The 57,671-nt window shown below is 44.8% G+C and carries 57 protein-coding genes, 6 tRNA genes and 1 pseudogene (1 of these 64 running past the window's edge); 38 read left to right on the plus strand and 26 right to left on the minus strand.

The annotated features are described in order from the left end of the window. Positions 1 to 127 precede the first annotated feature (127 nt). The 7 genes and pseudogenes from K6Y31_RS01675 to rnm all read right to left on the minus strand — a co-directional run. Positions 128 to 338 (minus strand): annotated as a pseudogene (locus K6Y31_RS01675) (transposase); the annotation flags it as partial. 93 nt (positions 339 to 431) lie between these two features. Beyond that, positions 432 to 797, minus strand: coding sequence for a hypothetical protein (locus K6Y31_RS01680; RefSeq protein WP_233051135.1), 366 nt, complete (start codon positions 795 to 797; stop codon positions 432 to 434). A 101-nt stretch (positions 798 to 898) separates the two neighbouring features. Then, positions 899 to 1,348, minus strand: a complete 450-nt coding sequence (locus K6Y31_RS01685; RefSeq protein ID WP_233051136.1) for a hypothetical protein — start codon at positions 1,346 to 1,348, stop codon at positions 899 to 901. A 368-nt stretch (positions 1,349 to 1,716) separates the two neighbouring features. Beyond that, positions 1,717 to 2,442 carry a YebC/PmpR family DNA-binding transcriptional regulator gene (locus K6Y31_RS01690; RefSeq protein WP_232800235.1) on the minus strand — a complete coding sequence of 242 codons (726 nt, stop codon included), beginning with the start codon at positions 2,440 to 2,442 and terminating at the stop codon, positions 1,717 to 1,719. 221 nt (positions 2,443 to 2,663) lie between these two features. Beyond that, a complete protein-coding gene (rluB, locus tag K6Y31_RS01695; RefSeq protein ID WP_233051137.1) occupies positions 2,664 to 3,527 on the minus strand; it encodes a 23S rRNA pseudouridine(2605) synthase RluB in 864 nt (287 codons plus the stop codon). Between the two features lie 289 nt (positions 3,528 to 3,816). After that, a complete protein-coding gene (locus K6Y31_RS01700; RefSeq protein WP_232800233.1) occupies positions 3,817 to 4,437 on the minus strand; it encodes an L-threonylcarbamoyladenylate synthase in 621 nt (206 codons plus the stop codon). A 75-nt stretch (positions 4,438 to 4,512) separates the two neighbouring features. Further along, positions 4,513 to 5,367, minus strand: a complete 855-nt coding sequence (gene rnm, locus K6Y31_RS01705; protein WP_233051138.1) for an RNase RNM — start codon at positions 5,365 to 5,367, stop codon at positions 4,513 to 4,515. 320 nt (positions 5,368 to 5,687) lie between these two features. On the opposite strand from rnm, the gene K6Y31_RS01710 reads away from it, so the two are divergent. Genes K6Y31_RS01710 through trpA form a run of 6 tightly spaced genes read left to right on the plus strand, consistent with a single transcriptional unit; the run spans position 5,688 to position 12,300 of the window. After that, the gene (locus K6Y31_RS01710) at positions 5,688 to 7,280 is read left to right on the plus strand and encodes an anthranilate synthase component 1 (protein WP_233051139.1); all 1,593 of its coding nucleotides are present in this window, start codon (positions 5,688 to 5,690) and stop codon (positions 7,278 to 7,280) included. Further along, positions 7,273 to 7,881, plus strand: a complete 609-nt coding sequence (locus tag K6Y31_RS01715) for an aminodeoxychorismate/anthranilate synthase component II (RefSeq protein WP_233051140.1) — start codon at positions 7,273 to 7,275, stop codon at positions 7,879 to 7,881. Before K6Y31_RS01710 ends, K6Y31_RS01715 begins: the two co-directional genes overlap by 8 nt. A 10-nt stretch (positions 7,882 to 7,891) precedes the next feature. Then, positions 7,892 to 8,899 carry an anthranilate phosphoribosyltransferase gene (trpD, locus tag K6Y31_RS01720; RefSeq protein WP_232800229.1) on the plus strand — a complete coding sequence of 336 codons (1,008 nt, stop codon included), beginning with the start codon at positions 7,892 to 7,894 and terminating at the stop codon, positions 8,897 to 8,899. Continuing rightward, a complete protein-coding gene (trpCF, locus tag K6Y31_RS01725; RefSeq protein ID WP_233051141.1) occupies positions 8,893 to 10,281 on the plus strand; it encodes a bifunctional indole-3-glycerol-phosphate synthase TrpC/phosphoribosylanthranilate isomerase TrpF in 1,389 nt (462 codons plus the stop codon). The genes trpD and trpCF overlap by 7 nt, the downstream gene beginning before the upstream one ends. Before the next feature lie 22 nt (positions 10,282 to 10,303). Beyond that, complete coding sequence (trpB, locus tag K6Y31_RS01730; protein WP_232800227.1) at positions 10,304 to 11,491, plus strand: tryptophan synthase subunit beta; 1,188 nt, start codon at positions 10,304 to 10,306, stop codon at positions 11,489 to 11,491. Next, positions 11,491 to 12,300, plus strand: a complete 810-nt coding sequence (trpA, locus tag K6Y31_RS01735) for a tryptophan synthase subunit alpha (protein WP_233051142.1) — start codon at positions 11,491 to 11,493, stop codon at positions 12,298 to 12,300. Before trpB ends, trpA begins: the two co-directional genes overlap by 1 nt. 75 nt (positions 12,301 to 12,375) lie before the next feature. Here the strand turns inward: trpA and K6Y31_RS01740 are convergent, their stop codons facing one another. The 7 genes from K6Y31_RS01740 to K6Y31_RS01770 all read right to left on the minus strand — a co-directional run bounded on the left by K6Y31_RS01740 (position 12,376) and on the right by K6Y31_RS01770 (position 19,608). Beyond that, on the minus strand, positions 12,376 to 13,473 hold the full coding sequence (locus K6Y31_RS01740) for an AI-2E family transporter (protein WP_233051143.1): 1,098 nt from the start codon (positions 13,471 to 13,473) through the stop codon (positions 12,376 to 12,378). 39 nt (positions 13,474 to 13,512) lie between these two features. Next, positions 13,513 to 14,550 (minus strand): DUF2955 domain-containing protein, encoded by a 1,038-nt coding sequence (locus K6Y31_RS01745; RefSeq protein WP_233051144.1) that lies wholly within the window; start codon positions 14,548 to 14,550, stop codon positions 13,513 to 13,515. After that, positions 14,540 to 15,703 carry an HlyD family secretion protein gene (locus K6Y31_RS01750; protein WP_233051145.1) on the minus strand — a complete coding sequence of 388 codons (1,164 nt, stop codon included), beginning with the start codon at positions 15,701 to 15,703 and terminating at the stop codon, positions 14,540 to 14,542. The genes K6Y31_RS01745 and K6Y31_RS01750 overlap by 11 nt, the downstream gene beginning before the upstream one ends. Before the next feature lie 183 nt (positions 15,704 to 15,886). Beyond that, positions 15,887 to 16,054 carry a DUF6435 family protein gene (locus K6Y31_RS01755; RefSeq protein ID WP_233051146.1) on the minus strand — a complete coding sequence of 56 codons (168 nt, stop codon included), beginning with the start codon at positions 16,052 to 16,054 and terminating at the stop codon, positions 15,887 to 15,889. A gap of 608 nt (positions 16,055 to 16,662) precedes the next feature. Continuing rightward, positions 16,663 to 18,171, minus strand: coding sequence for a PTS glucose transporter subunit IIBC (gene ptsG / locus K6Y31_RS01760; protein WP_233051147.1), 1,509 nt, complete (start codon positions 18,169 to 18,171; stop codon positions 16,663 to 16,665). 289 nt (positions 18,172 to 18,460) lie between these two features. Continuing rightward, positions 18,461 to 19,279: a tRNA pseudouridine(65) synthase TruC gene (truC, locus tag K6Y31_RS01765; protein WP_233051148.1), complete on the minus strand. Its 819-nt coding sequence runs from the start codon at positions 19,277 to 19,279 to the stop codon at positions 18,461 to 18,463. Next, positions 19,276 to 19,608, minus strand: a complete 333-nt coding sequence (locus tag K6Y31_RS01770) for a YqcC family protein (protein WP_233051149.1) — start codon at positions 19,606 to 19,608, stop codon at positions 19,276 to 19,278. Before K6Y31_RS01770 ends, truC begins: the two co-directional genes overlap by 4 nt. Positions 19,609 to 19,721: 113 nt before the next feature. Here K6Y31_RS01770 and K6Y31_RS01775 point away from each other — a divergent pair, with 113 nt between their 5' ends. The 5 genes from K6Y31_RS01775 (at position 19,722) to K6Y31_RS01795 (ending at position 22,542) form a co-directional block, all read left to right on the plus strand. Next, on the plus strand, positions 19,722 to 20,744 hold the full coding sequence (locus K6Y31_RS01775) for a DUF3549 family protein (RefSeq protein WP_233051150.1): 1,023 nt from the start codon (positions 19,722 to 19,724) through the stop codon (positions 20,742 to 20,744). 40 nt (positions 20,745 to 20,784) lie between these two features. Beyond that, the gene (locus K6Y31_RS01780) at positions 20,785 to 21,078 is read left to right on the plus strand and encodes a DUF3301 domain-containing protein (protein WP_233051151.1); all 294 of its coding nucleotides are present in this window, start codon (positions 20,785 to 20,787) and stop codon (positions 21,076 to 21,078) included. Between the two features lie 112 nt (positions 21,079 to 21,190). Continuing rightward, a complete protein-coding gene (locus K6Y31_RS01785; RefSeq protein WP_233051152.1) occupies positions 21,191 to 21,421 on the plus strand; it encodes a DUF2789 domain-containing protein in 231 nt (76 codons plus the stop codon). A gap of 45 nt (positions 21,422 to 21,466) precedes the next feature. After that, a complete protein-coding gene (locus tag K6Y31_RS01790) occupies positions 21,467 to 21,769 on the plus strand; it encodes a hypothetical protein (RefSeq protein ID WP_233051153.1) in 303 nt (100 codons plus the stop codon). Positions 21,770 to 21,771: 2 nt separating this feature from the next. Further along, positions 21,772 to 22,542, plus strand: a complete 771-nt coding sequence (locus K6Y31_RS01795; RefSeq protein WP_233051154.1) for a Zn-ribbon-containing protein — start codon at positions 21,772 to 21,774, stop codon at positions 22,540 to 22,542. A 37-nt stretch (positions 22,543 to 22,579) separates the two neighbouring features. Here the strand turns inward: K6Y31_RS01795 and syd are convergent, their stop codons facing one another. Continuing rightward, the gene (gene syd / locus K6Y31_RS01800; RefSeq protein ID WP_233051155.1) at positions 22,580 to 23,143 is read right to left on the minus strand and encodes a SecY-interacting protein; all 564 of its coding nucleotides are present in this window, start codon (positions 23,141 to 23,143) and stop codon (positions 22,580 to 22,582) included. Between the two features lie 57 nt (positions 23,144 to 23,200). On the opposite strand from syd, the gene queF reads away from it, so the two are divergent. From queF to K6Y31_RS01830, 6 genes are all read left to right on the plus strand, one after another. After that, the gene (queF, locus tag K6Y31_RS01805) at positions 23,201 to 24,055 is read left to right on the plus strand and encodes an NADPH-dependent 7-cyano-7-deazaguanine reductase QueF (protein ID WP_233051156.1); all 855 of its coding nucleotides are present in this window, start codon (positions 23,201 to 23,203) and stop codon (positions 24,053 to 24,055) included. Positions 24,056 to 24,133: 78 nt separating this feature from the next. Beyond that, positions 24,134 to 26,392, plus strand: coding sequence for a tetratricopeptide repeat protein (locus K6Y31_RS01810; RefSeq protein ID WP_233051157.1), 2,259 nt, complete (start codon positions 24,134 to 24,136; stop codon positions 26,390 to 26,392). Between the two features lie 103 nt (positions 26,393 to 26,495). Beyond that, on the plus strand, positions 26,496 to 28,100 hold the full coding sequence (locus K6Y31_RS01815; protein ID WP_233051158.1) for a diguanylate cyclase: 1,605 nt from the start codon (positions 26,496 to 26,498) through the stop codon (positions 28,098 to 28,100). A gap of 78 nt (positions 28,101 to 28,178) precedes the next feature. Further along, positions 28,179 to 29,540 carry a nucleotide 5'-monophosphate nucleosidase PpnN gene (gene ppnN, locus K6Y31_RS01820; protein WP_233051159.1) on the plus strand — a complete coding sequence of 454 codons (1,362 nt, stop codon included), beginning with the start codon at positions 28,179 to 28,181 and terminating at the stop codon, positions 29,538 to 29,540. Position 29,541: 1 nt separating this feature from the next. Then, complete coding sequence (gene xni / locus K6Y31_RS01825; RefSeq protein WP_233051160.1) at positions 29,542 to 30,342, plus strand: flap endonuclease Xni; 801 nt, start codon at positions 29,542 to 29,544, stop codon at positions 30,340 to 30,342. An 85-nt stretch (positions 30,343 to 30,427) separates the two neighbouring features. Further along, the gene (locus K6Y31_RS01830) at positions 30,428 to 31,339 is read left to right on the plus strand and encodes an isocitrate/isopropylmalate family dehydrogenase (RefSeq protein WP_233051161.1); all 912 of its coding nucleotides are present in this window, start codon (positions 30,428 to 30,430) and stop codon (positions 31,337 to 31,339) included. A gap of 51 nt (positions 31,340 to 31,390) precedes the next feature. On the opposite strand, the gene rlmM is transcribed toward K6Y31_RS01830, so the two are convergent. The 10 genes from rlmM to hemA form a co-directional block, all read right to left on the minus strand. Further along, entirely contained in the window at positions 31,391 to 32,524 is a 1,134-nt protein-coding gene (gene rlmM, locus K6Y31_RS01835) for a 23S rRNA (cytidine(2498)-2'-O)-methyltransferase RlmM (RefSeq protein WP_233051162.1), read from the minus strand. After that, complete coding sequence (locus tag K6Y31_RS01840) at positions 32,521 to 32,916, minus strand: DUF423 domain-containing protein (RefSeq protein ID WP_233051163.1); 396 nt, start codon at positions 32,914 to 32,916, stop codon at positions 32,521 to 32,523. Before K6Y31_RS01840 ends, rlmM begins: the two co-directional genes overlap by 4 nt. Before the next feature lies 1 nt (position 32,917). Beyond that, the gene (locus K6Y31_RS01845) at positions 32,918 to 33,547 is read right to left on the minus strand and encodes an alpha/beta family hydrolase (protein ID WP_233051164.1); all 630 of its coding nucleotides are present in this window, start codon (positions 33,545 to 33,547) and stop codon (positions 32,918 to 32,920) included. Positions 33,548 to 33,577: 30 nt separating this feature from the next. Further along, complete coding sequence (locus K6Y31_RS01850) at positions 33,578 to 34,498, minus strand: transcriptional regulator GcvA (protein ID WP_233051165.1); 921 nt, start codon at positions 34,496 to 34,498, stop codon at positions 33,578 to 33,580. A 388-nt stretch (positions 34,499 to 34,886) separates the two neighbouring features. After that, complete coding sequence (kdsA, locus tag K6Y31_RS01855) at positions 34,887 to 35,732, minus strand: 3-deoxy-8-phosphooctulonate synthase (protein ID WP_233051166.1); 846 nt, start codon at positions 35,730 to 35,732, stop codon at positions 34,887 to 34,889. A 20-nt stretch (positions 35,733 to 35,752) separates the two neighbouring features. Further along, complete coding sequence (locus tag K6Y31_RS01860; RefSeq protein ID WP_233051167.1) at positions 35,753 to 36,562, minus strand: SirB1 family protein; 810 nt, start codon at positions 36,560 to 36,562, stop codon at positions 35,753 to 35,755. Positions 36,563 to 36,572: 10 nt separating this feature from the next. After that, positions 36,573 to 36,956 (minus strand): SirB2 family protein, encoded by a 384-nt coding sequence (locus K6Y31_RS01865; RefSeq protein WP_233051168.1) that lies wholly within the window; start codon positions 36,954 to 36,956, stop codon positions 36,573 to 36,575. Between the two features lie 2 nt (positions 36,957 to 36,958). Continuing rightward, a complete protein-coding gene (gene prmC / locus K6Y31_RS01870) occupies positions 36,959 to 37,819 on the minus strand; it encodes a peptide chain release factor N(5)-glutamine methyltransferase (RefSeq protein WP_233051169.1) in 861 nt (286 codons plus the stop codon). Then, positions 37,812 to 38,900, minus strand: coding sequence for a peptide chain release factor 1 (prfA, locus tag K6Y31_RS01875; RefSeq protein WP_233051170.1), 1,089 nt, complete (start codon positions 38,898 to 38,900; stop codon positions 37,812 to 37,814). Before prfA ends, prmC begins: the two co-directional genes overlap by 8 nt. 106 nt (positions 38,901 to 39,006) lie before the next feature. Next, entirely contained in the window at positions 39,007 to 40,269 is a 1,263-nt protein-coding gene (gene hemA, locus K6Y31_RS01880) for a glutamyl-tRNA reductase (protein WP_233051171.1), read from the minus strand. A gap of 128 nt (positions 40,270 to 40,397) precedes the next feature. Between hemA and lolB the strand changes: the two genes are divergently transcribed. The 12 genes from lolB to K6Y31_RS01940 all read left to right on the plus strand — a co-directional run bounded on the left by lolB (position 40,398) and on the right by K6Y31_RS01940 (position 46,268). After that, complete coding sequence (lolB, locus tag K6Y31_RS01885) at positions 40,398 to 40,997, plus strand: lipoprotein insertase outer membrane protein LolB (RefSeq protein ID WP_233051172.1); 600 nt, start codon at positions 40,398 to 40,400, stop codon at positions 40,995 to 40,997. Next, the gene (gene ispE / locus K6Y31_RS01890) at positions 40,972 to 41,841 is read left to right on the plus strand and encodes a 4-(cytidine 5'-diphospho)-2-C-methyl-D-erythritol kinase (protein ID WP_233051173.1); all 870 of its coding nucleotides are present in this window, start codon (positions 40,972 to 40,974) and stop codon (positions 41,839 to 41,841) included. Before lolB ends, ispE begins: the two co-directional genes overlap by 26 nt. Before the next feature lie 95 nt (positions 41,842 to 41,936). After that, the gene (locus K6Y31_RS01895; RefSeq protein WP_233051174.1) at positions 41,937 to 42,884 is read left to right on the plus strand and encodes a ribose-phosphate pyrophosphokinase; all 948 of its coding nucleotides are present in this window, start codon (positions 41,937 to 41,939) and stop codon (positions 42,882 to 42,884) included. A 159-nt stretch (positions 42,885 to 43,043) separates the two neighbouring features. Beyond that, the gene (locus tag K6Y31_RS01900) at positions 43,044 to 43,652 is read left to right on the plus strand and encodes a 50S ribosomal protein L25/general stress protein Ctc (protein WP_233051175.1); all 609 of its coding nucleotides are present in this window, start codon (positions 43,044 to 43,046) and stop codon (positions 43,650 to 43,652) included. A gap of 2 nt (positions 43,653 to 43,654) precedes the next feature. After that, positions 43,655 to 44,245 (plus strand): aminoacyl-tRNA hydrolase, encoded by a 591-nt coding sequence (gene pth / locus K6Y31_RS01905; RefSeq protein ID WP_233051176.1) that lies wholly within the window; start codon positions 43,655 to 43,657, stop codon positions 44,243 to 44,245. Positions 44,246 to 44,261: 16 nt separating this feature from the next. Then, complete coding sequence (gene ychF / locus K6Y31_RS01910) at positions 44,262 to 45,353, plus strand: redox-regulated ATPase YchF (RefSeq protein WP_233051177.1); 1,092 nt, start codon at positions 44,262 to 44,264, stop codon at positions 45,351 to 45,353. 224 nt (positions 45,354 to 45,577) lie between these two features. After that, positions 45,578 to 45,654 (plus strand) — tRNA-Met (locus K6Y31_RS01915). A gap of 31 nt (positions 45,655 to 45,685) precedes the next feature. After that, positions 45,686 to 45,770: transfer RNA gene (locus tag K6Y31_RS01920), tRNA-Leu, on the plus strand. A gap of 83 nt (positions 45,771 to 45,853) precedes the next feature. After that, positions 45,854 to 45,928 (plus strand) — tRNA-Gln (locus K6Y31_RS01925). 45 nt (positions 45,929 to 45,973) lie between these two features. Beyond that, positions 45,974 to 46,048, plus strand: a tRNA-Gln gene (locus K6Y31_RS01930). Between the two features lie 43 nt (positions 46,049 to 46,091). Then, positions 46,092 to 46,168: transfer RNA gene (locus K6Y31_RS01935), tRNA-Met, on the plus strand. 15 nt (positions 46,169 to 46,183) lie between these two features. Beyond that, positions 46,184 to 46,268: transfer RNA gene (locus K6Y31_RS01940), tRNA-Leu, on the plus strand. 123 nt (positions 46,269 to 46,391) lie between these two features. On the opposite strand, the gene K6Y31_RS01945 is transcribed toward K6Y31_RS01940, so the two are convergent. Continuing rightward, on the minus strand, positions 46,392 to 47,558 hold the full coding sequence (locus tag K6Y31_RS01945; RefSeq protein ID WP_233051178.1) for an FAD-dependent oxidoreductase: 1,167 nt from the start codon (positions 47,556 to 47,558) through the stop codon (positions 46,392 to 46,394). A 182-nt stretch (positions 47,559 to 47,740) separates the two neighbouring features. Here K6Y31_RS01945 and miaB point away from each other — a divergent pair, with 182 nt between their 5' ends. The 9 genes from miaB to nadD all read left to right on the plus strand — a co-directional run. Beyond that, the gene (gene miaB / locus K6Y31_RS01950) at positions 47,741 to 49,174 is read left to right on the plus strand and encodes a tRNA (N6-isopentenyl adenosine(37)-C2)-methylthiotransferase MiaB (RefSeq protein ID WP_233051179.1); all 1,434 of its coding nucleotides are present in this window, start codon (positions 47,741 to 47,743) and stop codon (positions 49,172 to 49,174) included. A gap of 10 nt (positions 49,175 to 49,184) precedes the next feature. Beyond that, a complete protein-coding gene (locus K6Y31_RS01955) occupies positions 49,185 to 50,255 on the plus strand; it encodes a PhoH family protein (protein ID WP_233051180.1) in 1,071 nt (356 codons plus the stop codon). Further along, positions 50,239 to 50,703: an rRNA maturation RNase YbeY gene (gene ybeY, locus K6Y31_RS01960; protein WP_233051181.1), complete on the plus strand. Its 465-nt coding sequence runs from the start codon at positions 50,239 to 50,241 to the stop codon at positions 50,701 to 50,703. The genes K6Y31_RS01955 and ybeY overlap by 17 nt, the downstream gene beginning before the upstream one ends. A gap of 2 nt (positions 50,704 to 50,705) precedes the next feature. After that, on the plus strand, positions 50,706 to 51,587 hold the full coding sequence (gene corC, locus K6Y31_RS01965; protein ID WP_233051182.1) for a CNNM family magnesium/cobalt transport protein CorC: 882 nt from the start codon (positions 50,706 to 50,708) through the stop codon (positions 51,585 to 51,587). Positions 51,588 to 51,637: 50 nt separating this feature from the next. Continuing rightward, positions 51,638 to 53,164, plus strand: coding sequence for an apolipoprotein N-acyltransferase (gene lnt, locus K6Y31_RS01970; RefSeq protein WP_233051183.1), 1,527 nt, complete (start codon positions 51,638 to 51,640; stop codon positions 53,162 to 53,164). 183 nt (positions 53,165 to 53,347) lie between these two features. Further along, complete coding sequence (gene leuS / locus K6Y31_RS01975) at positions 53,348 to 55,927, plus strand: leucine--tRNA ligase (protein WP_233051184.1); 2,580 nt, start codon at positions 53,348 to 53,350, stop codon at positions 55,925 to 55,927. A 14-nt stretch (positions 55,928 to 55,941) separates the two neighbouring features. After that, positions 55,942 to 56,433 carry an LPS-assembly lipoprotein LptE gene (locus K6Y31_RS01980; RefSeq protein WP_233051185.1) on the plus strand — a complete coding sequence of 164 codons (492 nt, stop codon included), beginning with the start codon at positions 55,942 to 55,944 and terminating at the stop codon, positions 56,431 to 56,433. Further along, positions 56,434 to 57,462 (plus strand): DNA polymerase III subunit delta, encoded by a 1,029-nt coding sequence (holA, locus tag K6Y31_RS01985; RefSeq protein ID WP_233051186.1) that lies wholly within the window; start codon positions 56,434 to 56,436, stop codon positions 57,460 to 57,462. Beyond that, on the plus strand, positions 57,428 to 57,671 hold the 5' portion of the coding sequence (gene nadD, locus K6Y31_RS01990; protein ID WP_233051187.1) for a nicotinate-nucleotide adenylyltransferase. Its footprint extends 449 nt past the window's final position; 244 of the gene's 693 nt are visible here — the first part of the coding sequence; its start codon is at positions 57,428 to 57,430; the stop codon falls past the right edge of the window. Before holA ends, nadD begins: the two co-directional genes overlap by 35 nt.

Below are 57,671 nucleotides of genomic sequence, written 5' to 3' on the forward strand. Positions count from 1 at the left end.
TGCGCAATAAGGTTTTGCCATTCTTGGTTGGTGCGTCGTTTTCTCATCTCAAATCTCCTCATGGTTGGAGACTTGATCTTATTCTTCGTGCTAGGGGATTAGAATGCGGGGTTTATGATGCGCTTACGGTTAAGTCGCGGTTACGCTTGGTATCTATATATAAAATCAGGTGGTAATGATTGCTCATAATGGCATAAGCACAAATATTGATGGTGAAGGTGCTCGCCAGTTGCTTTACCTTATCCACCACACAAAAAAGCGCGGCGAACACAGCGGCTAGTAACATGATAATAAGGCGTCGATTCAGGGCAAATCAGCTGCTTGCGCGGAAGTGTCATAACCTTTATCCAGCTTGATAGATGGTCACTTAACTATGGCGCAAGATGTAACAGGCTTAAAATTTCGGAGGGTGTCCTGGTTATTTTAAATTTTTATGCTCGATTTTTACCATAGTTTTCATACTCTTGATCAATCATACCCTTACCTAAAAATTTATCTGGACTGCCTCCAAACTCGTTCTTTAGCCAGGTTAGACATTGGTCAAGATTACCTCGAAATTCTTTTATCTCATCGGGGTTATCTTCTCCGATGGTTGAAAAAGACATGACATCGCAATAGTAGTCGTCCCCCTCGTCAACTGAGCGAATCAATTGGATCCTGGCATCATCTTCAGTTCCAGACATCAGAACCCAATCAAAAGTCGTTGACTCAAAATACTCACCAATACCAATAAACTGAGTGATATCTCGACCCATTTTCAGATATAGCTTCAGTTGCGACTGAGGTAGATATTTCATATGCAAATTTAACGCCTATAGAACAGGACGTGTTTTAAGTTGATGGAGCGTAGCGGAAGCAGCTTAAAACCGTTCCTGTTACTATTTTTGTTATGCAATTACTAGGTGTCATATTCACCGCTATCCCAAGGTTCAAAGAATGCCATGTAATTACCTGGCAACATCTCTACAGCCCAAACATCATCTTCACCCTCAGGCTCTCTGACAATTAGACCAATGTCGGTTTCATTGAATGATATAGAAAAAGGTTTAACTTCTATGCGACCAAACTCCACCTCACCGAGACTTTGCAAGCATTGTAGATATCTATTCTTTCGGTCATCTTCTTCGTAAGATCCTCGAACGCCTAAACTTTCAATATTTGAATCGATTAAATTTCCATCAAGATCGAATTGAAATAATGCTATGTATTCACATCCTTTAGATGAGCTAGAGGAAGGCTCAAAAGGAGTGGTTAAAAAGAACTGACGGCCACCTTTAGTTCGACCAACATGCTCTGCATGATAATCATCATGATCAATTGCAACTTTTTGAGGCCTACTTGCATTCATGTGAGATTCTCGATGTTGCATAACAGCTTATTACATCCCATTATAGGGTGATAAAACGCCCCAAAACGGCGTCTAAAAAACATCCACAATATTTACATCATTTTTATCTATAGTAAACAATCAATTATCGGCCTTGTAGGGCCTTTGCTGTTATTTTCCGACAAAACGGCGACTAATCATGTTATGCGACAAGTGTTAACTTATTTCTGTAAAAATGCGTTTAAAAAACAATCAACCATAAATATTAACAATGCTAAACCACAGGCCAAGCATTCTTTTCGCTCAACGCCGCTATTGCCCTCCGGCAACTCGCAGAGACAAAAAAACCGGCAAATGCCGGATTTTTCAATTGTCAGTGTTGTTTAGGCTTATGCCTCTTCAACCTGACCGTTGTGATAAACGTCTTGCACGTCATCACAATCATTTAGCATGTCTAAGAACTTCTCAAACACCGCAACGTCTTCACCGGTAATCGGCGCTTCGGTTTGTGGTACGAAGGTAATCTCTTCTACATCAAGCTCAACATCAGGCATTGCTTCAGCTAGGGCTGTTTTGGCTTTGTAAAACTCAGTGTGCGGTGCAAATACCGTGATCACACCATCTTCGTTTTCAATGTCAGTCACATCAACATCGGCCATCATTAACGCTTCTAGTACCGCTTCGTCGTCTTCACCCTTAAATGCCAAAATAGCTAAGTGATCAAACATATGTGCCGCTGAGCCAGGTGCACCTAATTTAGCACCGTTTTTCAAAAAGGCTTGACGCACTTCCATATGAGTACGATTGGTGTTGTCAGTTAAACAGTCCACAATCACCATACAGCCACCAGGACCAAAACCTTCATAGCGAGCGTGAGAGTAATCTTCACCGCCAGCACCTGACGCTTTTTCAATCGCACGTTCAATAACGTGAGTAGGCACTTGGTCTTTTTTCGACTTTTCAATAATACGTTTTAGGGAGAGGTTGGTGTCGGGGTCGGGGCCACCATTTTTTGCTATTACGTATATTTCTTTACCGTATTTCGAATAAACCTTGGTTTTCATTCCGGCTGTTTTAGCCATCGAATCTTTACGGTTCTGGTAAGCTCTTCCCATCTCGTTCTCTCTCGATCTGTATTTGAAAAAATAATGCCGCAGATTTTACCCGCAACCCCCCTGCTAACGCTAGCTTTACCATCAAGCAAAACAGGTTAAACCTAGTTACAGGTCAAATTTCGGGTGAATATACCTAAGCAAGGTCAAGGGGCGAGGGGCAAAATGGGCCCCTGCCAAAAACAAAAAAACCTGCCGCAGCAGGTTTTTGGGATTAGGTGAAATTAACGGCTACGCGCTTTTTTACGTTCACTGTTTTGCTTCATTTGGTGTTTTTTCACCGAACGACGAATACGGGTATTTTGCGTGCGCGCTGGGCGTTTATCCACTTTTACTTTGGTTTCGGTTTCAGGATCTAGGTTTACCGAACTACGCAGTGCATTCACTTCTTTTAACGGTAACTCGGTCCAACCGCCTTTTGGCAGCGACTTAGGCAAGTTAAGTTGACCGTAACGTACGCGGATCAAGCGGCTAACTTGCATGCCTTGGCTTTCCCACAAACGTCTTACTTCACGGTTACGTCCTTCACTTAAGGTAACGTTAAACCATTCGTTAATGCCTTCACCGCCAGACTTTTTGATCTTGCTAAAAGAAGCCATGCCATCTTCAAGCTTCACGCCTTCTTTCAAGCGCGCCAACATTTCATCTTCAATTTCGCCAAATACACGTACCGCATATTCACGCTCAATTTCATGGCTTGGGTGCATCATGCGATTGGCTAGCTCACCGTCGGTGGTAAACAGTAACAAACCAGCGGTGTTTATATCTAAACGGCCTACCGCAATCCAGCGCGAGCCTAAAATGCGAGGTAAACGGTCAAATACCGTGGCGCGGCCATCGCTGTCAAAACGCGTACAAAGCTCGCCTTCTGGCTTGTGGTACATCAACACCCGACACACCACATCTTCTTCGGCTTTAGTCGCAATAATGCGGCCTTCAACTCGGATCACTTGATCGGCTTCGGCGCGATCGCCCAAGGTGGCAATTTTACCGTCAACACTCACTTTACCGGCTTGGATCAGCTCTTCCATTTTTCGACGAGAGCCTACGCCACTACGGGCAAGTACTTTTTGAATCTTTTCACTCATGGTTATTCCTAACACTCATTGGCGCAGTGTAATTAATACACTGCAAACCCATCATTTTCTGTTGGCTATTACAATTTATGATTAGAAATAAACACATAGCCAACACAAATCGGTTTTGAAGTTGCTTGGATATAAACCTACACAGGGTATGCGCTTAGCAGATGTGTATGCCTACTTCACAGCAGTCAAATCAAAGGGCGCAAATTGTACCAGCTTTGGCGTAAATCACTTAATAAAATCGCCACCAAAGCTGATTTTTTCACCACTTTAATTTCTTCGTAATGCTAAATCACTCAAATGCCGATGGATCGCCCGATCCACGGCGAACAATTTCTGGCTCTCCTTCCGAAAAGTCGACAACTGTCGTCGGTTTTTCAGATAAGAAGCCACCATGAATAATCAGCTCAACATGGCGCTCTAATTTGTCACGGATTTCTTCAGGGTCAAATTCAGTGTGCTCGTTACCGGGTAAAATTAAGCTAGAAGACATCAATGGCTCACCCAGTTTTTCAAGTAATGCCAAGGCTATATTGTTGTCTGGAATACGAATTCCGATGGTTTTTTTCTTTGGGTTCATTAAACGCTTCGGCACTTCTTTGGTCGCTTTGAAAATAAAGGTATAAGCACCAGGGGTGTTATTTTTTAAATAACGAAACGCGGCATTATCGACTCTGGCATAAGATGCTAGTTCCGATTGGTCTTTGCATAATAAAGTAAAATTATGGTCTTTATCGATATGACGAATTTTACAAATTCGCTCCATTGCTGCCTTATCGCCTAATTGGCAACCTAGGGCATAGCCAGAATCGGTAGGGTAAACAATTACGCCACCTTGATGAATAATTTCAACCGCTTGGCTAATCAAGCGTGCTTGTGGGTTATCTGGGTGTACATAAAAAAACTGACTCATCTCAATCCTCTACTTTTACACTCACCAACAAATCTAACGTGAGTGCTTTTTTTATTATTAATGTTCTTTCTTACGCTAAGCTTCACTCAACGCTAAAATTTCAGGCCAATCTTGCCAAATTGGCTCGGCATCTTTAGGTAAATATAGGTTACGGCCCAGATCGCACCAACTACTGATTAAATGAAAATCAGAGCCTTGCGAGGCTTTAAGGCCAACATCGTTGCCCCATTGCGCTAGATTGACTCTGTCTTGTGGCGATTGTTGTGACATCGCTACCTCTAAGGCATCTCCGCCCGCGGCTTTAAAGTCGTTAAGTAAACGCTTGAGCCACTTATTCGACAGCTTATAATGGGTAGGATGGGCCAATACCGCCACCCCACCACTTTGTTTGATGATCGCAATGGCCTCTGCTAACTCAGGCCAATTCGATGGCACATAACCCGGATTTCCCTTGGTTAAATACTTTTTAAACACATTGGGGAATGAGTCAACAATACCGGCATTAACCATGTAGCGGGCAAAATGGGCACGTGTTATGGCTGCATCACCCGCTAACGCTTTTGCTCCCTCATACGCCCCAAAAATACGTTTTTTTTCTAAGCGCAGCCCCATTTCAATGGCTCTGGCTTCACGCTTTTCACTTTGGCCTTGAATAAACGCCTGCAAAGCAGGATGGTCGATGTCCATACGCAATCCCACCACGTGAATTTCATGGTTTTCCCAACCCGATGAAATTTCAATGCCATTAATTAGCGTTAACGGCAAATCAAGCTCTGCAATCGCTTGGCGAGCGGGTGCGATACCCGCGGTCGTGTCGTGATCGGTAATGGCTAATACATCGACTCGGCGTTCAACGGCTCGCTGTACGAGTTCAGCAGGTGATAACAACCCGTCTGAGGAAGTGGTATGTGAGTGAAAGTCGATTAACATCAATTATCCATAAATATAACTTGACTTTATAGGTCAAATAAAAGAAGAATTAGGCATCATTCATGTAACGAAATCGCCGAGATGCATAATTTAACACATTCTTCTCTAATTTGGTGGTGGCACAATCCAGAATAAGCGGGTTGTGTGGTTTGTTATATGTAAAATATATTAAAGAAAACCGACAAAAAGCCCGCAACTAAGCGGGCTTTTTTCGTATCAGGACGGTTGAAATGCAAATACAGGTAAAAAAACACAATTGGCGATGGTGAATTAACAACTAAACCTTATAAAAACAAAATGTTAATTATATCGGAGTTAAAATGAATACATCAGGATACACAGGCGAACTTGCTACCTTACGCAGGCACAGCCAATACAGCACGGAATCGCTGCCCTTATACCAAGCCTTGAGCCGCCCCGGTGATAACAGCTTGCTCCTCGATTCCGCCGAAATAGACAGTAAGGCCGACTTAAAAAGTTTAATGCTACTGGATGCCGCCGTACGCATTGCTTGCCACGGCTTAAACGTGACCATGGAAGCGTTAACGGATAATGGTTATAACTTGTTGGTATTTTTAACTGAGCAGTTTGAATCAAATGTGGCAGTTGAACTCAATGAACGCCGTTTAACGCTCACCTTCCCTGAGCCAGATAGAGATTCAGACGAAGACACTCGATTAAAGTCTCATTCCCCAGTGGACGGCCTACGCACCATCATCAACACAGTGAAAACCGAGTCCGACTTAAATGAAGCGTTGTTTATCGGCGGCGCGTTTTCTTATGACTTTATCGGCACCTTTGAAAATTTGCCAGACGTGCCAAACGGCACCAATCAATGCCCAGATTACCTATTTTATGTCGCTGAAACCTTGCTGCTGCAAGACCACCAGCAACAACAATGTGAGTTGATAGGCTCAGTGTTTAGCGGGCCAAATAGTCAAGCCAACCAAGCCAACATCGAACAACGCCTGCAAGACATCGCTACTCTCTGTGAAAACTTTACCTCTCAGCCAATTACCACCACCGATATCGTGACCAGCAAGGTCAGCGTTGATGTTTCTGATGTTGAGTTTTGCCGTCAGGTGGAAACCCTGAAAAGCTATATCCGCAAGGGTGATATCTTTCAAGTGGTACCTTCACGTAGCTTCTCACTGGAGTGCCCATGTTCATTAAGCGCTTACGGTAAGTTAAAAGAAACCAACCCTAGCCCTTATATGTTTTATTTAAACGACCAAGATTTTGTGTTGTTTGGCGCGTCACCAGAGAGTGCGATTAAGTACTGCCACCAGTCTAATGACGTAGAAATCTACCCGATTGCAGGCACCCGTCGTCGTGGTTTTAATCCCGATGGCAGCATCAATAAAGATCTCGATGGCCGCATTGAATTAGAGCTACGCCTTGATAAAAAAGAAATGTCTGAGCATTTAATGCTTGTGGATTTAGCGCGTAACGATGTGGCGCGTATTTCCGAGCCGGGCACCCGCCATGTGGCCGACTTACTCAAAGTTGACCGTTACAGCCATGTGATGCATTTAGTGTCACGGGTGGTGGGTAAACTGCGCAGTGACTTAGACGCGCTGCACGCCTATCAGGCTTGTATGAATATGGGTACCTTAACCGGCGCGCCGAAAATTCGCGCTTCAGAGCTGATTCGTCAAACAGAACAACAGCGCCGCGGCAGCTATGGCGGCGCCGTAGGTTACTTAACCGGTCAAGGCGAAATGGACACGTGTATCGTGATCCGCTCCGCTTTTGTACAAAACCAAGTCGCCCATGTACAAGCAGGCGCGGGGGTGGTTTATGATTCAAAACCCCAAGCAGAAGCAGATGAAACCCGCAGCAAAGCCGCGGCCGTGTTAAACGCCATCGCTCAAGCGCACGGCACCACATTGGAGGCGGTTAACAATGCCTAATTCAAATCAAAGCCTTTACACCATTGTGTTACTGGATAATTTTGATTCATTTACTTACAACCTAGTGGATCAATTTCGCAGCTTAGGCCACCCAGTCAAAATCTATCGCAACAGCGTGGATGCCAGCAAAATTAAAGCTGAGATAGACGCTATCCCAGACTCGGTTCTGGTATTATCACCCGGCCCCGGCTGTCCATCTGAAGCAGGTTGTATGCCGGAGTTGATCCAATTGTGTCGCGGTGAAGTACCTATTTTGGGCATATGTTTAGGCCATCAAGCCTTGATTGAACACTATGGCGGCATTGTTGGCCCAGCAGAAGAAATTATGCACGGTAAATCGTCTGACATTAATCACTGCGGCAATCGTATGTTCGCCGGGTTAACTCAGCCCTTACCGGTAGCACGTTACCATTCTTTAGTCGGGACTTTTGTGCCCGATAGCCTTAAAATTGTCGCCAGCTTTAACGACATGCCCATGGCTATTTATCAAGAGCAAGATCGGGTGATCGGGTTTCAATTCCACCCCGAGTCTATTTTGACCAGCGAAGGCGCTAAGCTACTTGAAGCCAGTTTAGATCTCATTTCGCAGCCAGCGAGCTAAGGACAGCACAATGAGCAATATGTTAGAAACACTACTCGATGGAAAAAACATCAGCGCCGAGCAAAGCCATGAGTTTTTCCGTGAAGTCATCAAAGGCGAAGTGGACCCGATTGTTTTATCGTCGGTATTAACCGCATTAAAACTCAAAGGCGAAACGCCAGAGGAAATAACCGGTGCGGCATCCGCCTTATTGGAAAGCGCGAAAGACTTCCCACGCCCTGATTATGCCTTCACCGATATAGTCGGTACCGGCGGTGACGGCTTTGGCACCATCAATATTTCAACCGCCAGCGCCTTTGTTGGCGCTGCCTGTGGTCTAAAGGTGTGTAAACACGGCAGTCGCAGTGTATCAAGTAAATCAGGCGCTTCTGATTTACTTAGCGCCTTTGGCATCAACATTGATATGAGCCCCGAAGTGGCCAGAGCTTGTTTAGATGAGCTAAATGTCTGCTTTATTTTTGCGCCGCAATATCACGCCGGCATGCGCTTTGCCGGCCCGGTTCGCGCCGCCCTAAAAACCCGCACCATTTTTAATGTACTAGGCCCACTGGTGAATCCTGCTCGGCCACAAACAGAGCTTAATGGCGTTTACGACCCAAGCTTACTGCGCCCCATTGCACAGGTGCATAAAACCTTAGGCATGAAACGCGTCATGGTAGTTCATGGCTCAGGGCTGGATGAGTTTGCCCTTCATGGCCCAACGCAAGTAGCTGAATTGCAAGACGGCATTATTAAAGAATACACAGTGACACCGGCTGATTTTGGCCTTGAAGAGTACCCTATCGAGGCGATCTTTGGCGGCACACCAGCAGAAAACAAAGCCATTATTGAAAAAATACTCCAAGGCAAAGGCACACCGGGCCAACAAAGTGCAGTAGCGATTAACGTTGCCGCGCTGTTAGTGCTCAATGGTAAAGCCGATAACTTTAAGCACGGCGCAGAGCTTGCCCTCGCCGCCATGAATAGCGGTGAGCCGCTGGCCTTAGTAAACAAACTGGCGGAGATGAGCCAATGCTAATGCAATCAGAACTTGAAAATACCATTTTAGGTAAAATTATTGATGATAAGAAAGTTTGGGTTGAAGCGCGCAAAGCAAGCCAGCCGTTAGCTGAATTTGAGCACCTGCTTAAGCCAACAGAGCGCGACTTTTACGCCGCCCTTGAGGCGCCGGGCACCCACTTTATCTTAGAGTGTAAAAAAGCTTCGCCTTCTAAAGGTTTGATCCGTGAAGATTTCGACTTGGATTTAATCGCTAGCGCCTATAAAAATCACGCCAGCGCAATTTCGGTATTAACCGATGAGAAGTACTTCCAAGGTCAATTTGATTATGTCACTCAAGTGCGCAATCAAGTGACACAACCTGTGATCTGTAAAGATTTCGTTATTGACGCTTATCAAATCAAGCTGGCACGCTTGTACCAAGCCGATGCCGTGTTACTCATGCTATCGGTATTATCTGATGAGGAATATATCGCCCTGGCTAAAGTCGCTCATAGCTACAACATGGGCATACTCACGGAAGTGAGTAACGAGCAAGAAATGGCGCGCGCATTGGCATTAGATGTTCGCATTTACGGCATCAACAACCGTAACCTGCGCGATCTCAGTACCGATTTAAACCGCACCAAAGCGCTGTCACCACTGGTACCTGAAGGTAAAGTGGTGATCTGTGAATCCGGTATTTACCATCACGACCAAGTAAAGGAACTGCGCCATTTTGCCAAAGGCTTTTTAGTTGGCAGCTCGATTATGTCGCAAAACAACGTTGAACTGGCTTGTCGCAAGCTTATTTTAGGCAATAACAAAGTGTGTGGCTTAACTTCAGCGACCGATGCCGCCAATGTTTACAGTGCTGGCGCGGTATTAGGCGGCTTGATTTTTGTTGAAAAATCGCCGCGCTGCGTCAACCTTGAGCAAGCCAAAACTATCATGATGGCTGCCCCTCTTGAATACGTGGGTGTGTTTCAAAACCATGATGTTAACGCAGTGGCAGAGCATGCAAAGGCCTTAGGGTTAAACGCAGTGCAGCTACACGGCGAAGAAGACCAAGCTTACATTTCCACCCTGCGCCCGCTACTGCCCGCCGGTTGCGCCATCTGGAAAGCCATTGGCATTGATGGTAGCGAGCCACAATTATGTCCAACTGCTGACGTGCAATTGTTTGACACGCGCACCGCCGAACAATCGGGCGGCACCGGCCAAGCGTTTGACTGGCAAATTTTAGCCAAACAAAACAAAAGCAATCTGATGCTCGCAGGTGGTATTACACCAGAAAATGCGCAGCACGCAGCCCAGCAAGATTGTTTAGGGCTCGATCTGAATTCAGGTGTTGAGTCAGCGCCAGGGATTAAAGACAAACAGAAATTAGACAGCGCATTTGCCGCTATTAGACAGTATTAAAATAACGAATTAAGGCGAAAAGATGAGTAAATTAGACCCGTATTTTGGTGAATTTGGCGGCATGTTCGTGCCACAAATTCTAATGCCAGCCTTGAACCAACTGGAAGAAGAGTTTATCAAGGCGCAAAACGATCCTGAGTTTATTGCTGAGTTTAGAGAGCTACTGACCGAGTATGCTGGTCGTCCGACCCCGCTAACCTTGTGTCAAAACCTCACTAAAGGTAAAAAAACCAAGCTTTACCTAAAACGTGAAGATTTATTACACGGCGGCGCTCATAAAACTAACCAAGTGCTAGGCCAAGCGTTGTTAGCAAAACGCATGGGTAAATCTGAGATCATCGCCGAAACTGGCGCTGGCCAACACGGCGTGGCCACTGCATTAGCATGTGCGCTATTGGGGTTAAAATGTAAAGTTTACATGGGCGCAAAAGACTGTGAGCGCCAAAAGCCAAACGTGTTTCGTATGAAACTTATGGGCGCAGAGGTGATCCCGGTTACTTCTGGCTCATCAACGTTAAAAGATGCCTGTAACGAAGCACTGCGTGATTGGACCGCTAGTTACGACAGAGCCCATTATCTACTGGGCACCGCAGCGGGTCCTCACCCTTTCCCAACCATCGTTCGTGAATTCCAACGCGTGATCGGCGAAGAAGCGAAAGCCCAGCATCTGAAAAAAGAAGGCGTATTACCTGATAAAGTGATTGCCTGTGTGGGCGGTGGCTCCAATGCTATTGGTATCTTCGCTGACTTTATCGAAGATGAAAACGTGCAATTAATTGGCGTAGAGCCAGCAGGTAAAGGCATTGATACCCCGCAACACGGCGCGCCATTGCGTCACGGTCGCAAAGGTATTTTCTTCGGTATGGCATCAATGATGATGCAAGACCAGTTTGGTCAAGTGGAAGAGTCTTACTCGGTATCGGCCGGTTTAGACTTTCCATCCGTTGGCCCGCAACACGCACATCTACACGCCATTGGCCGCGCGCAATATGAGTCAGTCACCGATGATGAAGCATTAGCCGCATTTCACGAGCTAGCACGAAAAGAGGGGATTATCCCCGCCCTTGAATCGGCGCATGCCCTTGCTTATGCCTTAAAAATCATTGAACAAGACGATAAAGAGCAAAGCATCATCGTGAACTTGTCTGGCCGAGGAGATAAAGACATCTTCACAGTGGCTGAGCTATTTGAAGAAAAAGGATTAATGTAATGAGCCAACGTTATGAAAATTGCTTTGCAGCATTAGCAGAGAAAAACCAAGGTGCATTTGTGCCCTTTATCGCCCTTGGCGACCCAACACGCGAGCTATCATTAAAAATTGTTGATTGCTTAGTCGCTGCTGGCGCTGACGCCCTTGAACTGGGTATTCCTTTTTCGGATCCTGTTGCCGATGGCCCCACTATTCAAGATGCGTCAACCCGCGCATTAGAGAACGGCACCAATCCAGACAACTGTTTTGAAATGCTCGCGGAAATTCGCGCTAAGTACCCTGAGTTGCCGATTGGTTTACTGCTTTATGCCAACTTGGTATTCAGTAATGGTATTGATCGCTTTTACCAACGCTGCGCCGAAGCCGGTGTTGATTCGCTGTTAATTGCCGACGTGCCAGTGGAAGAAAGTGCGCCTTATCGTGAAGCGGCAGCAAAATATAATATTCACCCTATCTTTATTGCACCGCCAAATGGCGATGAGCAAACCATGGAGCTAGTGGGTAAATACGGCGGTGGTTACACTTACCTACTGAGCCGCGCGGGCGTGACAGGCGCAGAAACCAAAGCGGGTAAACCAGTAGAAAGTTTATTGGCCAACTTGAATAAATACCAAGCACCACCCGCACTACTTGGCTTTGGTATCTCAGAGCCAGCACAAGTACAAGAGGCGATTGCAGCGGGTGCGGCGGGCGCAATTTCTGGCTCCGCGGTAGTGAAAATCATTGAGCGTAACTTAAATGATGAAGCCGCACTGCTTGCAGAAATGGATACCTTCATCCGCAGTATGAAAGCAGCCACGCAAAAATAACCGAACAAAGTTTTATTGCTAAAACAAAAACCTCGCCGACGCGAGGTTTTTTTTATTTTAACGCTAAACGGTTCGTTACGCGTCTTCGGCTTTAACCGCTATTGTCTCGTCATCAAGGTCTAACCAAGCCATTAGCAACTTGTATCCCAATGCCAATGCCACAGCGCCCACAAACAGACCAATTAAGCCTGACATCATCATGCCACCGATGGCGCCAAGTAGAATAACTAACATAGGAATATCAACGCCGCGTCCCATTAAAATAGGTTTGATAAACGTATCACAGCCACTGACTGCAATGCCCCAAATCATAAATAAAGTGGCGGTCGTGCTGCTTTCAACGGAAAACACATACATGATAATAGGGCCAATAAGTAAAATCGGTGGCAGCTGAATAATCGCTAACACTAATATCCCAATCATCCAGATCCCAGTGGCTGGCACACCAACAATCGCCATGCCTAATCCAGCAAGTACGGCTTGGATCACCGCGACGCCAAGAACGCCTTGGACCACACCACGAATAGTCGCAGCAGATAAGGCGGCAAACTCACCGCCATAATGTCCAGCTAAGCGCACGGCGATCCGTTGAAATGCAGCGCCACACGATTGCGCATTGGTCATAAAGACGCCAGCAATGATGATTGAAATAGTAAACTGTAAGACACTGCCACCAATACCTCCGAGCATGCCTACCAGAAACATCACTGTGTCTTTAATTTGCGCCGAATATTGTTTAGCAACCACCTCTAAATCATTAACGGCCTTGCTCCAAGTGGAATAAACTAGCTCACCGATGACCGGCCAATCTGCCACACTTGCTTTTGGTGCTGGGATCTTCAACTGCCCTTCTTGCAATAAATGAATAAAGTCTTGTGAGCTCGTAAACAACGCACCAGAAAACATCACGGCGGGCACCAATAATATGGCTAGACCCATTAAGGTAACCACTAAACTGGCTTTGCCTTGGCTAATTTTTACTTTGTTACTTAAAAAAACGGTGACCGGGTAAAGGGCGACCGCAATGATTGCCCCCCAAGTCATAGGCATAATAAAGGGGCGCACAATATCTACGCACCAAGCCACCATCAGCAGCACCATAATTATTTTTATCGCTGCATCTACCGCCTGCGCAGAAAACTGACTCGACAGTTGTACCTTGTTATCTTTCATCCCTGTTGTTCCCTTTGAAATTATTATTCTTTGTGTCGATTAATTAAAACATCTTTTCAGGCGCTGCCATTTTCTGCCTTCAATAAAGTAGGAAATGATCACCAAATAAATACAAGCGCCGCCAATTTGTGCAATTCGTACATAAAACTTGCTGTCTACATCGCCGTTAGATGATGCCATGGTTGAACTCACCAGCACTAGCAAGGTGCTAAAGATAGTCGAAAAGACCATGGCTTTTTCAGGCATTGAATACATTTTGTGGGCAAAAACTAATGAGATAAGAAAGATCAACCCCAAATAAAAACTGAGAACAGGAACAAATGACACTAAGTTATAGACTGCGATAGCAATAATGCCGCCAATAATATTGGTCAGCATCATAAACAAACTTATTTTAATGCTTTTTTCACCTGCCGTTTGCAGCGATAAGATCGCGATGAAAATCATCGTCAGCATGGCACCCGATAGTTCGAAGGTATAAAAAAAACAGATAACCGGAAAGGCGATGATCAGCGCTTTAGCCGATTCAAATAAGCGCTCGTTTTGACTTTGCGACGATGCTGCATGCTGCTCTTTTTCTCGCGCAAGATCAGGTAGATAAATATGCAGCAAGGTGAACAACAACACGGAAACCAAACCGGAAAAGCACAAGCCCACACCCACTATCATGCCAATACCTGGCGAAATAATAGCGGCATAAGGAATGATCAAAGACGCCACCAATAAAATGGTGGCAAAGAAATTCCATCTAGGGTCAATAAACAAGTAATAAGAAATAAACATCAACACCGCAATCAACGGCATCAGTAATGAGGGGTATTCCAATAAACCCACACTGACAAACCAAGCGATAACGATGGTAAGTAGCATGGATATAACCAGTTCATAAATGGTATGTATGGTTGGCGCTTGGCGATCGACTAAAAACTTAGCTAACAAGATCGGCATAATATAGGACAGCGTCCAGTTCATGAGCGCCGAAATGGCTACAGCTATAGTGATCCCGATAGTAAAGCGCAGCACCCGGCGCTGGATAATTTCCTCCGGGGTTGCTGGCAACATTTGACTATCTGACATACGACAGCCAACTTAAAAAGCGGATCCAAACCTTGCCAATTGGCCGTAACAATGTGGCATCCTCACTATATACAATCACATCAGCTTGACCACCAACGCGGCGCATGCCTTTAGCCTCTTCATCGCTAAATACAATGGTCATAGGAAATCGTTGCGTGTCTCGTAACCAACTAGATTGTGACTTAATTTGCGCCAGTTTACCGGCTTGTTCACTTTGTCCCCAATCAATGCCGTAATCAATATGTGACACCTTGCCAGAGAAAACGCGCCCAGGCGCATAATCAAGTGCGATTTCAACTTCATCACCTGACTTTAAGTTACCTAAGCTATTTTCACGAAAGTAGGCTTCAACCCAAACTGAATCCATCGAGATAAACGTCATCAACGGCTGGCCAACATTGGCTCGATAACCCACTTCCAGCTTAAAGTTCGAAACACCGCCATCTGAGGGCGCAACTATACTGGTTCGTGATAAATCTAATTGTGCTTTTTCTAACGCAAGTAAAGCTGATTGCAACTGGCTGTTATCTTCGCCCGTCTCACCTAGTTGCTCTTTTACTTTTTCCAGCTCTGCCTTAGCACTAGCTACCCCAGCACGTGCACTGGATAGACCGGCTTTAGCATTATCTTTATCTGCCTGAGATACAACGCCTTTATCTGCCAGGGTTGCAATACGTTTGTATTGCGCTTGCGCATTCACTAAATTAGCTTGCGCTTCCCCCACCCTCGCTTGAGCAGAAGCGATGCCAGCTGTTTGTGCGCCAACGCCTTGCTTGGCTTGCTCAACGGCTTCTTCGGCTTGTTTTAAGGCGATTTCGAAATCTGTAGGATCTAACTTAACCAGTACATCCCCCGCACTGACTAATTGATTGGGTTTGGCTAAAATATCTGTCACATCAGCGGAAACCTGAGGAGCGATAGGCACCACAAAGGCGCGTACACGAGCCAAATCGGTGGAGGGAATAAAGCGGTCTGCGACTAGGTGGAAGACAAACATGGCACAGAGAACCAACAATATAATGTTGGTTATCTTTTTTATTTTACTCGTTTTCGGCTTTGCCACTGCCGTAGATTCTGACACTGTGGTGGTCGCTGATTTTGGTTTCTCTTGCTCTGCTGATGCTGGCTGCTGAGCGCTTTGTTGCTGCTCCATATTCCCTACTTATACTTATTTGACTTTGTCATTTTTTGCTAATTAAAACAGTAAAAGTAGACAAAGTCATCAAGTGAGAAGCGATAGCAGAAAATTGTTCACAAAAAAGTAAAAAATAAGTCTCAACCAGCGTTATGCAGCTGTATTTAACTTGAGCCGCATGCAACTGAAGCTGAGTGCAGATTATTGTTTTGAATGTTCAATCTTTTGCCAGATGGATTCCGCTTCTTGACTGAGAAAAGCAAAGGATTTCATATCACCACGACGCTGTGCCAGCATGGCTTGCTCAAGTTTTGCATCGTATTGTTTGCGCAAACGCGCTTCAGGGGTACCAAATAACCAAGCGAACATAATGAGAGCCTTATATCACGACTAAAATACTTAATACGCAGCAAGGTGGTAATTGGCTCAGACTCTCGGGAAGAAAAACAGTAAGAATTACTAAGGATTATGAAATCCACAATGAGGGCAATATGAAGCGCGTGTAGAGCGCCCACATTGGCGGCACACGTTAGCGCTAAGCACTAAGGTAGTAAAAGTAATTAACCCACCCAAAGCACCGCCCATCGCCCACAATAAAACATGACGATTTTTTTTATGCGCGGCAATTGCGCACAGCAGCGAAAAGTACACACAGCCTGCCAGCATGTAATAACTCAACATTACGCCCTAGGTGATTAAAATTTGACTCATTAGATATTAAGCTTGCTATAAAAGCAAGCCAGCCCAATGTGCTCCGTGATGCTTATCAAACCAGCCTTGCTCACTGACTCACTACATCAAATCGCCTAAAACCTATTCCGATGTTTACCAGCGCCAAAGATTATGTGGCTCATCCCTGACAAAGAGGTGAATATTTATCAGAACGTTTTTGTTCAACATCAGCCGCAAGTAGCGCAGCGTAGAAATAAAAAAGGAGCCATTTGGCTCCTTTTGCATATTGAGGTTACTCGCTTAACTTACAAACCTGAAATGTACTCTTCCATATCGGTTTTTAAGTTATCTGATTGTGTACCAAAGATAGCTTGGATACCGTCACCGGCTACAACCACACCTTTTGCGCCAAGCTCTTTCAAACGGTCTTTGTTAACCGCATCAACACTTTTTACGCTGATTCTTAAACGTGTGATACAAGCGTCTAGGTTAGTGATGTTATCTTTACCGCCAAAAGCGGCCACTAGTTCTTTAGACATTTCCGAGCTTTCTACAGCAACGCTTGCGTCTGCAGTCTCATCTTCGCGACCGGGTGTTTTTAAGTTTAGCTTAACAATAGCAACGCGGAAGATAACGTAGTAAAGCACGGCATAACACATACCCAATAGTGGGAACATCCAGCCTTTATTCGAGTTAGCGAATAGCACCACAAAGTCGATTAAACCGTGTGAGAAAGATGTACCGTGAACCATACCTAGCATATTGGTTAAAACAAATGCAGAGCCTGCCAAAACAGCGTGGATTGCATAAAGCACAGGCGCTACGAATAAGAACGCAAATTCGATAGGCTCAGTAATACCTGTTAGAAAGGAGGTAAGCGCAGCGGAGACCATAATGCCACCCACTTTTGCTCGGTTTTCAGGTTTTGCTGTGTGCCAAATTGCAATCGCCGCTGCAGGCAGACCATACATTTTGAACATGAAACCACCCGCTAATTGGCCAAAACCATTGCCGGCAGCACGAGATGCTTCATCCGCTACTTGATAACAGGTTAAGATACCGTTGCGCACAGCGCCAGAAGAGTCGAGACATTGACCCGCTTCGAAGAAGAACGGCACGTTCCAGATGTGGTGTAAGCCGAATGGAATCAAACTACGCTCTACCACACCATAGATACCAAAAGCAACGGTTGGGTTTTGATTAGCAGCCCAGTGTGAGAAAGTAGCAATCACGCCACCAATTGGTGGCCACACAACAGAAAGTACAACACCCAATACGATCGCAAGGAAACCGGTAATAATAGGCACTGCGCGCTTACCAGCAAAGAAACCAAGGTAATCAGGTAACTGGATACGGTAGTAACGGTTAAATGCCCATGCTGCTAACGAACCTGCTAAAATGCCGCCAAGTACGCCAGTTTCATAGTTTTTACTAATCGCTGCTTTTAGCGTGGCTAAATCAGCATCGGATAACACTTGGCCCGCGGCTTTGGCTGCCTCTACTGCTGAGTTAAAGTCTAACCCGGCCATAACGCTTAACGTCGCCTTCATAATGCCGAAACCAACGATAGCTGCCAATGCGGCAACACCGTCGTTTTTAGTGAAGCCTAGTGCCACACCTACAGCAAATAACAAGGCCATTTGACCAAATACCGAGTCACCCGCATTCATCATTAGCTGGGATACAATATCCGGTAGGAAACTAAACTTGGCGGCACCTACACCCAGTAGGATACCTGCAACGGGCAATACTGATACTGGTAGCATCAGTGATTTACCCACTTTTTGCAGATTTGCAAACAGTGCTTTAAACATATCAACTCTCCTCGATTTTAAAATTCACCGGATTTTGCCGCCATATGAAATGGCCCCAGCGCATGAGTTAATTAAAGCACAGGATTGAGGAATGGAAACTTGTTACACTTCAAAAACTTACTAGTTACAATGTAACAAAAAGTAACAATTAAAAATATTTAAAAACAGATAGTTAGGCGAATCAGAGCAATAAAATAAGAAACTAAGTTACCAAGCAGGAACACAGGTCACCAACAGTAACGCTTATTTAGGTCAAAAACACTGTTTTGAACCGAAATAAGCGTCGATATCACAACGAATAACTGTCAATGCCACAGGTTTTTAGCACACGGTCAAAATCAGCCGGTAACGGGGCGTTAATTAAAATGGATTGCTGCGTTATCGGGTGCGTAAATGCTAACTGCGCAGCATGTAGCAATAAACGGTGGTTATCGAGATGTTGCTTAGAGAACGCATTCTGCTTGCCATCGCCATGGCTGGTATCGCCAATGATGGGGTGGCGTAAATGGGCTAGGTGTCGTCTTAATTGGTGTTTACGCCCTGTTTTTGGGGTAAGTTGCATCAAACTAAAACGCGCACTGGCATAGCGGCCCACCGGTAAAGGTAATTCAACTTGCTGCAAACATTGATATTGTGTCACCGCTTCTTTGAACTTGGCCTCTTGACTCGCATGCTTATCGGCAATTTTGTCTAGCTCTTCTTTTAATGGGTAATCAAGCTCACCATCACCACACCAACCGCGCACTAAGGCGTAATACATTTTTGTTGGCGCGCGCTCGGCAAATTGCTCACTCATTAGTCTGGCAACCTCTGAGCTTAGCGCAAATAACAATACGCCAGAGGTAGGACGATCAAGGCGGTGAATAGGGTAAACATATTGGCCAAGTTGATTGCGTAACATTTGCATGGCAAATTGAGTGGCGCCTTTATCTAACCAACTGCGATGCACCAATAAGCCTGAGGGTTTATTGATAGCGACTAAATATTCGTCTTGATAAACAATATCCAGTAATGGTGTTGGTTCACCTTGAGTCACTTGATGTTGCTCTTGCGCGCCCAATGATACGGGCTCATCTTGAGTCACTTGATTTAGATCTTGCTCGCTCATGACTGGGCTCCTTGGGTTAATAATGTATCAATTTTGGCTATGATCCGGATAACGTCAGCGGTTGGCTTAGCTTCTGCTTTAAATGCTTCCTCTGCCATTGGCAGTACTTCAATCTTACTTGGCAGCGGCATTTGTTGCTCTGCCATCAAGGACAATTTGGGGTGAAACACAAACTGTAACCATTGCGCAAAGGTTAAGGTATCTACACAAAATGGGGCTTGGCTAGAGAGCGCTTCATCACTTGGAATATCGGCCTGCCACAGTTGGGCTTGCTGCATCGATTGCTTAAGTTGCGCCAATAAGGTTAACAAAGATAAGGCTTGACTCATGATGTCCTTGGATTATCCGTGGTAAATTTGCCGAGAATATACCATCTGCAACGCTTAGGCCCTATAATCCATAGCCAATTTATTTGCTCACTTGATGTTTGGTTGTACTGATTATGAATATTCACTCACTTACTGATTTTCTCGATAAAGCCCAATGCCAATTTAGAATTTATGATCTCGGCAGAAAAGTAACAAAAATCAGTGCCAGTGATTTCAAAAAAGTAGAGTTGAACCAAGTTCCCTACCCTTACCCATTGCAACAACATGCGTGGGTTGCCGTGGTATTTTGGCAGGTGAATAACCCACAGCATTATATTTGGTTTTTGAAACTGCCTTTAGACGAGCGCGGCTTGCTGCTAGCCGGCCCACAAACGCACTTTATTCAACTTGTCGTTGAAGCCCTTGGCGCCAGCTTAGAAAAACAACCAGACGAGAAACAACAAGAGCGCCTTGCCAACAATCCCTACACCTTCAAGCCTGCTGAGCATAAAACCGCGGTATTTCATGCCAAGCTAAATCTTGATCTGGCTCGCCCTGCTTCTCGTTATTATGAGCAGGCTCACGCCTATTTTAGTGGTCAACTTGATTGGCAACAATGGCAACAGTTAGGCATGCAAGGCATCGCGGATGTTGCCGTACGTTTAAAGCAAGATAGTAATGAAGCGCATGTTAGTGAGGCATTAGCCAAACTGCCAGATACACCTTTGTGTATTTTACTTGAGGCATTAGAGCACCAAGTTATAAGCACTCAACTTACTGAAAAGTTAGTCGAGTTTGCTCATCGCCAGCTCGCCGAAAAACCACAATTAGCCACTTTGGCACTGCGCGCCATTTCATCAAGTAAGGCGAAAGGATTGCGTCAAGCACTGCTTAAGCAACAATTAGCTTCAAACTTAGGACAAGACCCGCAATGGTTTATCGCGGTTGCGGCTCGCTGTTGGCAAGATTTAGCCGAGCCCGATTTTTTGGCACAATACCTTGAGCAGCTAGCCCCTATCGACGATGGCCAATTGTTTGTACAATTGTTTGCCGACTTAGTCGCACAACCTGAATTGCGCCATTTGTTGTTAGGAAAAATTCGTGAGCCAGAGCGTAGCCCTGCACTCAACCGCGCCATTGGGCTTTTATTTGGCTAAGCCACGGCTGCTCCGTGGAATAATATTTTGGAAATAATGGATGTCTGATTTATTTTGGCTTTTTACTATTTTTGCCATTTGTATTTGGTTTTGGCAGCAACGTAAACAAAATGAACGTGCTCAAGAACTGATTGAACAGCGCTGCCAGCAACTGGACTTACAACTGGTGTCGGTCGCGCGTGATAATATTTGTTTTAAACTGGGTGAGCACTTTTTGGAACAAACTTTTGTATTTGAATTTAGCAGTGACAGTGAAAACTGCTATCAAGGTTACTTACGTTTAACTGGCCAGCATAAATATCATTTTGATATCCCGCCATACCGCATGATTTAGGTCGCGTTTAAAGGTTCATCTTCACCCTTGTTATCTTGTGACAAGGGCAAAGAGGCAAAGCCATTCAGCCGGACTATACTTGGAACAAATGAGCCGCAGTATGGAGGTCCCTATGGACTACTCAGCGCACAACGTTTCAAGCCTATTTGCCCAATTAGGCTTAAAAAATGACGAAGTAAGTATTCAACGTTTTACCCACCAGCATAAGCTAGATAATATGACCTTACTGGCTGACGCGCCTTTTTGGAATAAAACCCAAGCTGAGTTTTTACGCGAGCAAATTTGGCAAGATTCAGATTGGGCGGAAGTAATCGATCAATTAGATTTAATGTTAAGACGGTGAAAATATCGTACAATACGGTCTTTCTTTCGAGCTGTAGAACCCATCATGGAAGACGCTATAAGAGCCGCCCAGCAAATCGCTCAAGCGGGTAAAACCCCCAGCGTAGGATTAATTAAAGCCAAACTACCGAAAGGCTATCCTTTACCTAAAATTATTGGTGCCTTAAAAGTTTGGCAAGACCATCCTGAAATCACTGATTCATCGCCCAATAAACCCGTCACATTGGCAGCGGTTGAAGATGACTTAGATAAGCGTATTCAACAGCACATCGCAACGGCAGTGGCATTGCTCAATCAAGACATCGCCGAACTGCGCCATGAAATAGAAAAACTAAAGCAAAACTCATAACCATGTATATCAATGACGTTATTTTCGAGTGCTATCAAGACACGACTTTTGATCAAGTTGAACGCAGTATTAACCAATATTTAGATGCATTGCGCTATCAAGGTCAGATCCTTGGTCGTGAATTTCCTATTGCGATTAAAGACGGCTACTTTCAACTGCGCTTGGTAACACCAGAGCCAAATAGCTTACACGGCTCTTTTTTAAGCCCGCAAGGCAAAAAAGCCATTGAAGGCTTAAAACAAGCAGGCTTATTAAGTCCCAAAATAAAGCTCGTTGGTGAAGACCTTAACTCTCAGGCTAGTGCTGATACTCAACCACCTTGGCAAATTCTGTATACCACCTATGTGCATACTTGTTCACCCTTACGCAGTGGTTTAGATTTATCCCCCATTCCGCTCTATCAGATCCCAACCATTGCTAATGGCAGCCAAAAACAGGCCATAAAATGGCAAGAAGATTGGGAAGCTTGCGATCAATTACAAATGAATGGCTCAATTTTGGAGCATGGCGCGCTACATGAAATAAGTAGCACCGATTCTCAGTTATTTCGTCGTGGTTATGACTTGGCTAAGCGAATTGAATACTTAACTAAAGTGCCGACTTATTATTATTTATATCGTGTCGGGGGCGGCAGTTTAGCTCAAGAGCAAGCACGTACCTGTCCGCGTTGCCAGCAAGACTGGCGTTTGCCTGAACCAGAGCTAGATATCTTTGATTTTAAGTGTGAGCCTTGCCGTTTAGTCTCTAATTTATCGTGGGACTTTAAAAAGTAATGCCTATGCAGCGGTGCACTACCGCTGCATGTTCTCATTATTGCGCGGGAGATAACTGTGATAAAAACTCAGGTAAATTGGCCGCTAGAGTGCGAATTTTACCTTTACCCAACTGCTCCAAAATAACTTCACCGGTTTCATTCACCACTGAAATAATCTGCATTTCATCTTCACAACTGGCAATGAAAATGGTGTCTGGCTGCTTAATCCGGCGTTGCATTAATACATGCGCAATAATATTTTCTTGTAGCCGCTCAAAATCATCTTGGTTCCAAGCTTGGATTAACTCAAGTGGATACTTGTTAACCTCAGCAGAGGTGAAGGTACAAGGGATGCTATCAGCAAACCACTGACAATAAAAAGCGCTGATATCGGGGTGGATCTGGCATTCCAAAGCCGCTGCGATATTGTCAAAGTTGACATTACTCGGATTTGGCTCTGGTTGCCAAGTGATGATGCCATCAATCGCACCGCTGCGCTGACATGGCGAAGGCCACTGTTCGTCAAATTCAACTTCAGGCCATTGATTTTGCTCTGCCCAGTAGGCCTGACAACGCTGTAAAAAGTCGGATAATTCTACAAGAGAGGGAGATTGTGCCACTGCTTTATTGCCTATTTTCAGTTAGAATGAGGCCATTGTAACTATTATCGTCAAACAATGAAAAAATCATCTCGCTACGAAAACGCATCGATACTCGATACCTTATCGCTGGGTCAAGATACCCAATATGACTCAGACTACAACCCTTCCCTGCTGCAAGCCGTGCCGCGTTCACTTAATCGTGATGACTTACAGCTACAGGCGCAGAATTTACCCTTTCAAGGGTTTGACCTATGGGGGTTATATGAATTGTCTTGGCTTAATAGCAAAGGAAAACCGGTAGTCGCTACGGCACACTGTAAAGTCGATGCAAAGAGCGAAAACTTGATTGAGTCAAAATCGTTTAAGCTTTATCTCAACAGCCTAAACCAGCACAAGTTCGATTCTAATGACGCGGTACTAGCCACCCTCACTCGCGACTTGTCAGCCTGTGCTCAAGGTCAGGTTGAAGTTACGCTATACACAGATCTTGACCAAAATTACGAAGTACTTGGCAGTTTTGATGGTACCCTGATTGATGAACTCGACATTGAAGTCAGTGACTTTGAATTTAACCCTGATTATTTAAACCACAGCACATCCGAGCAACAAGTAAACGAAACCTTATATAGCCACCTGCTAAAGTCTAACTGCCTCGTCACCAACCAACCCGACTGGGGTAGTGTCTTGATCAAATATCAAGGACCGAAAATAAACCAAGAGCAACTGCTACGTTATTTAATATCATTTCGCCAACATAATGAGTTTCATGAACAATGTGTTGAGCGTATTTTTCAAGACATCAATCATTACTGCAAACCAACAAAACTTACTGTTTTTGCTCGATATACACGCCGAGGTGGGCTAGATATTAACCCGTTTCGTAGTAACTTTGAGAGCGGGATAACAACCCCGAGACTTTTGCGCCAATAGTAGTTTTTTTGCAATGGGGCTGGCGGTATGATGTTTGCTGGCTACCATTGTTGGTTTTACCGGAGAGCACACGTAATCTTGCGATCATTTCGAACACTAAGCCGCGTTGCCTTTAGTTTTCTATTGATTCTAGTCAGCTGGGTCACGCCAGCCTACGGCTATGATGACATCACAGCAATGGAGCTGAATGATGAGCTTTCGGCTGCCAATGAGTTAAGCATAAAAGCGCCATTAAAATGCATTGAGATGGTTGACGCTTATCTTGGGAAAAACAAATCTCAATTACAACAAACTAAGCAAGGGTTTGTCTTTAACGATAGCTTTTCACTTGCCAGTAACAACAACAGCAGCATCGTTAACGCCTTTCAAATCAAGTCTAAATGTTATAAAAAGCTGAAAAATATTGATCAAGCCTTGGTCAATATTGAAATTGCTATTGAGCTTGCGCAAACTAGTTCGCTGCCTTTTGAGCTCGCTCAAGCAAAATTGAGTTATGGCAGCTTGTTGTTCAATCATACCCAACGTCATGTCGATGCCTTACTTGAAGTACAACAAGCATCATTACAAGCAGATAGCTCAAGCCACCCTCTAACACATGAATTGCAACTTTCTATTCATCTAGCATTAGCTGACTTTTACACCCAAAAAGACAAATTTCAACAAGCCAATCAAGAATTAGAAAGTGCAAAGACCATTGCCAACAAACTCGATAAACCTCAGCTCATTGCGTGGTTAAATTATTATTGGGGTCGCTACTATATTCGAATTTCTCAGCCGCAATTGGCCTTAAGCCACTTTGTTGATGCAAAAAGCATGGCTGAAAATGCTGAGAATTTTCTGCTGATTGCCAAAGCAACCTATGAAATCGCCGACATCTACCGACGACAGGGCAATAAATTAGATAAAGCGCTGCATTACGCCAACTTGTCGGCAAACGCATACCAAGACTTAGGTGACGATCGTGAGTTAGCTTACGCGCAAATTTATATGGCTATATTGCATCGTCAAAACCAAGAGTATTCACTGTCTATGGTGTATTTTTGGAATGCTGGCGATTTGTTACAAGGGTTACAAGACTTAACTGGCAGCGCCTTGTGTAATTTTGAAATGGGTAAAACCTTCTTAAAAATGCACAGCGTGGATGAAGCTCGAAACTATCTTAACTTAGCTCGCTTTCAATACAGTAAGATGGACAACACCAAAATGTTAGCCGATACCTTATTGCTATTGGGACGGCTGAACATTGAGCAAGGTGAAGCAGGGATAGCCCGGATCCAACTAGAAAAAGTGTTAGCACTAAGCGAGTCACTGTCTTTTTTAGAACAACGTGAACGCGCTTATGAACTGCTTGCTGCGGCTTACGAGCTGACCGGACATTACAAAAAAGCCATCGAAAATTTCAAACAGTTTCATGCCCTACAAACCAAAATTAAGCAATTAGAGTTCACCTTAGAACAAAATAAGTTCAACGAACAATATCAGCTGATCGAACGCACACAGCAAATTACCGTATTGGAACAAGATAATCAGAAGTTAACCAGTAAGCTTGAAGGCTTTCTGATGGTGTGCGTCGTGATCGCTACCGTTTTATTGGTATTACTTTATCGCTACATTCACAACTGGTTAAAATTAAAACAGCTTAAAGCCGCCAGCCAAACCTTGATCACGCAGCTCAACCATCACCCACATACCCTGTTACCTTGGTGGTCAAGCCAGCTTAAGAGTGAACAATTTAATAAGCCGAGAGAAACAACGCTCCCCCAATATTATGCGTTAATATCCATTAACTTCTTAACCGACCTTTATGAGAAATACGGCGCGTTAAAAGCGCAGCGCATCGAAAAAGAGTTTGGTGTTTATTTACAAACACACCAACCAGACCAAGCTGCTTTTTATCAAATGCGTGATAATCAACTGCTGTTTATTACCCATAAAACCGAAGACAGTGATGCTGAATCTTTAGCTCAATTTCTCACTGATATTTTGGCTCGCTTTACACATAAATATGACCTTGCCCCCAGTGTAGCAATAGGCATCGTGAATCATCCTTTTTTACCCAAAGCGGAAGCGGCCATCGATCATAAACGCGTCAGTGATTTAGCTTGTTTGGCTTTGCTTGGCGCCAAACAAATACAAACACCTGAAGAAAGCGCTTGGCTAGAGTTGTTCGCCATAGACTGCCCACAAGCCGCGTTTTTTAACGGTGATATTTGGCAATTAGGTCAACAAGCAATTGCAAAAGGTCTTGTCAAAATCAACTGTAGCGGCGATAAGAGCCAATTGGTGTGGCCAATCATTCAAGCTAGCAATAACATGAAGCTAAAACCGGCTTTTTAAACTTGCTTTCACTAGCATAAATGCACAGCTTGACTTGTGTGAACCTACTAACTGATGCAAAATGAAATCAGAAAATGGACTGTAGTATTGACAGGAATTGTCATTGAAAGCACCAACCCAAAAATGCGTCATTATACGTAGCAGTGGCGTCGAGCCTCTCGATGAGAAATCGCATTCACTGCCAGCACGCAAAAATGCCAACCAATCTAGGGCCGACATGGAAAATAAATTAATCATTCAATTAATTGAACGACTGGCTCTCAGCGCACAAAATCACGACACTACGCTTGATGAAAAGCTAGAGCGTTTAGTGACTAAACTGCAAAGTGTAAGTCAAGTCGGCAGTGCCTTAACTGAAGCCCATGACGTTGAACAGTATTTATTAAAAAATCCCATTTCTATCAAGCCAGCTTTAACTGAACTCGATAAGCAAACCCATTTAGCGGCAGAAAAACTACAGCAATTTAAAAGCTTACCCGGCGCAGTCCGTGGCAATATTCGTGAGTTCCTGAGCCGACCATCCTCTGAGATTTTAAGAGATCACCAAGATAAACTGTCGCTATTGGTTGATTTTTACCAGCAATTACTCAATTTTCAAGAGCGCCCTGCGCCGGATTATTTAAGAACACATCAGCAAGAGCCTCAAGCTGTTACTGCCAATATTGACTCTTCATCACACAAGCGCATCTGCGATGAGTTACAAAGGCTAATAACGGAATTAGATTTTGCCGGTGAATTTGGCGAAGCACTGGCGCAAATACGCAACCGCATTCTAACGGGGATTAATCCTCATGAGTTAGCCAGTGTTTGTTTAGAAGTAATCAATCTGATCATTGATGGTACTCGTGAAGAGCGCAAAGCCTCACAAGCCTTTCTTTACTCGTTAAATGAAAGCTTAACTTCGTTTCATCAAACATTTTGCAGTTCGGTCAGTGAGTCACGTACCCTACGCAATGAACAGATTGAAATAAATGAGGACTTACGCGCCCGTTTACGTACCATGGGACTGCAAGTAGACAATACTAATGATTTGCTGCAGTTAAAGTTATCCATTCAGTCTCAGCTGAAAGAAATTACGCGATTACTGTCTGAAAAAGATAGCTTTGAGCAACGCGAAAAAGAATTAGAAAAACGCTTAGCTGAAATGGAAAATAAGCTAAGTTTGATGAAAGACGAAACCTCTGAATATAAAAAGAGGCTCAGTGCACAAAAGCATAAACTGTTTTTGGACAGCTTAACCCAAGTGTATAACCGCGCCGCCTTAGACGAGCGCCTTGAACTTGAATTTAAACGCTGGCAACGTTATGACCATCCCCTGTGTCTGGCCATTGTTGATATCGACCACTTTAAGTCAATTAATGATAACTACGGCCACATGGCTGGTGACAAAGCATTAAAAGTCATCGCTCGCGCCTTACAAAAATCCCTAAGAGATACGGACTTTATAGCGCGCTTTGGCGGTGAAGAGTTTGTCATTTTAATGCCGAATGTAGAGACCAAAGATCTACAAGGCCCGCTAGAAAAGTTACGAGAGACCATTAAAGGCATTCCCTTTAAGTTCAAGGATAATCGCGTTTCCATTTCAGTGTCCATTGGCGCGACCGCATTTAAGGAAGGTGACCAACCTTTAGATGCGTTCGAACGAGCCGACCAATCACTTTATGATGCTAAACACCAAGGGCGCGATCGAGTGGTGTTAAGCATTTAGCAATTCTTTAAGTATAAAGCTATACTAATCAGAAAGTTAAAGAGGCAATTTTGCCTCTTTGTTCATTAGGGGGTCTTTATGATCACGCACATCAGCCCCGTTGGTAGTATGGATCTACTGTCACAGTTAGAAGTAGACAGATTAAAACAAACCGCTACCAGCGAACTTTATCAAATGTATCGCAACTGCTCTTTAGCCGTCTTAAACTCAGGCAGTAAAACTGACAGCAGTAAAGAAATTCTCGAAAAATACGCCAACTTTGAAATTAGCGTGATCCGTCGTGAGCGCGGAGTAAAACTTGAGCTATTCAATGCACCCGAACACGCCTTTGTCGATGGCGATCTTATTTATGGTATTCAAGAGCATTTATTTTCCGTTCTACGTGACCTTATTTACGTTAATAGCCAATTACCGCAAACCATCCCCACCGAGGAAGAAGAGCTAACCGCCTTTACCACCAACAAAGTTTTTTCAATTTTACGTAATTCGCGAGTACTGCAGCCGGGCATCGATCCCAATATCGTTGTTTGTTGGGGCGGCCATTCTATAAGTGATACTGAATATGCTTATACTCGTGAAATTGGCAGCCAATTGGGCTTACGTGGCTTAAATATTTGTACCGGCTGTGGTCCTGGCGCCATGGAAGGGCCAATGAAAGGCGCCACGGTGGGCCATGCTAAGCAGCGGGTAAAAACTGGTCGTTATATTGGTTTAACGGAACCCAGTATCATTGCTGCAGAGCCGCCTAACCCTATTGTTAACGAGCTAGTCATTTTGCCCGATATCGAAAAACGTTTAGAAGCGTTTGTGCGCATGTCTCATGGTATTATTATTTTTCCCGGCGGCGTGGGCACGGCTGAAGAGCTGCTCTATATTTTGGGCATCATGATGCATCCAGAAAACAGACGCCAGCCATTGCCAATTATTCTGACCGGTCCAAAAGAAAGTGAAGAGTATTTCAGAACCATTGACGACTTTATCGGCAATACTCTGGGTTTTGAAGCCCAACGGCATTACCAAATCATCATTGATGATGCCGCCAGCGCCGCACAAGTGATTAAACAAGCCATGCCTAAAGTGAAAGATTATCGCCGCGCCATTGGCGACGCTTACTCTTTTAACTGGTCGCTAAAAATTGAACATGATTTTCAGATGCCATTTATCCCTAATCACGAAAACATGGCCAGTCTTAACCTGAATTTGAACCAAGAGCCGCAAGTGTTAGCGGCGCAGTTACGCCGCGCATTTTCGGGTATAGTCGCAGGCAATGTAAAAGATGAAGGTATAAAAGCCATTGAAAAAAATGGGCCGTTTCAAATTGATGGCGATCCAAAATTGATGAAAATGATGGATAGACTGCTGCAAGACTTTGTTAAGCAAAATCGGATGAAGTTGCCAGGGACAAAATACACACCTTGTTATGAGATAGTTAGTAAATAATATGGGTAATACTTTACTGATCGTGGATGCGATGAATCTAATCCGTCGGATCCACGCAGTTTCTGAATCACAGCACCCCTCGGAGCAATCGCAGCTAATCGCCACCTTAAATGGTACGGTGAATAGCTGCAATAAACTGCTAAGGCAAATCCCCTCTACTCATGTGATAGCGGTATTTGATGGTCAACAACCCAGTTGGCGCAGCGAACTATGGCCCGAATATAAACAAGGCAGGACCCCAGCGCCTACACCACTTGTGGATTTTTTACCCAATATTCAAGATGCGCTCTTAGCCCATGGCATTGAATCCTTAGTGAGCGAGCAAGATGAAGCCGATGACTTAATTGCGACTTTGGCACTCACGGTGGCAAAAAATAATAAGCAAAGTTGCATTATTTCTACAGACAAAGGCTTTTTTCAGCTCCAGCAACCACTGATAAAGCAGTATGACTATTTCAGCCACCAGTGGTTAACCGCTGCACAATTTTGTCAAAAAGTGGCGATAAAACGAGAACAGCTGATTGATTATTGGTGCTTAACAGGCGTAGGCAGTAGCAATATAAAAGGAGTCCCCGGTATTGGCCCCAAAACCGCCAGTAAATTATTGGCCCAATATGCTTCTCTTGAAATAATGCTCGCAAGCCAAGATGAAACCGATAAAGCACTGAACAAAGTAAAACAACACAGTGAAGAAGCCCGATTGAGTAAAACCTTAGTCATGCTAAAAGCTGATATTCCTTTAGGATTTAACCTGAAAGATATTCGATATAACAAAAGCATCAATAAGAAACTGCCATATTGATCTAGATCTGCTATCTTAAACAAAATATAAAAATACAGCACACTTTCCTCATCCTGTTAGCTCTCACATTGAAGTAAGGTTAACTATGACATTTGAACGAATTGCGCTTATCCCAAGCTTGCATGGGGAAGAAGTACTGACACAGGCAATGGTCCAAGCTTTAGATAAAATCAGCTCAGGCGTCATATTGCAGATGGCAGCACACCCTCACACAGCCGAGCAATTAGAACAAGCTTGTGAACTCATCCAAGATAACCAAATTGCCTTACTTGGCCCAATCAAAGAAGGCTGTGTAGAAGAGCAACAATTTAAAGAGCAGTTGCAAATTCCACTCGGATTATCAGCCGAGTGTTATTATTTACTGCACTTTCCTGCCAGCCCCTTTCAGCCTTTTCAAGAGCAAAACTTAATTTATGATCTACCCAAGACGGCAGGCTTTAACTTAACGTCTCATTACCAAGCATTTGCCCAGCAAGCGCTGCAAGCCGCGAGCTTAAAACAAAAACGCATTGTAACCGTGGTTGATGAAGCCGCTGATAGCTCTGAACTGCTGGATGCTATCGAACACGTTGCTGCCATCGAGTATCCTGATCTACAGGTACAATTTAGCAGCATAGATGAAGTCAGCCTTAATTTGGCCAGTGACAGCGAGCGCTATAACTTTTTAATTACTCATCGTTTATTCGGTAAAATAATTAAAAATCAGTTATATGGTAAGTCCGTGGCGAAGCGACTTTGTGCTAAGTCGTATCTGGGGAGTAATGGTGCTTTATTTTATGCGGTGGAATTGGCCAACCCAATGCAGCTGGAAGATGATCCGGCATCGTTAATGCTTGCATCGGTCAACTTGTTGGAATATTTAGGCAAAGATAACGAAGCGGAAGCAATGCTAAACGCACTGAGCCAAACCATTTCATTTGACGATAGGTTAACCTGTGCTTTTGGTGGCCATCATAGCGGAAACGACTTTACCCAAGCCGTATTGGAGAGGTTGTAACCGTAAAAGATAACTGTCAGGCTGGCAAATCACCAGCCTGACAGAGCCTGATTATTTGTTAAATGCTTTCCAACGTATATGCACTGTGACTTCTTCGCGGTCGTGATACAAGTGCTTCACTTGATAATCAAAGGCATCTTCACCTAGGCGTTGCGTCATCATATCCAAACACTCTTTCACGGCATAATAACGGCGCTTCATCGGCAATTTAAGATTAAAAATAGCTTCTCGACAATAAGCTTGTTCAAGCCAGTCAGCCATTAGTTTTGCCACCCGATGCGGTTTTTCAATCATATCGCATACTAACCAGTGCACATGAGTATGCTCAGGGTATTTCACTTTTTTGCCCTGCTCATTTTTACCCGTTAACCAAGTAAGGTTACGAATAAAAGGTTGGAATTTAAAACCATCGTCGGCGTAATACTTTACCTGACCGGTATCCATCAACGACTGCGCGATTTGGCCATTATCAACGGCGGCGACAAACATACCACGGCGCACCAACTGGTAAGTCCAGCCACCCGGACAGGCCCCTAAATCGACCGCTTTCATGCCTGGCGCTAAGCGAGTCTCTTGCTCTTCTTTAGGAATAAAGAGCTGGATTGCTTCATCTAGTTTCAAAGTTGAACGACTGGGCGCGGCATTTGGAAATTTAAGCCGCGCGATGCCCATGTAAAAGGGTGAGCTGTTATAGGTGATAGAGTAACCTAAGTACGCGGTTTTATTATCCAAAAAGCACAAATGATAACGCGGTTTACGCCCCTGCTCTTTCGCAGTAATTTTATTGGCTTTACGCAACGCAGCACGTAGCGGCACTGTAAACTTACGACAAAAAGTCAGCAGCGGCTTGGTTTCATCTCCCTCTGGGGTTTCCACCCAAACATCGCCACCTAAAGGTAAAGATTGCGCGGCAGCCAAGATCGGTGTGATCCGATCATTAACATCCATACCTGACACTAGCTCGGAAACAGCAATCATTTGACGAGCAAACACCAAGCGGAAAAAATTAAGTTGTTTTATTAATATTTCAGCATGACTAGGATCGTAGCATTCAAAATAAACATAACCAGATTGACTCTGTGTTTTCACAAAACCAAAGCAATCTAACAACGCCGCTTGATCTTGGATCTCCGCGGCGCAGTCACTTTCAAAACCGGGGCGACAGTACAGCAATAAGCCCTTCATTGTTTATTTCCTCTTAACGCTATCATGGCTAAACATAGCCAGCCTAATATAAAACTTCCACCGCCAAAGGGGGTGACGAATGCAGGCAATTTATACCCACTGAGCGCCCAATAATAAAAAGAGCCACAAAATAGAACTAACCCCACCACAAAACAGCAGCAAGCGTAATATGATAACCGATAACGGCCATCCTGTTGGATAAAAAGTGAGATAACCGCACACGCTAAAATGGCCAGAGTATGATAAAAGTGATACTGCAACGCCATTTGTACATAACTAAATAGCTGCGCATCAAGTTTGCCACTTAACCCATGGCTAGCATAGGCACCAAAGCCAACAGCAAACGCGCCACTTAAGCCCGCCAATAAAAACATCACTCTCGTGCCCAGCATATTACTTTCCTTCAAGGTTACAGCTTAAAATAAATTCACTGACTAGCGTGATCGCCTGCTGCATATGTTGCTCATAACTGTAGCCAGCGCTTTTTCTCGGTTTAAAGCTGTGATCGCCATCAGCCAGAAAATGCAGCTGGATCGAAGGCGATAAATCATAATCTTTCACTTCTGCTTCACTGCCCATGGTATCGCGATCGCCTTGGATTAATAAACACGGTTTATTTAAGCTGGCTAAATGTTCACCTTTAAGTCGCTCAGGCTTACCTACAGGGTGAAACGGAAACCCCAAACAGACACCAGCGGACACCTCTGGCTCGGCTAATAAATGGCTTGCGATACGCCCGCCCATGGACTTACCGCCAATAACTAAGCGTTCGCCAGTGAAATCGTTCAACACCTCTTTAAAGGCTGCTAACAAGACTGGCGCTTTATTGGGGGGTAAGCGGCGCTCTTCTGCTAACATTCGCTGCATATAAGGAAAGTTAAAGCGCACCACCTTAATCCCTTGCGCAGCAATGCCTTCGGCCATGGTTGCCATAAAAGGATGCGCCATACCGGCGCCTGCACCATGGGCAAAAATAAAGGTATGAGAAGCGTCTGTTGGGCCGTCGATCATGTACTCATTCATCAGTGATGCTCTCTATTAAGTTGACGGGATTTATTGCGTTTCAATAATGCCATCCAATTCTTTTTCTTCTTGCTCAACCAGATTGATCATCCAGTCACGAAAGGCTGCCACTTTTCCTAACTCGGCTTGGCTTTCCTCACACACTAAATAATGGCATTTCTTACTCACTAAAACTTCACTAAATGGGCACACTAAACGCCCAGCATCAAGCTCAGGCTTAGCTAACACATTATGACCAAGGGCAATGCCCTGGCCATGAATAGCAGCTTGTAACACCATTGAAGAGTGACTAAAAATCGGCCCTTGATTCACATTCGGGGATTGCAGACCCACTTGTTTCATCCAGGTTTTCCATTCTTTGCGCGACGTATCATGTAATAAAGTGTGCTGACTTAAATCCGCTAGGGTTTCTAGCTTTTTTTTGCCTTTTAATAAGGCTGGTGAACACAGTGGTAGCAAGTACTCTGCGTGTAACTTATGGCAACGTAAATTAGGCCAATGACCACGACCATAATAGATAGCGAGGTCGACCCCTTCACGCAACAAACCTTCATCTTCATCCACCGCCTTGATCCTGACATCAATCTCGGGGTGCTGCTCACTGAATTTTACGAGCCTTGGTACGAGCCACTGAATGGCAAAGCTCGGCTGCAAACTAACAGTAAGTGAACCAGTAGCCGTGCGCGCCAATAACTTCTCTGTAGCGCCAGCTAAACTTGAGAATATTTCTTTTAAATCTAAAAAGTAACTTTGCCCTTCTTCGGTCAAGCGTAATGCGCGGTTACGGCGCTGAAATAACTTTAGCCCTAAGTGCGCTTCTAATGCTTTTATTTGGTGACTCACCGCTGCTTGCGTGACAAATAGCTCATTAGCGGCACGGGTAAAACTCAGATGGCGAGCAGCCGACTCAAAGGTTTTTAGAGCATTGAGCGGCGGTAATCGATTAAGCATCCACATTCCATTAGAAAAACTAATGCCAAATATTATAAATTGTCGTTTGTTGTATCACCAGCGAAAGACTATATTTCTTTACGCAACAAAGGCTATATGTAAAAAGCAGTGTTTTTCTCTATGCTCTCGCCTTGTATTTTGTAACATATATTTTACAAAATGCCTTACTATAGCTAATGGTTTGCAATGTTGTGTTTGCAATCATAGGTCATTCTATGAAAGGTTATATTATGTCGTGGCCAATGCCGGTAATTTAGCCTTCTTCTGTTTAGCTACAGTTAAACGCTGCCTACTTAGGTGGCGTTTTTTTTATGGCTCTTTTTTACCGAGTGAGCAATAAAAAAGGCTGCACTAGGCAGCCTCTTAAAGAGTTCTCAAGCCAACCGACTTACGCCGTCTCAATTTTGCTAAAGCTCTTCACTAATTCATCCATTTGTTTAACTTGAGTCAGAAATGGCTCAAGCTTATCAAGTGGCAGTGCACAAGGACCGTCACATTTTGCGTTGTCAGGATCAGGGTGTGATTCCAAAAATAATCCCCCTAGGCCTTGTGACATACCTGCCAAGGCTAGATCAACGGTTTGACCACGACGACCATCAGCACTGTCAGCTCGACCACCTGGCTTTTGCAGGGCATGAGTAACATCAAAAATAACCGGATATTGAGTTTCTTTCATGATGCCAAAGCCCAACATATCAACCACTAAGTTGTTATAGCCAAAGCTAGTGCCGCGCTCACATAAAATCAGGCGTTCATTACCTGCTTCTTCAAACTTAGTCAGTATATGAGCCATTTCATGAGGCGCTAAAAACTGCGCTTTTTTAATATTGATGGCAGCTTTGGTTTTTGCCATCGCGGCCACCAAATCAGTTTGGCGACTCAAAAATGCGGGCAGTTGGATCACATCCACCACTTCAGCAGCAGGCGCAGCTTGATAAGGTTCATGAACATCAGTGATCACTGGAATGTTGAAGGTTTGCTTGATCTCTTCAAATATTTTTAACCCTGCATCTAAACCTGGACCACGGTAACTATTAATTGAAGAGCGGTTAGCTTTATCAAATGAGGCCTTAAACACGTAAGGAATGTTTAGCTTTTGGGTCACTTCAACATAGGTTTCAGCCATTTTCATCGCCAGATCGCGCGACTCCAGCACATTCATGCCACCAAAAAGAACAAAAGGAAGCGAGTTACCCACTTGTACATCGCCAATTGAAATAATTTTTTGACTCATAGTTAATCCTTAATTCAGACTTAATGCATAACCGTTTGGGAGTGATCCATTTGCTCTATTTTTAGCTTAAGCAGACCGATTGACGGATCATTAGGACACTTATCAATAAAATAGTTGAAGTCATCAACCGCGACATTAAAACAATCTAACTCATGAAAAATAAAGCCACGGTCGCGCACTTCAAATGGGTCACCGGGCGCTAAACGTAACAAAATATCAGAGCAGCGCAGCGCTTGATTAAATTGGTGGTCCCGCAACAATGCGCCTTTTTTAGTGTGCAATAAGCGCTTGATAATACTTTTAATATCATCAGGCTTTAAGTCTTGCTGCTTTAATCGAGCAAGATCGCCTTTAGCACCGCGCAGCTTAAGCTCCATTTGTTGCCAAGATAACGACGCACCATTAAATGGGTCGATATAGTGAAAAGTTTCATCAATATCTAATCGAACCAAAAAATGACCGGGAAAACAAATGCCGTGAGCAGTCAATCCGGATTGACGTAAAAAGTGCACCAGCAAAACCCCTAATGTTAACGGGGTTCCCTTGCGGTTTAAGATGCCTTGGCTCACTTGGGTGTTTTGATAATCAAAAAATTGCTGCCAATCACCAGTAAATTGCCACTGCTGATAAAAACAATCTAAAACACCTTGCCAAGGTTGTCCTTTGTTGCCACCAAACTCAGACGACGAGCCAGCTAAATAATCCTCAAGTTGAGCTGACAATTGCGCCAACTCAGCTTCTACCTTGGCCATATCGAGCTCATCAAGCTCTTGCTCGATCATCAATGCCATATCGAGCAAGCTCACTTCTGGCATGTCTTTTTCGATCAACTTAACCACCTTATCCCAACAACATAGGCTGATGCTTTATGGCCAAATGGGCCATGTAGCCAATCCAACTGATAGCGCCTATAAAAGCAAACACTTTCATACTTTTAGTGCGGCCACCTTTTAAGGCCATATATTGCAGCACCAGTACCGCCACAAATGCCAACACTTTTTCAGTCAGCCAAACATGTTCTACTGTGAAAGGCATAAAGCCCGTGACCGCAATCAAGCCGACACCGGTGATAACTAGGCCGGTAAGTGATGCCATATAAGCGCCGATAACCGCTTTGTTAGCCGCAAAACGGCTTGCGGTAAGCACCAATACAAAGCGTGCAATAAACAGTAAAACTGTTAATCCAATGAATAAAAAGTGACTGTGTTTAAATGCCATATACATGATCAGGGATTCCATTTTCCTAATGTAATGCGATCGTTACCACCGTAATCTTGTACCGTGTGCACGTCGCAATAACCATTTTGAGTTAATAAATTTCGTACGGCTTCGCCTTGGGCAAATCCATGCTCCATGATTAGCCAAGCGTTGGCTAATAAATATTCTGTTGCTTGCGTGGCAATAAAAGCTAAATCCGCTAAGCCTTTTTCTTTCGCCACTAATGCCGACAGCGGCTCAAATCGAACATCTCCTGCAGTGAGGTGATGATCGTCCTCATCGATATACGGCGGATTCGAGACGATCAGAGCAAACTTTTGCCCAGCGACAGGCTCAAACCAACTGCCTTGCTTAAATTGCGCATTATTAAGTTGTAAGTTGTTGCCATTACGCAGCGCTAATTCCACCGCCTCAGATTTAACATCAACCCCGGTCACCGTAACATGAGGCCACTCAGAAGCTAATGCTAAGGCAATGGCGCCAGTACCTGTGCCCAAATCCAACGCGCCCGCTTGCGCAAGCATTGGGTGTGCGGATGCCAACGCGAGCGCCTGCTCAACTAATACCTCGGTATCAGGACGCGGGATCAATGTGGACGCATTGACAATCAAAGGCAAGGACCAAAATTCCCGTTGGCGCACAATATGTGCCACCGGCTCACCTTGCACACGCCGCGCAACTAGCTCAACAAATACGGCTTGTTGCTGCACGGTTATCGTTCGTTCCGGCCAGGTGTATAAATAACTGTCTGGCTTTTCAAGGGCAAAACAAAGCAAAACCCGCACATCAAGTGCGGGAGAGTCCGAATCAATTAATTGCGTTTGGCCCCAGTGAAGTGCCGCGGCAATGGTCAATAAGGGATCAGTCATTCTCTGCCAGTGCCGCCAGTTGGTCAGCTTGGTATTCTTGTAAAATAGGCTCAATCAAGGCATTCAAATCCCCTTCCATCACCTCATTTAAGCGATAAATGGTCAGGTTGATACGATGATCTGATACCCGACCTTGCGGGTAGTTATAAGTACGGATACGCTCTGAGCGATCGCCACTGGCCACTAGGCTACGACGCATACTTTGCTCTTCCGCTTGACGTTTATCATCAATCGCTGCTTGTAACCGCGATTGCAACACACTCATCGCCCGGGCACGGTTTTTATGTTGTGAGCGCTGGTCTTGACATTCAACCACCATACCTGTTGGTAAATGGGTAATCCGAATTGCAGAATCCGTTTTGTTAACGTGCTGACCACCTGCGCCTGATGCGCGAAAGGTATCAATTTTTAAATCCGCCGGGTTAATGTCAATGGCTTCAGACTCAGGTACTTCAGGCAGTACCGCCACCGTACAAGCTGAGGTATGAATACGACCTTGTGATTCCGTTTCAGGGACACGCTGTACGCGGTGGCCACCTGATTCGAACTTCATCACGCCATAAACGGATTCACCTTCCATTTTAGCGATGATTTCTTTATAACCACCTTGGTCGCTTTCGTTCATGTTGACGATGCTCACTCGCCAGCCGCGTTTTTCAGCATATTTACTGTACATGCGGTATAAGTCACCCGCAAAAATCGCCGCTTCATCGCCACCGGCACCAGCACGAATTTCAATATAGCAATCGCTGTCATCATTGGGGTCGCGTGGCAGTAACAGAATTTCCAGCTCGGCAGTCATCGCCGCCAACGCTTCTTTAGCGCTCGTCACTTCCTCTTCTGCCATCTCACGCATGTCAGGGTCGTCATCTAACAACATTTCTTGCGCCGAGGCATAGTCTGCAACCGCTTGCGTGTAAGCATCAAAACATTTCACTACCGTTTCAAGCTGTGAGTACTCTTTGTTCAATGCTCTAAATTGATCTTGGTTTGAAATCACATCAGGCTCGCTCATTAACGCCTGAACTTCTTCATAACGCTCTTTCAAGCCTTCCAATTTTGAAATAATGGACGGTTTCATTGCTACTCCGGGCCTTGGCCCTTAATTAGTATTTATTTATGTCTTGGCCAGTAATAAGACCAAGTGATTCAGAGCAAGCCTTAGCGTTCTCTGAATACGTATTCGTTTAATCTTGGTGAGTGCTTAAGCCAAGGCTATGGCATAAGGTCTCAAGTTTGTCCTGCTGGCCTTTGCGTGCCATTTCCGTAAGGGACACAGTCGGCTGATGAATTAACTTATTGGTTAACTTGAATCCTAATTCTCGGATCACCGCTTCTACATCCCCGCCTTGTTGTAATTTAGCCAAGGCTTGGCTAACACAAAGATCGCGAGTTTGTTCGCTGCGCTGGCGGTACTCTCGAATATGATTAACCGACTGCAAAGAGGCCAGCCAAGCCATAAACTCTTTGCTGCGTGCAGTGACGATTCGCTCGGCATCCACCGCCGCTTTTTGCCGCGCTTCCATATTTTGTTCTATGATACCTTGTAAATCGTCCACAGTATAAAGATAAGCATCGTTAAGCTCTGCTACTTCACTTTCAATGTCACGAGGGACAGCAATGTCGACCAGTAACATAGGTTGATGCTTGCGCTGCTTCAATGCTGTTTCCACCGCCCCTTTTCCTAAAATAGGCAAAGGCGCCGCGGTAGAGCTAATAACAATATCGGCCTGCGGTAAATATTGTGGAATATCACCTAACGTGATTGCCTTAGCGCCAAATTGTTCGGACAGTAACTCAGCCCGCTCTATGGTGCGGTTGGCAACAAACATTTTCGCCACATTTTGCTCTACCAAGTGCTTAGCTGCGAGCTCAATGGTTTCGCCTGCACCAATTAACAGCACCTTAGTGTCCGACAGCTCAGAAAAAATTTGCTTAGATAAATTAACGGCCGCATACGCCACAGAGACGGCATTGGCGCCAATATCCGTTTGCGAGCGGATTTGTTTCGCCACCGCAAAGGTATGTTGAAACAACTTATCAAGAATGCGAAAAACCGCGCCAACTTCACGAGACACACCATAAGCTTGTTTAATTTGCCCGAGAATTTGTGGCTCGCCCAGCACTAACGAATCTAAACCGCTGGAAACACGGATCAAGTGGGCAATCGCTTGCTCTTGTTTGTAAATATACAAATAAGGCCTAAGCTCTGCTTTATCAATATGATGAAATTGACATAACCAATCTAATAGCTGCTCTTCATGGCCGGACTCAATATGGCCATATAACTCAGTGCGGTTACAGGTCGATACGATGACCAGTTCATGCAATGGTTCAATGGTTAACGCTTGTTGATGGGCACTCGCCATCGCATCTGGTGCAAAGGCAAGCTTTTCCCTTAGCGCAACAGAAGCCGTTTTATGGTTTATTCCCAAAGCAAACAGTGTCATCTAAATCACTTTATAATTCGCGAGGGCGCAATTTTACGGAAAACTCCCCGTTAATAAAAGGGATTGCTGACTGGTTTTGCTTACTTGGCCTAGCTATACTGGTCCCGCACTTCAAAAAGGGATCAAAATTGAATCAATTACGCTTTTACTTATGCTTTATTATCATGGGCTTGTCAGGTTGCTCCTTGCTTCAGCCGACATCAAAAGAACCGTTACCAGAATTTGCTCAACAAACCCAATTAGCCGAGCTTGACCATTGGCAGATAAAAGGGAAGTTGGCTATTCGCCAAGCAAAACAGAAACCCGTGGCCCTTGATATGCACTGGCAACAGCAAGGAGAACAGTTTCACATTACCTTCACCAAGCTGTTCAAAACCGTGTTAGAAGTCAAGCAGGATAAATTTGGCGCTTGGCTTCGCGACAACAATGGTGAAGAGCACTATGCCGCTGATGCGCAGTTATTGATCCAACATTTAACTGGATGGGTGTTGCCGTTGAATCAAATGCAACAATGGGTAAAAGGCGTCCCCCTTGACGCCACTGCGCAGTTCGATGATCAAGGCAATGTTATTAATATCGATGCCATAGTAGAGCAGCAACCTTGGCACCTCACTTTAGCGGGACACACGCAAAGCCAAGGCCTAACGTTACCGAGCAATCTTAGCCTTAAAAACAATGACAACTTACTGAAACTGAAAATATATGAGTGGACCTTTGAACAACCTTGAGCCAATACGCTGGCCCGCGCCCGCTAAGTTAAACTTATTTTTATATATTAATGGCCAACGCCCTGATGGCTATCACGAATTGCAAACACTGTTTCAATTTGTTGAAAAGGCAGATTATTTAACGATTCAAGCCAATCAAACTGGCCATATCAGTATTGCGCCTGAGAGTGAGATTAAGCTTGAAGATAATCTCATTTATAAAGCAGCTCGCGCATTACAACAATTCAGTGGCACCCCATTTGGCGCGCATATTGACGTTGAAAAAAACTTACCCATGGGTGGTGGCTTGGGCGGCGGGTCTTCCGATGCCGCAACCACCTTAGTGGCACTGAATCAGCAATGGCAGTTAAATTACAGCAATGACATATTAGCTGACATCGGGGTTAAATTAGGCGCAGATGTGCCGATTTTTATTCACGGCCGTACCGCGATTGCAGAAGGTGTCGGCGAGAAACTGACCAGTGTCGAGGTTGCCGAGCCTTGGTATGTTATCGCCGTGCCGCCGGTGCACGTTGCCACCGTCAATGTATTTACCCATAAAGAGCTAATTCGACACACCCCTAAACGCGCCATAGACCAGTTATTACAGGGTTCTTGGCATAATGATTGTGAGCCTTTAGTTAAAAAACAATATCCCGAGGTTGCCAAGGCAATTGACGCCTTGATAGAATACGCGCCGTCGAGATTGACGGGAACGGGCGCATGTGTTTTTGCGACTTGCAATAACCAGCAGCACGCCCAATCAATTTTAGACGCTTGCCCTGCGTGGCTGAACGGATTTGTAACGCAGGGAAGTAATGAGTCTGCTTTATATAAGCAGTTGAAATTGCGAAATAAAAAATAAATCGTCGATATTGTTTTACGCGATTTAAACATCGCTAAAACGTCCAGCGTAAGCTGGTATCACTCTAAACAGGAAGCAACCTGAGGTTCCCCACCGTGCCTGACATGAAGCTGTTCACTGGTAATGCGACGCCAGAACTTGCCCAGAAGATCGCTGACCGCCTTTTCACTAAACTTGGTAGTGCCGAAGTCGGTACTTTCAGCGACGGAGAAATTAGCGTACAAATTAACGAAAATGTACGTGGCGGCGATATCTTTATTATCCAATCTACTTGTGCGCCAACCAACGACAATCTAATGGAATTGATCGTTATGATTGATGCACTGCGTCGTGCATCTGCTGGTCGTATTACAGCTGTTATCCCTTACTTTGGTTACGCGCGTCAAGACCGCCGTGTTCGTTCATCTCGTGTGCCAATTACCGCAAAAGTAGTGGCTGACTTCCTTTCTAGCGTAGGTGTTGACCGCGTGATGACTGTGGACTTACACGCTGAACAAATTCAAGGCTTCTTTGATGTACCAGTAGACAACGTATTTGGTAGCCCTGTGCTACTTGAAGATATGTTAAACAAAAAACTGGTTAACCCGGTTGTTGTTTCCCCGGACATCGGTGGCGTAGTGCGTGCTCGTGCGCATGCTAAGTTACTTGATGATGCAGATCTTGCTATCATTGATAAGCGCCGTCCAAAAGCCAACGTGGCTCAAGTAATGCACCTTATTGGTGAAGTTGAAGGCCGTGATTGTATTATTGTTGATGATATGATCGATACGGGTGGCACGTTATGCCAAGCAGCAAAAGCATTGAAAGACCGTGGTGCTAAACGTGTATTTGCATACGCAACTCACGCGGTATTCTCTGGTAATGCAGCGAAAAACATTGCTGAATCAGTAATTGATGAAGTGATAGTTACTGACTCTATTCCACTTTCACCAGAAATGGCGAAACTGGATAAAGTGACGCAACTAACACTCAGTGCGATGCTGGCTGAAGCGATCCGTCGCGTCAGTAACGAAGAGTCAATCTCGGCGATGTTCCATCACTAAGTTAAACAAATTTTCACCCTAACTGACATTAACTGCAGTTAGTGTAAAAAACAGTTTGAGAAAAAGGCGCTGCCACGTTAACATGGCGCGCCTTTTTTTTATGGCGTTTTTAGGCTGGTCGCAAGCCTAGAAGCAATTATTATTTATTGGAGAAATACTATGTCAACTATCACTCTTAACGCTGAAGTGCGTGCAGATTTAGGGAAAGGTGCGAGCCGCCGCCTACGTCACGCAGATAAAGTACCAGCGATCCTTTACGGAGCAGGTCAAGAAGCAGTATCACTAACTTTGTCTCACAACTCAGTGATCAAAGTAAACGATGTAGAAGCTTTTTACACTAGCGTTATCACGCTAAATGTTGACGGTAAAGAAGTACAAGCAGTACTAAAAGACATCCAACGTCACCCGTTCAAGCCAAAAATCCAACACTTAGATTTCTTACGTGTTGATGCTACACAAAAACTACAAACTGTATTGCCACTTCACTTTATCAACGAAGACACAGCGGCATCAGTTAAAGCGGGCGGCGTGTTAGCTAAAACTGCACACGAAGTTGAAGTTAGCTGTCTACCTGGCGCACTACCTGAGTTCATCGAAGTTGATGTTAACGAGATTGAACTAGGCCAAACTATTCACATTTCAGATCTAAAACTACCTGAAGGCGTTGAATCAGTTGAACTAGCTAAAGGTGCAGACCACGACCAGGCCGTTGCTACTGTAGCAACAGCTAAAGGCGCGGCGAGCGCAGAAGAGGAAGCTGCTGAATAATCGTGACGACGAATATTAAGTTGCTTGTGGGCCTGGCTAATCCAGGCCCCGAATATCAACACACTCGACATAACGCTGGCGCTTGGTTTATTGAAGAACTCGCGCGATACCATCATACCCAACTCAAACCGGAAGCTAAGTTCTTTGGCTTAACGGGTCGTATTCAGCTCGAAAACCAAGATATCCGCCTACTTATTCCCACTACGTTTATGAATCTCAGCGGCAAAGCGATTGTTGCCATGGCTAACTTTTATCGCGTCGCACCCGAAGAAATCTTAGTGGCACATGATGAAATGGACATGCCTCCAGGGGTGGCCAAATTTAAATTAGGTGGTGGTCATGGCGGTCATAACGGATTACGCGATACCATCAATAAGTTGGGCAATAATAAAAATTTTTATCGTTTACGAATTGGCATTGGTCATCCCGGTCATAAAGACAAAGTAACCGGCTATGTATTAGGGAAAGCGCCAATACATGAGCAAGCTTTGATAGAGAGCGTGGTTGATGAAGCGGTTCGGACAACGAATATACTGGCAAAAGACGGCATTGCGAAAGCGATGAATCGACTTCACAGCTTCAAAGCAGAATAATTTAAGGTAAACACTCATGGGTTTTAAATGTGGCATCGTTGGTCTTCCTAATGTAGGTAAATCAACTCTTTTTAATGCATTAACACAAGCAGGCATCGAAGCGGCTAACTTTCCTTTTTGTACGATTGAGCCAAACACAGGCGTTGTACCTGTGCCTGACTTACGCCTTGACGCCCTATCTGAGATCGTAAAGCCACAACGCGTGATCCCAACATCAATGGAATTTGTTGATATTGCGGGCCTCGTCGCTGGTGCATCGAAAGGCGAAGGCTTAGGTAATAAGTTTCTTGCTAACATTCGTGAAACAGATGCCATTGGCCATGTTGTACGTTGCTTTGAGAATGACAATATTGTTCATGTTACGGGTAAAGTAGACCCAGCTGATGATATCGATACTATCAATACTGAATTAGCCCTAGCTGATTTAGACAGCTGTGAAAAAGCCTTGATCCGCGTAGCGAAAAAAGCCAAAGGCGGCGACCAAGATGCTAAATTTGAAATCACCGTGCTTGAAAAAATTAAGGCGCACCTTGAAGAAGGTGAAATGATCCGTAGCCTAGGCCTAGAAAAAGAAGAAACAGCTGCCGTTGCGTACATGAACTTCCTCACAGGTAAGCCCACCATGTACATCGCTAACGTCAATGATGATGGCTTTGAAAACAACCCTTACCTAGATATCGTTAGAGCCATTGCAGAAAAAGAAAATGCCGTTGTGGTAGCAGTGTGCGCTGAAATCGAAAATGAAATCGCTGAGCTAGACGAAGACGAGAAAAAAGAGTTCATGGATGAGATGGGCCTAGAAGAGCCTGGTCTAAACCGCGTTATTCGCAGCGGCTATGAGCTATTAGAGCTGCAAACCTACTTTACTGCAGGTGTAAAAGAAGTGCGCGCTTGGACCTTCCCGAAAGGCTCTACCGCGCCGCAGGCTGCTGGTAAGATCCATACCGACTTTGAAAAAGGCTTTATCCGCGCAGAAATTATTGGCTACGACGATTACATCCAATTTAAGGGTGAGTCAGGCGCCAAAGAAGCAGGTAAATGGCGCCAAGAAGGTAAAACGTACGTCGTTAAAGATGGTGACGTAATTCACTTTTTGTTTAACGTGTAAATAGCAATAAGCCGAACTATCAAGCCTCGCACTGCGAGGCTTTTTTGTATCTGGAATAAACCGATTAACAAATCACCAAACTGGCAGGCTAGCGTTTAATTTATAAGCACACAGAAGAAAACTCGCTTTTTTTTACTAAAAAACTATTGACGCTTAGCGCCAGTATCAGCATAATGCGCCCCGCAACGACGAACAGGGCTTCAAAACCTTGAACGAAATAGCATGGCTACATAGCTCAGCTGGTTAGAGCACATCACTCATAATGATGGGGTCCCAAGTTCAAATCTCGGTGTAGCCACCAATTTTCTTCTAGCCTAGGCAAAAAGAAAGATGCGGAAGTGGTGAAATTGGTAGACACGCTAGATTTAGGTTCTAGTGCCGCAAGGTGTGAGAGTTCAAGTCTCTCCTTCCGCACCATTTATTAGAAGCTAAGCTTTTAATAAACATCAAAGTAAATAACTTTGATCCGTGTGAGATTATTACACGTAAAACTCAAAAATAGGGATATCGCCAAGCGGTAAGGCACCGGGTTTTGATCTCGGCATTCTGAGGTTCAAATCCTCATATCCCTGCCAAATTCTGATTAAATGATTAATATCATTAAATCAAAAACGTACAACAGGGATATCGCCAAGCGGTAAGGCACCGGGTTTTGATCTCGGCATTCTGAGGTTCAAATCCTCATATCCCTGCCAATTTATTCTGAGAGTTCACTTTCAGACTAAAGCAAAAAAGAATGGCTACATAGCTCAGCTGGTTAGAGCACATCACTCATAATGATGGGGTCCCAAGTTCAAATCTCGGTGTAGCCACCATTCTTTCTTTGCACTGCGGAAGTGGTGAAATTGGTAGACACGCTAGATTTAGGTTCTAGTGCCGCAAGGTGTGAGAGTTCAAGTCTCTCCTTCCGCACCATTTAGTGTCACCCTCTAAAGCTTATCTATAGCCAGCTTCAGCATATTTCAGTCACATCAAAAATCATCTTAGCGTTTTATATACCCAATCAACTCATTTTTTATTTCAAAACAACGACAGACCTTATAGGCCCATCGCGTACTTCATCACTTTATTTTTTATTGGCCCTGAATGTTGCGCCAAGGTAAGTCCTAATTCACGCAGTGACTTAATCCCAGGCAACCGACTACTAAAGCCTTTATAAAACACATCCATTGCCGTTTGCATCAGTAAATTGTCACCACGGCGTTGTTGTTGATAAGCCGCTAATGCTTGTTTTTTATCAGATGGCGATGCCAATGTACTCGCATTTACTACGCCCACTAAAGCGACCACATCTTTAAAGCCAAGGTTAACCCCCTGCCCTGCTAATGGGTTGATGGTATGAGCGGCATCCCCAATCAACACCACACTATCAGCATAATAAGCTTGGGCATGTTGGCGAGTTAATGGAAATGCGGCGGCTTGTAACACTTCAAAATCAAAATCTAGTTGCGCAAACTCAGCTAAAATTGCTTTTTTTAGTTCTGGTTTAGAAAGCTGAGATAAACGACGAATATCTGCTGTTTGATGATACCAAGCTAACGACGCTTGATTTCCAGCTAGGGGTAAAAATGCTCTTGGTCCAGTGGGAACAAATTCTTGCCAAGTTATATCTTGCTGGGCCTGTGCCATCTCAATGTTAATCAGCATACATTGCTGGCGATAATCCCAAGCCGTCAAGCCAATACCGGCATGTTGACGGCAAAAAGACTGCCCGCCATCGGCAGCTATCAGCAGTTGAGTGTGCCATTGCTCACCACTCGCCAGTGTCACTTCTACTCCAGCGCTATTATTTTCAAAGCGCAGAATTTGTTCTGGGTTAAGTACTGTTATCGATGGCTGCTCTGCCATGGCTTGCCATAATGCCGTTTGCACCACGTTATTTTCCACGATATAGCCTAGTACATCAGCGCCAATATCACTGGCATTAAAGGTGAGCGCCTTGCCACCTTGCTGCTGCGTCGACAAACGTCGATAGGGGCACAAACGCATACTGGCTATGGCATCCCACCCCCCAGCTTGCTGTAATAAAGACTGGCTGGCCGCGCTTAGCGCCGACACACGTAAATCCATCACTTGCTCAGGAGCAAAGCTCGGCGCGGTTGCCGCTTCCACCAAGGTCACTTGAATACCTTGCTTGGCCAGCATCAAGGCGGTTGTCGCCCCCACCATGCCGCCACCATTAATCATCACTTGAGTCGTCTTCATCACAGCCTCTGACACTGTCTCAACTTTATTATTTGGCGCTATCTTAACGAAAATAAGCGCTTGCATAAATGCGTAAGATCGCCCTGCATACTTTTTACACTTATCAGCTAGCAAGGCCAGACCGAAATCAGTAGAATGTGTCCTCTTTTTTAGTTGTCCAGTTGATAGAGCAGTTGCAGCACATGAGCAAAAAACTTCATATAAAAACTTGGGGCTGTCAGATGAATGAATATGATTCATCAAAAATGGCAGATCTATTAGACGCCACCCATGGTTACACCTTAACGGAAGAGCCAGCCGAGGCGGATGTATTGCTACTCAATACCTGCTCAATTCGTGAAAAAGCCCAAGAAAAAGTATTCCACCAACTTGGTCGCTGGAAAAATCTAAAAGAAGCAAAGCCCGGCTTAGTGATTGGGGTTGGCGGTTGTGTCGCCTCGCAAGAAGGTAAGGCCATTCGTGAGCGTGCGCCATACGTAGACATCGTATTTGGTCCACAGACCTTACATCGCCTACCTGAAATGATTAAGAAAGTGCAAACCGAAGACAACTCGTCGGTGGTGGATGTCTCTTTTCCTGAAATTGAAAAATTTGACCGCTTGCCAGAGCCGAGAGCGGAAGGGGCCAGCGCATTTGTTTCAATTATGGAAGGCTGCTCGAAATACTGTACTTTCTGCGTGGTGCCTTATACCCGCGGTGAAGAAGTCAGTCGTCCTCTTGATGACGTACTGTACGAAATCGCGCAATTAGCCGAACAAGGCGTGCGTGAAGTCAACTTACTCGGTCAAAACGTAAACGCGTATCGCGGCGCGACGTTTGATGACCAAATTTGTAGCTTTGCAGAATTACTGCGTTACGTTGCCGCTATTGACGGCATTGATCGCATTCGTTACACCACCAGTCATCCGATTGAGTTCACTGATGATATCGTAGAAGTGTATGCCGACACCCCTGAGGTCGTCAGCTTTTTACACCTACCGGTGCAAAGTGGCGCCGACCGTATCTTAAACTTGATGAAGCGTGGTCATACTGCTATCGAGTACAAATCGACTATTCGTAAGTTGCGTAAAGCGCGCCCTGATATCACTATCAGCTCTGACTTCATCATTGGCTTCCCTGGCGAAACTCAAGAAGACTTTGAGCAAACCATGAAGCTGATTAGCGATGTAAACTTTGATCACAGCTTTAGCTTTATTTACAGTGCCCGTCCCGGTACCCCTGCCGCCGACTTACCTGATGATGTGTCAGAAGACGAGAAAAAGCAGCGTCTTTATATTTTGCAAGATCGCATCAACCAGCAAGCGATGCAAATTAGCCGCCAAATGCTGAATACCACGCAACGCATTTTGGTTGAAGGACCATCGAAAAAGAATCCATTAGAGCTGCGTGGTCGTACTGAGAACAACCGCGTGGTTAACTTCGAAGCGTCGCACAAGTTCATAGGTCAATTTGTTGATGTCAACATCGTCGACGTATACGCTAACTCATTACGCGGTGAATTTATTCGCGGTGAAGACGAAATGAATCTTCGTGAATCGATTCGCCCCGCCGACATTATTCGTAAAAACCCAAACCACACAGACCATTTAGGTGTGGGTTCTTTTACACCAAATTAGAGAGTTAATATTGAGCACTACACTAGAAAAAATTGAATTTGCCTTAGCCCCCGCTGATCCTGAGCGCCTCGCTAACCTTTGTGGCCCGTTTGATGACAACATTAAACAAATTGAGCGCCGTTTAGGGGTTGAGATTACTTATCGCAACCACGACGTTAAAGTCGTGGGCAAGGCGCTAAATGCCAATGCAGCCCGTACTATTATCAAGCAACTTTATATTGAGACTCAGCCGGTAAAAGGCAAAGCCGCCGATATCTTGCCTGATCAAGTGCACTTAGCAATTCAAGAGTCAAAAGTGTTAGAGCAAGGCGCCCACGAACAAGCGTCTTTTCATAAAACCATTAATATCAAAACCAAACGTGGTGTGGTTAAGCCTCGTGGTGAAAACCAAACTAACTACGTGACTAATATTTTAACTAATGACATTAGTTTTGGTATTGGTCCTGCGGGCACCGGTAAAACCTACCTTGCTGTTGCTTGCGCAGTTGATGCGCTAGAGCGCCAAGAAGTTCGCCGTATTTTGCTCACTCGCCCCGCGGTAGAAGCGGGTGAAAAATTGGGCTTTTTACCGGGTGATTTATCACAAAAGGTCGATCCCTACTTGCGCCCTTTATATGACGCACTATTTGAAATGCTCGGCTTTGAAAAAGTAGAGCGTTTAATTGAGCGTAACGTGATTGAAATCGCTCCCCTCGCCTATATGCGTGGCCGCACCCTCAATGATGCCTTCGTTATTTTAGATGAAAGCCAAAATACCACCGTTGAACAAATGAAAATGTTCTTAACTCGTATCGGTTTTAATACCAAAGCGGTGGTCACGGGTGACATTACGCAAGTAGACTTGCCGCGTCATATTAAATCAGGCCTGCGCCACGCCATTGAAGTACTGCCGAACGTAGAAGAAATTGGCTTCAGCTTTTTCCAAGCAGAAGACGTAGTGCGTCATCCTGTTGTCGCAAGAATCGTGCAAGCTTATGAAGCTTTTGAGCAGCATGAGCAAGCCCAAGAGCTCGCCATTAAACGCAAGCGTGAAGCAGCAAGAGCAGCTAAGGCGGAGGAAAATCATGGCAGTGATTCTTGATTTACAACTGGCTTGTAACGATGAAAGTCATTTACCTAGCTTCGAAAACATTGAAACTTGGCTAAATGCCACCATATCGTTAGAAGAGGCCGAGCTGACGGTTAGAATTGTTGACAATCAAGAGAGCCAACAACTAAATTGTGACTATCGTGGAAAAGATAAACCAACCAACGTGTTATCTTTTCCCTTTGAAGCGCCGCCAGGCATCGAATTACCGTTACTTGGCGACCTTATAGTTTGTAAACAAGTGGTTGAACAAGAAGCAACAGAGCAAGGTAAGCCATTGATGGCCCATTGGGCACATATGCTAGTTCACGGTAGCTTACACTTGCTAGGTTATGACCATATTGATGATGACGAAGCCGAAGAAATGGAAGGATTAGAAACCCAGATCATGCAACAACTTGGTTTTGTCGACCCCTATATTAGTGAAAAGGAAGAAAAATAAGCATGAGTGACGATATTCCCCAGCCCAACGGTTCTGCTAAAAAGAGCTGGTTAAATAAATTCAGTCAGCTATTCCAAGCAGAACCGAAGAGTCAGGAAGATCTTGTTGGCGTTATTCAAGATGCCAACCAACGTGACTTAATTGATCAAAATACCGCTGAAATGATCGAAGGGGTATTAGATGTATCAAAAATGCGCGTAAGGGATATTATGATCCCTCGCTCACAAATGGTCACCATAGAAAAGAGCCAATCCGTAGAATCTTTTCTGCCCATCGTTATTGAATCAGCCCACTCGCGCTTTCCCGTTATCAATGAAGATAAAGATCATATCGAAGGCATTATGCTAGCCAAAGATTTGATCAGCTACGGTTTTTCTAAACAGCATGAAGACTTTTCTTTAGCTCAAATTTTGCGCCCTGCTGTGGTAGTGCCAGAAAGTAAACGTTTGGATAAACTACTGAAAGAGTTTCGCTCTGAACGTTATCACATGGCCATCGTGGTGGATGAATACGGCGGCGTGTCAGGTTTGGTCACGATTGAAGATATTTTAGAGTTGATCGTGGGTGAAATTGAAGATGAAACCGACGCAGAAGACGATAATCAGGCGGATATTCGTAAAATTAGCAAACGCCATTATTCGGTGCGCGCATTAACGCCAATTGAAGACTTTAACGATGAGTTTAAAGTTAAGTTTGCCGATGATGAGCAAGATACTATCGGTGGCATGGTCATGCATGCTTTTGGTCACTTACCCGCTCGAGGTGAAAGCATTGAAATTGATGGTTTTACTTTTAAAGTCGTTAGTGCTGATAAACGTCGCTTGATCCAGCTGCAGGTAAAGTTACCCGAGGAAGTGTCAGAGTCCTTAGCTGAGTCAGAATAATCCTTGCTATGGCTACTTACAGGTAGCCATTTTTTAAGTGAACAATAAACGTGAACAAATCCAATCCTTGGCTTCAATACCTATGCGCCTTCTTGCTAGGTAGTATCGCTCCCCTTGCATTTGCCCCCTATTCCTTATGGCCTGTTATTTTTGTTAGTTTAACGGTTTTTTTATTCCTCATTGATGGCCGCAGCGCAAAAATGGGGGCAAAACTGGGTTTCAGCTATGCCATGGGCATGTATGCCTTTGGCATCACTTGGATCCACGTCAGTATGGATTTATTTGGCGGCATGCCGGCAGTGGCTACTTGGGCACTAATGGCGCTGCTTTGCGCCTATCTCGCCATCTTTACCCTGCTCACAGGCTATGTCGCGCAACGCTTTAAAGTCTCTTTAAAGTGGCAGTATTGGCTTTTAATGCCCGTTACTTGGCTCATTTTTGATTGGCTTCGCGGCCACTTTATGACCGGTTTTCCTTGGCTTTGGCTAGGATACAGTCAAATTGATTCGCCTCTTGCAGGCTTTGCGCCCATTTTTGGCGTGCAAGGGATCACCCTCGCAATCTTATTAATTTGTGGCTCTTTGGTGATAGCCATCAAGAGCAAAACTTGGCTTTGGCCAGCAAGCTTAATTGCCGCGCTGTTCGCAGTCGGCGGTTATTTAAACAATCAAACCTTCACGCAGCCTTTGCCCGTCGCAAAAGTGGCATTAGTACAAGGCAATATCGACCAAAACTTAAAGTGGCAAGATGAACAACTTTGGCCTTCCCTAAAGCTTTACTACGAACTAAGCCAAATCCAAGAGCCACTCGATTTAATCATTTGGCCAGAATCTGCGATTGCCGCCCTCGAGCTAAATGTTGAGCCTTACTTAGTCAGGCTCAATCAAGACATGAATGACAGAGGCACCAGCTTAATTACTGGGATTATCGAGTACCGGAAAGCCGAAAAAACTTACTACAACACCCTTATCGCATTGGGCGATACGCCCCTCGAACACGATTATGAGCCTAACCACATTAATCGCTACGCCAAACATCACTTATTACCGATTGGCGAGTTTGTCCCCTTTGAAGATTGGCTGCGCCCACTTGCCCCCTACTTTGATTTACCCATGTCATCGTTCAATCGTGGCGACTATGTGCAAAGCAATTTATTAACTAAAAAGAATAAAATTGCCCCCGCAATTTGCTATGAGATAGCGTACTCTGAGCAACTTAGGCAAAACATTCTCGACGATACCAGTATGATTTTAACCGTGAGCAACGACGCTTGGTTTGGCGACTCAAATGGCCCACATCAGCATTTAGAAATTGCCCAAATGCGCGCCTTAGAATTTGGCCGTCCAGTGTTGCGCGCAACCAATACCGGCATCACCGCCTTTATCGATCATCATGGCAACATTACCTCGCGTGCCGATCAATTTAAAACCCAAGTGATCACGCAAGACGTGGTGCCCATGACCGGACAAACCCCATATGGCCGTATTGGTTCATGGCCACTTATTGTTTGGGTCTGCAGTATATTCAGCTTATGTATTTGGCGTCATTTTCGCGTTGAACAAAAAATTAGCGGATAATTCAACCTCAATTCAGCCAAAAGGTCACAAGCCTTTTTGGCTGAGCCCACTTTTCCATGCCCCTCTTTGCTATTTTTAACCAATAAACTCAAGCTCAGCGTACTCCCTTATTGTTGCCTTGCCCTTGCTACTGTATCCTATGCCGATAAATTTTAACCCTATCGATATGCGGACAAATATCATATGCAAGAGCAATACAATCCCAAGGACATAGAAACAAAAATTCAACAGCAATGGGAAACTGACAATAGTTTCAAAGTTGAAGTAGATGAAAGCAAAGAAAAGTTTTACTGCCTCTCTATGTTCCCTTACCCAAGTGGCCGACTGCATATGGGCCATGTTCGCAACTACACCTTAGGTGACGTGGTGTCACGCTACCAACGCATGCAAGGTAAAAATGTATTACAACCTATGGGTTGGGATGCGTTTGGCTTGCCTGCAGAAAATGCGGCAATCAACAATAATACCGCGCCGGCAAAGTGGACCTACGAAAATATCGAATACATGAAAACGCAATTAAAACAATTGGGTTTTGGTTACGATTGGGATCGTGAGCTAGCCACTTGTCGCCCAGAATACTATCGCTGGGAACAATGGTTCTTCACTAAGCTGTATGAAAAAGGCCTAGTGTACAAAAAAATGTCAACGGTAAACTGGGATCCAGTCGATCAAACGGTACTCGCTAACGAGCAAGTGATTGATGGTCGCGGCTGGCGCTCTGGTGCATTAGTTGAGCAAAAAGATATTCCACAATGGTTTATTAAAATTACTGACTACGCGCAAGAGCTACTTGATGACTTAGACCAACTTGATGAATGGCCTGAGCAAGTAAAAACCATGCAGCGCAACTGGATTGGTCGCTCTGAAGGCGTGGAAATGACCTTTGGCCTTGAAGGCCGTGATGACACCTTTGATATCTACACTACCCGTCCTGACACGGTCATGGGTGTGACTTATGTGGGCGTTGCTGCGCAGCACCCACTGGCGTTAGAGGCCTCGGAAAATAATCCTCAATTAGCGGCATTTATTGAAGAATGTAAAAATGCCAAAGTCGCCGAAGCTGACATGGCGACCATGGAGAAAAAAGGCTTTGATACCGGCCTTAAAGCCATTCACCCCATTACCGGTGAAACAGTGCCTGTGTATGCGGCTAACTTTGTATTAATGGGTTACGGCTCAGGTGCAGTAATGGCAGTACCGGCACATGACCAACGCGATTACGAGTTTGCTAAACAATACGGCCTATCCATTAAAGCCGTGATTAAGCCTGTTGATGGTGAATCTGATATTTCAGAGCAAGCTTATACTGAAAAAGGTATTTTGTTTAACTCTGGCGAGTTTGATGGCCTTGACTTCCAAGGCGCAGTTGATGCTATTGCCAAGCAATTAGAAAACGCAGGCAAAGGCAAGAAAACCGTTAACTTCCGTTTACGTGACTGGGGCGTATCACGTCAACGTTACTGGGGCACGCCAATCCCAATGCTGAATCTTGAAAACGGTGACGTGGTACCTGTACCAGAAGATCAACTACCAGTTAAACTACCTGAAGATGTCGTAATGAATGGCGTTACTTCGCCAATCAAAGCCGACCCAGAATGGGCAAAAACCACTTATAACGGCGAAGCGGCTTTTCACGAAACCGACACCTTTGATACGTTCATGGAATCAAGCTGGTACTACGCCCGTTACTGCTGTGCCAACAATGATCAAATGATGTTAGACCCAAAAGAAGCCAACTACTGGCTCCCAGTGGATCAATACATCGGCGGCATTGAACACGCCATCTTGCATTTATTGTATTCACGTTTTTTCCATAAACTATTGCGTGATACTGGCCTTGTTGAATCAGACGAGCCGTTTAAAAAGCTACTAACCCAAGGCATGGTGTTGGCTGATGCCTTCTATTATGAAGACGCTAAAGGCGGCAAAGTATGGGTTTCGCCCCTTGACGTTGATGTGCAACGTGATGAAAAAGGTCGCATTACCCAAGCGCAAACCAAAGACGGTAAAGAAGTGATTTACACCGGCATGAGCAAAATGTCGAAGTCGAAAAACAACGGCATCGACCCACAAGTCATGGTGGATAAATACGGCGCCGATACCGTGCGTTTATTTATGATGTTTGCCGCACCAGCGGAGCAAACCTTAGAATGGCAGGACTCAGCCGTAGAAGGCTCACTGCGCTTCTTAAAACGCGTGTGGAAATTAGCTCATGAACATATCAGTGCAGGTGCCGCACCAGCCCTTGATGTGGCGAGTCTAAATAGCGCGCAAAAAGACCTGCGCCGCGAGCTACACAAAACCATCGACAAAGTGTCTGATGATATTGGCCGTCGTCAAACCTTCAACACCGCGATTGCTGCGGTCATGGAGTTGATGAACAAGCTAACCAAAGCGCCGCAACAAGCCGAGCAAGATCGCGCCCTAATGCAAGAAGCATTAGAAGCCATTGTTCGCTTACTTGCGCCTATTACTCCACATATCAGTGCAGAGCTTTGGCAAGACTTAGGTCACCAAGGTAACGTTGAAGCCGCACCTTGGCCAGTGGCTGATGCCAAAGCCATGGTTGAAGACACTAAAATAGTTGTGGTGCAAGTTAACGGCAAACTGCGCAGCAAATTAACTGTTGCCGCTGATGCCGACCAAGCCAGTGTTGAAGCGCTTGCTAAAGGCGATGAAAATGTCAGCAAGTTCCTAGATGGCAACACCATACGTAAAGTGATTTACGTCCCTGGTAAGCTACTTAATATTGTTGCTAATTAATTAGTTGAGGCTCAATGTCGATATTAAAAAAGGCTAGCCTCGCGCTAGCCACACTTATCTTAGTTAGCGCCTGTGGGTTTACCCCCAAAGGCCAGGTTATTTCTCGCGCCGATATTAACAGTGTGTATTTATCTACACCCGATCCTTATGGGCAATTAACCCGAGAAATAGAACAGCAACTTAGGTTTGCCAATATCGACATTTTAAGCCAGCCTGACGAACAAATGTATCAATTGCGCGTCGGCGGTGAGCAACAAAGTCGACGCACCATTTCTTTATACGACAATGCCCAAAGTGCTGAATATGAACTGGGCTATTCACTGCAATATCAAATAGTGCGCCCTAACAAAGAGCCACTCAGTTTCACCATTAATATTCATCGTGATTTTTTGGAAAACCCAGAGCAAGCCTTAGCTTCATCACGTGAAGCAGAGTTAATGTTAAATGAAATGCGAGAAACAGCAGCGCAGCGTATTGTTCGCCGCTTGACCACACTGGAGCCTTAAGTGAGGGTTTACCCTGAAGCACTTGGCCAGCATTTAAAAAAACTAAAGGGCTATTATTTAGTCTTTGGTGATGAACACCTTATTCGCCTTGAAGCCTTAAAGGCAATTCAACAAGCCGCCGCACAAGCAGGATTTGTTGAGCATCACCAATTTAGCACCGAAGGGGGGCTAAATTGGGACCAAGTGTTTGATTGTGCCAGTGCGATGTCACTGTTTTCAAGCCAACAGCTGATCAGTATCGAGCTGGATAAAACCGACAAAACCATCACTGATGCGTTACTCGAGCTCGCGCAACTGAACAACCCAGATACCATCTTTATTATTCATGGCAATAAGCTCAGCTTGCAACAAATGAAAGCAAAGTGGTTTGTCGCAATGGATGGCGCAGGAATCAATGTCCCCACTAATCATCCTGATAGTAAACATTTCCCGCAATGGATGTATCGCCGCTTAACTCAAGCAGGACTGAGTGCCAATAAAGATATCGTTAATTTTATGTGCCGCAACTTTGAAGGTAATTTATTAGCTTGCGCGCAAGAAATCGAAAAGCTCTCGCTGCAATTCGGCCAGCAGCCCCTTACTTTGCAAGACATTGCCAATAATATAACCGGACATACGCATTTTGGTATCTTTCAGTGGCTAGACACACTGTTCGCGGGCAAGGTGAACCGCGCCCAGCGCATGCTCCAGCAGCTACAAGAAGAGGGCTCCGACATTATTTTGTTGAGTGGCACACTCAACAACGAAATCAAAAAACTGCTCGATTATCAGTATCAACTCAATAGCGGCGTTCCCTTTGCGCAGCTAATGAAAAATGCCAGAGTATGGAGCAGCAAACAAGCACTGATCCAGCAAGCACTGAACCGCCTCAGCAGCCAACAACTAGAGCATATGCTAGGGTTATGTTGCCAACTTGAGCTCAGTATTAAGACGCAATATGACCAGAACAGCTGGCCGTTACTGCAAATGATCTGTGTTTTATTTCAAGGAAAAAGTGCACAGCAATATGACCTTACCGCTATCAATTAATCCCCCAGCAACCAACGCTCAACTAACAGCACCGATTGCTATTATGGGTGGTTCATTCAACCCTATTCACTTTGGTCATCTACGACCCGCCCTTGAACTGCAACAACAACTAAGTTTGGCACAAGTGAAACTCATGCCCAATCATGTGGCCCCTCATAAAAGCCACGGTTATAGCAGCACCGAGCAGCGTTGTGACATGATCCAAGCAG

This window comes from Motilimonas cestriensis (assembly GCF_021295315.1).
GTDB classification, from domain to species: Bacteria; Pseudomonadota; Gammaproteobacteria; order Enterobacterales; family CBDFNC01; genus Motilimonas; species Motilimonas cestriensis.

Bases quoted from the DNA above. Each gene is read 5' to 3' on its own strand.
- corC (WP_233051182.1), top strand. From the start codon at position 50,706: ATGAGTGACGATATTCCCCAGCCCAACGGTTCTGCTAAAAAGAGCTGG.
- K6Y31_RS01945 (WP_233051178.1), bottom strand. From the start codon at position 47,558: ATGAAGACGACTCAAGTGATGATTAATGGTGGCGGCATGGTGGGGGCG.
- prfA (WP_233051170.1), bottom strand. From the start codon at position 38,900: ATGAAACCGTCCATTATTTCAAAATTGGAAGGCTTGAAAGAGCGTTAT.
- K6Y31_RS01745 (WP_233051144.1), bottom strand. From the start codon at position 14,550: ATGTCAGATAGTCAAATGTTGCCAGCAACCCCGGAGGAAATTATCCAG.
- K6Y31_RS01900 (WP_233051175.1), top strand. From the start codon at position 43,044: ATGTCAACTATCACTCTTAACGCTGAAGTGCGTGCAGATTTAGGGAAA.
- rluB (WP_233051137.1), bottom strand. From the start codon at position 3,527: ATGAGTGAAAAGATTCAAAAAGTACTTGCCCGTAGTGGCGTAGGCTCT.
- rlmM (WP_233051162.1), bottom strand. From the start codon at position 32,524: ATGAAGGGCTTATTGCTGTACTGTCGCCCCGGTTTTGAAAGTGACTGC.
- K6Y31_RS01830 (WP_233051161.1), top strand. From the start codon at position 30,428: ATGACATTTGAACGAATTGCGCTTATCCCAAGCTTGCATGGGGAAGAA.
- K6Y31_RS01680 (WP_233051135.1), bottom strand. From the start codon at position 797: ATGAAATATCTACCTCAGTCGCAACTGAAGCTATATCTGAAAATGGGT.
- trpCF (WP_233051141.1), top strand. From the start codon at position 8,893: ATGCTAATGCAATCAGAACTTGAAAATACCATTTTAGGTAAAATTATT.
- K6Y31_RS01690 (WP_232800235.1), bottom strand. From the start codon at position 2,442: ATGGGAAGAGCTTACCAGAACCGTAAAGATTCGATGGCTAAAACAGCC.
- prmC (WP_233051169.1), bottom strand. From the start codon at position 37,819: ATGACTGATCCCTTATTGACCATTGCCGCGGCACTTCACTGGGGCCAA.
- ychF (WP_233051177.1), top strand. From the start codon at position 44,262: ATGGGTTTTAAATGTGGCATCGTTGGTCTTCCTAATGTAGGTAAATCA.
- miaB (WP_233051179.1), top strand. From the start codon at position 47,741: ATGAGCAAAAAACTTCATATAAAAACTTGGGGCTGTCAGATGAATGAA.
- K6Y31_RS01980 (WP_233051185.1), top strand. From the start codon at position 55,942: ATGTCGATATTAAAAAAGGCTAGCCTCGCGCTAGCCACACTTATCTTA.
- K6Y31_RS01785 (WP_233051152.1), top strand. From the start codon at position 21,191: ATGGACTACTCAGCGCACAACGTTTCAAGCCTATTTGCCCAATTAGGC.
- truC (WP_233051148.1), bottom strand. From the start codon at position 19,279: ATGAGCGAGCAAGATCTAAATCAAGTGACTCAAGATGAGCCCGTATCA.
- rnm (WP_233051138.1), bottom strand. From the start codon at position 5,367: ATGTTAATCGACTTTCACTCACATACCACTTCCTCAGACGGGTTGTTA.
- kdsA (WP_233051166.1), bottom strand. From the start codon at position 35,732: ATGAGTCAAAAAATTATTTCAATTGGCGATGTACAAGTGGGTAACTCG.
- K6Y31_RS01755 (WP_233051146.1), bottom strand. From the start codon at position 16,054: ATGTTCGCTTGGTTATTTGGTACCCCTGAAGCGCGTTTGCGCAAACAA.
- K6Y31_RS01685 (WP_233051136.1), bottom strand. From the start codon at position 1,348: ATGAATGCAAGTAGGCCTCAAAAAGTTGCAATTGATCATGATGATTAT.
- K6Y31_RS01795 (WP_233051154.1), top strand. From the start codon at position 21,772: ATGTATATCAATGACGTTATTTTCGAGTGCTATCAAGACACGACTTTT.
- K6Y31_RS01775 (WP_233051150.1), top strand. From the start codon at position 19,722: ATGAATATTCACTCACTTACTGATTTTCTCGATAAAGCCCAATGCCAA.
- K6Y31_RS01770 (WP_233051149.1), bottom strand. From the start codon at position 19,608: ATGAGTCAAGCCTTATCTTTGTTAACCTTATTGGCGCAACTTAAGCAA.
- ybeY (WP_233051181.1), top strand. From the start codon at position 50,239: ATGGCAGTGATTCTTGATTTACAACTGGCTTGTAACGATGAAAGTCAT.
- K6Y31_RS01750 (WP_233051145.1), bottom strand. From the start codon at position 15,703: ATGGAGCAGCAACAAAGCGCTCAGCAGCCAGCATCAGCAGAGCAAGAG.
- K6Y31_RS01740 (WP_233051143.1), bottom strand. From the start codon at position 13,473: ATGAAAGATAACAAGGTACAACTGTCGAGTCAGTTTTCTGCGCAGGCG.
- leuS (WP_233051184.1), top strand. From the start codon at position 53,348: ATGCAAGAGCAATACAATCCCAAGGACATAGAAACAAAAATTCAACAG.
- K6Y31_RS01840 (WP_233051163.1), bottom strand. From the start codon at position 32,916: ATGCTGGGCACGAGAGTGATGTTTTTATTGGCGGGCTTAAGTGGCGCG.
- ptsG (WP_233051147.1), bottom strand. From the start codon at position 18,171: ATGTTTAAAGCACTGTTTGCAAATCTGCAAAAAGTGGGTAAATCACTG.
- trpB (WP_232800227.1), top strand. From the start codon at position 10,304: ATGAGTAAATTAGACCCGTATTTTGGTGAATTTGGCGGCATGTTCGTG.
- K6Y31_RS01700 (WP_232800233.1), bottom strand. From the start codon at position 4,437: ATGAGTCAGTTTTTTTATGTACACCCAGATAACCCACAAGCACGCTTG.
- ppnN (WP_233051159.1), top strand. From the start codon at position 28,179: ATGATCACGCACATCAGCCCCGTTGGTAGTATGGATCTACTGTCACAG.
- trpA (WP_233051142.1), top strand. From the start codon at position 11,491: ATGAGCCAACGTTATGAAAATTGCTTTGCAGCATTAGCAGAGAAAAAC.
- K6Y31_RS01790 (WP_233051153.1), top strand. From the start codon at position 21,467: ATGGAAGACGCTATAAGAGCCGCCCAGCAAATCGCTCAAGCGGGTAAA.
- xni (WP_233051160.1), top strand. From the start codon at position 29,542: ATGGGTAATACTTTACTGATCGTGGATGCGATGAATCTAATCCGTCGG.
- K6Y31_RS01865 (WP_233051168.1), bottom strand. From the start codon at position 36,956: ATGTATATGGCATTTAAACACAGTCACTTTTTATTCATTGGATTAACA.
- K6Y31_RS01715 (WP_233051140.1), top strand. From the start codon at position 7,273: ATGCCTAATTCAAATCAAAGCCTTTACACCATTGTGTTACTGGATAAT.
- trpD (WP_232800229.1), top strand. From the start codon at position 7,892: ATGAGCAATATGTTAGAAACACTACTCGATGGAAAAAACATCAGCGCC.
- K6Y31_RS01780 (WP_233051151.1), top strand. From the start codon at position 20,785: ATGTCTGATTTATTTTGGCTTTTTACTATTTTTGCCATTTGTATTTGG.
- ispE (WP_233051173.1), top strand. From the start codon at position 40,972: ATGAGTGGACCTTTGAACAACCTTGAGCCAATACGCTGGCCCGCGCCC.
- K6Y31_RS01710 (WP_233051139.1), top strand. From the start codon at position 5,688: ATGAATACATCAGGATACACAGGCGAACTTGCTACCTTACGCAGGCAC.
- queF (WP_233051156.1), top strand. From the start codon at position 23,201: ATGAAAAAATCATCTCGCTACGAAAACGCATCGATACTCGATACCTTA.
- hemA (WP_233051171.1), bottom strand. From the start codon at position 40,269: ATGACACTGTTTGCTTTGGGAATAAACCATAAAACGGCTTCTGTTGCG.
- K6Y31_RS01845 (WP_233051164.1), bottom strand. From the start codon at position 33,547: ATGAATGAGTACATGATCGACGGCCCAACAGACGCTTCTCATACCTTT.
- K6Y31_RS01850 (WP_233051165.1), bottom strand. From the start codon at position 34,498: ATGCTTAATCGATTACCGCCGCTCAATGCTCTAAAAACCTTTGAGTCG.